We start from the raw sequence: 57,671 nt of genomic DNA on the forward strand, positions 1-57,671 counted from the left end.
GGCGGTGTTCGCCGAAAACTTCAAGGACAATGCGCTGGTCATGGACCAGTGGTTCAGCGTCCAGGCGGCCAGCCCGTTGCCTGGCGGCCTGGAGCGGGTCAAGGCGTTGATGCAGCACCCGGCGTTCAACATCAAGAACCCGAACAAGGTGCGGGCGCTGATCGGGGCCTTCGCTGGCCAGAACCTGATCAACTTCCACGCCGCCGACGGTTCGGGCTACCGCTTCCTGGCGGACCTGGTGATCCAGCTCAACGGTTTCAATCCGCAGATCGCTTCCCGCCAGCTGGCGCCGCTGACTCGCTGGCGCAAGTACGACAGCGCCCGGCAGGCATTGATGAAGGCCGAGCTGGAGCGCATCCGCGGCTCGGGCGAGCTGTCCAGCGATGTGTTCGAGGTGGTCAGCAAGAGCCTGGCCTGATCTGCCCCTAGGGTCTGTTGCCATTTCGCCGCCACCGCGCCGGAGCCGGTTTTAGCGCGGAGCTAGGCACGAGACGCGAAGTTTGGCATTCCAAATGAGCGGTCGAGTAACGACGCGCCGCGCTAAAACCGGCCCGTCCCTTCGGGTTGCGCGGCAAATGGTGCCATGCGTCGTTGCGGGACTTGGCAAGGGAACGACCATTGCCTGCGTCCCACGCCTAGCCTGGCGCCATTTGTCGCGGCAACGCGGTTTGCGCCGAAACGGCAACAGACCCTAGGCACGGCGACCCTGCCGTGCCTTCGCTCCCCGGTGCTGCCCAGGCAGCGCCGGGCTTTTTGTTTGCGCACTCCCTCTCTTCGGTCCCGGCAAGCTGCCGGCAGGCTGCGCTGAGCGCTGCCTGGGTATGGCCTGGGTATCGATCACTTCGACGAATGCCCGAATATTCAGGCCTGGCCCGAGGGGCTGCGATTAACAAAAGATAACGTGGCGTCGATTGTCAGACGTTTCCAAAGCCCGATAGGATAGCCCGCAGCCAAAGGGGCTCTAGATTGCAGGTTTCAGGACGATCGAGCGGATCGGACGAACACCCGCGAGACCCTGCAGGCGCCCTGAAAGGTTGAACGACCTGACAATAATAATGGGGAGAGGTCTATGAGTGAGCCTGTCATGGGTGTGGTTGCTGGCCGCCCGCCGGCGTTGCGTAGGGTCGCATCGTTGGCTGCAGCGCTCTCGCTGTTGAGTGTCGCGACACTGGCGCTGCCTGTCCGGGCTGCCGCCGATACGGCGGACGCCGCTGTCTATTCCATCGAATCGCCCAAGGCGGCGAAGAACCTGATGCTCGATGTGGTCCACGCTGGCAAGCGCCTGGTGGCGGTGGGCGATCGCGGGCATATCCTCTATTCCGACGACCAGGGCGCGACCTGGAACCAGGCCAAGGTGCCGAGCCGGCAGTTGCTGACCGCGGTGTATTTCGTCGACGAGCAACATGGCTGGGCCGTGGGCCATGATGCGCAGATCCTCGCCAGCCAGGATGGCGGTGCCACCTGGACCCGGCAGTTCCAGGACCTCAAGCGCGAAGCGCCGCTGCTGGACGTATGGTTCAAGGACGCCCAGACCGGTTATGCGGTGGGTGCCTATGGCGCCTTCCTGGAAACCACCGATGGCGGCCAGCACTGGGAAGACGCCAGCGAGCGCCTGGACAACGAAGACCAGTACCACCTCAACGCCATTGCCCAGGTCAAGGGCTCGGGGCTGTTCATCGTCGGTGAGCAGGGCAGCATGTTCCGCTCCGCCGATGACGGACAGACCTGGGAACGCCTCGAGGGTCCTTACGAGGGCTCGCTGTTCGGTGTGATCGGCACCGGCCAGCCGGCGACCCTGCTGGTCTACGGCCTGCGCGGCAACCTCTATCGCTCCACGGATTTCGGTGGCACCTGGGACCAGGTGCGGCTCGAAGCCACGCGCGGCGCCCTGGAGTTCGGCTTGTCTGGCGCCACGCTGCTCGACGACGGCTCGCTGGTGATAGTCGGCCATGGCGGCAGCGTGATCCGCAGTACCGACCAGGGCCAGAGCTTCAGCGTATTCAACCGTCCGGATCGCATTTCCCTGTCATCGGTGAGTGCGGCCGGCAACGGCAACCTGGTCCTGGCCGGGCAGGGCGGCGTTCGCGTCGCGGCGGCAACGGGCGCTGAACTCGGCAATAAATAGGCCGGGCACATAATAAGAAGGTGGGGAATTCCATGAGCAGTCATCACCAGGACAAGGCGAACTTTCTCGAACGCCTGATTTTCAACAACCGCCCGGCAGTGATCTTCATCTGCTTGCTGGTCAGCGTCTTCCTGTTCTGGCAGGCGACCCTGATCCGACCCTCCACCAGCTTCGAAAAGATGATTCCGCTCAAGCACCCGTTCATCGAGCGGATGATGGAGCACCGCAATGACCTGGCCAACCTGGGCAACACCGTGCGCATCTCGGTGGAGGCCAGGGACGGCGATATCTTCACCCAGGAATACATGGAGACCCTCAGGCAGATCAACGACGAGGTGTTCTACATCCCGGGCGTCGACCGCTCCGGGCTCAAGTCCCTGTGGAGCCCCAGCGTGCGCTGGACCGAGGTCACCGAGGAAGGTTTTGCCGGCGGCGAGGTGATCCCGCAGAGCTACAACGGCTCCGCCGCGAGCCTCGACAAGCTGCGCAACAACGTGCTCAAGTCCGGCCAGGTGGGGCGCCTGGTAGCCAACGATTTCAAGTCCAGCATCGTCGATATTCCACTGCTGGAGTCCTATCCGGACCCGCAGGACCAGGGCAAGCTGCTGGCCCTGGACTACCAGAAGTTCTCCCACCAGCTGGAAGAGAAGATCCGCGACAAGTTCGAGGCGCAGAACCCCAATGTGAAGATTCACATCGTCGGTTTCGCCAAGAAGGTCGGCGACCTGATCGACGGCCTGATCATGGTGGTGCTGTTCTTCGGCGTGGCCTTCGTCATCACCCTGGTGCTGTTGTACTGGTTCACCTGGTGCATCCGCAGCACCATCGCGGTGCTGATCACCACCCTGGTGGCGGTGGTTTGGCAGTTGGGGCTGATGCATGCCATCGGTTTTGGCCTGGATCCGTACTCGATGCTGGTACCGTTCCTGATCTTCGCCATCGGCATTTCCCATGGGGTGCAGAAGATCAACGGCATCGCCTTGCAATCCAGTGATGCCGACAACGCCCTGACCGCAGCGCGGCGCACCTTCCGCCAGCTGTTCCTGCCGGGAATGATCGCGATCCTGGCCGATGCCGTGGGTTTCATCACGCTGCTGATCATCGATATCGGGGTGATCCGCGAACTGGCCATCGGCGCTTCCATCGGCGTGGCGGTGATCGTGTTCACCAACCTGATCCTGCTGCCGGTGGCGATTTCCTATGTCGGCATCAGCCAGCGCGCCGTGGAGCGTAGCAAGAAGGATGCTTCCCGCGAGCATCCGTTCTGGCGCCTGCTGTCCAATTTCGCCAGCCCCAAGGTCGCTCCCGTGTCCATTGCCCTGGCCCTGGTGGCCTTCGGTGGCGGTCTCTGGTACAGCCAGAACCTGAAGATCGGCGACCTCGACCAGGGCGCACCGGAGCTGCGTCCGGATTCGCGCTACAACAAGGACAACAACTTCATCATCAGCAACTATTCCACCAGCTCCGACGTGCTGGTGGTGATGGTCAAGACCGCCGCCGAGGGCTGCTCGCGCTACGAAGCCATGGCGCCGATCGACGAGCTGATGTGGAAGATGCAGAACACCGAGGGCGTGCAGTCGGCGATCTCCCTGGTGACCGTGTCCAAGCAGATGATCAAGGGCATGAACGAGGGCAACCTGAAATGGGAAACCCTGTCGCGCAACCCCGATGTGCTGAACAACTCCATCGCCCGCGCCGACGGCCTGTACAACAACAACTGCTCCCTGGCCCCGGTGCTGGTGTTCCTCAACGACCACAAGGCCGAGACCCTCAATCGCGCTGTGCATGAGGTGCAGGAGTTCGCCAAGGAAAACAACAAGGATGGCCTGGAGTTCATCCTGGCCGCGGGTAACGCGGGGATCGAGGCGGCCACCAACGAGGTGATCAAGACCTCGGAGCTGACCATCCTGATCCTGGTGTACATCTGCGTGGCGGCCATGTGCATGATCACCTTCCGTTCCTGGGCGGCGACCCTGTGCATCGTCCTGCCGCTGGTGTTGACCTCGGTACTGGGGAACGCGCTGATGGCCTTCATGGGCATCGGGGTCAAGGTGGCGACCCTGCCGGTGGTGGCGTTGGGCGTGGGCATCGGTGTCGACTACGGCATCTACATCTACAGCCGCCTGGAAAGCTTCCTGCGCGCCGGGTTGTCGTTGCAGGAGGCCTACTACCAGACCCTGCGGTCCACCGGCAAGGCGGTGTTGTTCACCGGCCTGTGCCTGGCCATCGGCGTGTGCACCTGGATCTTCTCGGCCATCAAGTTCCAGGCCGACATGGGCCTGATGCTGACCTTCATGCTGCTGTGGAACATGTTCGGCGCGTTGTGGCTGCTGCCGGCCCTGGCCCGCTTCCTGATCCGCCCCGAGAAGCTGGCGGGGCAGAAGGGCAACTCGCTGTTCGCCCACTGATCGGCAGATGTCTCCCCAAGCCGCAACCCCACGAGGTTGCGGCTTTTTCATGGGCGCATGATCGGGCTTCGAGGAGGCGCAATACTGGCCCGACCGCCCCGCGCCAATCGGCTATCATTGCGCCTTTCCAACTGATGATTGATCGCCATGACCGCTGCTACCGACACCTTGCTCAACGCTCTCCAGGCCTGCGACATGCTGGAGATCGATGGCCTGCACGCCTTCGACTTCTCCCTCGACGACCAGCAATTGCTGATCGAATGCATGGATGGTCGCGCCGCCAAGCGCTGGAGCTTCACCCTGGCCCAGGTGCAGGCCGCGAACTTCGACCAGGCCTTGCAGAGCTGGGTCGTGGAGGGCGACAGCGGCGAGCACCGCCTGGTATGCATGAGCGCGTTCAGTGCCCGTGACGAAGAGGAAGATGACCATGAAGATGCGTAATTTCTGGCCGCTGCTGATCGCTGGCAGTGTCGGTGCCATGGCGGTGCAGGCCGCGCCGGTGGAGACCCAGGAACTGCTGGTGGGCTCCTACACCCAGGGCCAGAGCCAGGGGTTGTACCGCCTGCGCTTCAACGAGCGTACCGGGCAGATCGATCCCAAGCCGCTGCAGGTGGTCAAGAGCTCCAACCCGTCCTGGCTGACCCTGTCCAAGGACCTGAAGTTCGTCTTCGCGGTGAACGAGAACAGTCCGGGCCAGGCCGACCCCATCGGCCGGGTCAGCAGCTACAGCCTGGCTCCCAAGACCCATCAGCTGAGCCTGATCAACCAGGTGCAGAGCCAGGGCAACGAGCCGACCCATTCCAGCTTGAGCGCCGATGGCAGCTACCTGTTCGTCAGCAACTATTCGGTGGACGTGGACCCGGGCGGCAGCCTGGCAGTGGTTCCGGTCAGCGCCGATGGCCATCTGTCGCCGGTGGTGCAGCTGAGCAGCCACCCGGCCAGCCGGGTCGACCCCGAGCGCCAGCAGTCGGCCCATGTGCATTCGTCGGTATCGTCGCCGGATGGCAAGTTCCTGTTCGCCAACGACCTGGGGGCGGACAAGATCTTCGTCTACCGCTATGACCCCAAGGCCAATCCGGAGCACCCGCTGAGCGCCGCCGATCCGGCCTTCGTCCAATTGCCGCCGGGTAGTGGCCCGCGCCATTTGCTGTTCAGTGCCGATGGCAAGCATGCCTACCTGACCATGGAGATGAGCGCCCAGGTGGCGGTGTTCGACTACCAGGACGGCAAGCTGACCCAGCGCCAGATCCTTGACCTGGCGGCCAACGCCGGCAAGGAGAAGAAGGCCGCCGGAGCCCTGCATGCCTCCAAGGACGGCCAGTACCTGTACGTGAGCAACCGTGGCACCGCCAACCAGCTGCTGGTGTTCGCCATCGACCCGGCCAACGGCCAGCTCAAGGAGATCCAGCGCCGCTCGGTGGAGGGCGATCACCCACGGGAGTTCAGCCTCGATCCGAGCAACCGCTATGTGCTGATCGGCAACCAGAAGAGCAACCAGATCGTGGTGATCGAGCGTGACGCCAAGACCGGTTTCCTGGGCAAGACCGTGCAAAAACTGCCGTTCGATGCCCCTAGCGATATCAAGTTCCTGGTGCGTCAATAAGCCGCAGGCCCCGGCATCCGGGGCCTGAGCGCTTCTATTAATGGCGCTGATATCGGCTACTGGTGCAAAGAATTTTTTCCCGCCAACCCTCGATAGTAAGTTTGCTCCACGGCCCACACGGGCAAGCCAGCCAACCGAATACGAGGGTTACCCCATGAATTTCAATCTCTTCTCCGTGATCGCCGCCTCGGCCATTTCCGCCAGCGTGGTCCTGCCTGCCGGCGCCAACGTGGAAATCAGCCAGAAGAAATCCGCCACCAACACCTACACCGAGAAATACCTGCAACAAAGCGCCAACTTCTATGCCGCGCTGGATCACAAGTCCCATAGCTGAGCCCGGCTCGTCCATATCCAGGTATGCAGGAGCGACATCACTGGTGCAGTGCTGTCGCTCCTGCATGACCTATTTGCGACCAGGCGCACAGGACGGCGAATTTTGCTTGGTAGTGTCACATCGCCATGTGTTTAAATTTGGCGCTGAATTATTGACTCTTTCCCGAGCAAGGATCGATAGCATGGTGATGCGTCTGACTGTGGTTCTGCTGTTGCTCTATTCCAGCCCCATCCTGTCTTCCGCGCAGCCGGTGGAAGGCGAACCCGAAACCTCCCGCGAACGCCTGGCCAGCCTGTTGCAAGACTGAGACGGGCGGGGCTCATCAATGGCCTGGCGCTGGTTCCTGCTGGGTAGCCGGCTTTGCGCGGTGGGGTTGCGAGCGCTTGCCCGGCAACTCTAGATTCACGATCCGCCTGCCGCGCCATGCTCCCGGTCAAGCCAGGGCGAATGCCACCGCCGCCTGGGCGTGCAGCTCAGTGGTATCCAGCAGCGGCAGGGGGCTGTGCTCCGGCTTGAGCAGCAGGCCGATTTCGGTGCAGCCGAGAATCACCGCCTGGGCCCCGCGGGCCTGCAGCGACTGGATGATCTGCTGATACTGCCTGCGCGATTGTTCGCGGATCACACCCACGCACAACTCTTCATAGATGATCCGATGCACGACCTGGCGCTGCTCGGCGTCCGGCACCAGCACTTGCAGGCCCTGGTCGGCCAGGCGCTGCTTGAGGAAGTCCTGCTCCATGGTGAAGGCCGTGCCCAGCAGGCCCACCTTCAGGGTGCCGGCGGCCAGCGCCGCCTGGGCGGTGGGGTCGGCAATGTGCAGGAAAGGCAGGTTCGTCGCCGCCTGGATCGGTGCGGCCACCTTGTGCATGGTGTTGGTGCACAGCACCAGGCAGTCGGCGCCGCCGGCCTCCAGGCGCCGGGCGGCGTCCACCAGGATCGCCGCTGCCGCGTCCCAGTCTCCGGCGTGCTGGGCCCGTTCGACAGGTCCGAAGTCGACGCTGTACATTAGCAGCCGCGCTGAACGCAGGGCGCCCAGGCGGTCGCGGACCTGCTGGTTGATCAGGCGATAGTATTCGGCGCTGGACTCCCAGCTCATGCCGCCGATCAGGCCGATGGTGCGCATCTGTTACTCCTTGGGTCGTGTTGGATGCGGCTCAGTCTGGCTTGCTCAAGGCCAGCGATCTATCAGGAAATTTCACATGCCCCAGGTGCTTGAACATCGCTTGCTGGACGGCCAGCTGGTCCTGCAACTGCTGCCGGCTGCGGCCTACAGCGCCCGTGACCCGGTGCAATGGCAGACCCTGGGCGTGGCCCTGGAGCGCCAGCGCGGAGTGCATGCGATCGGCTCCGACCGGCGTGAGGATTTCGACACCTGGCCCGGAACCCTGGCCCTGACGCCCAAGGGTATCGAAGTGTTTTCCGAATCCGCAGAAGGTGGTGAGTACCTGCTGGCCCGTTGGCAGGGGCCGCTTTGGCCGGACGCCGTCGAGCGGCGCCTGCAGAGCCCCGGACATGCCCGTGCCTTGGCCTTGGGGCGCGAGGCCCGGCGGTCGTTGTTAATGCCGCAGCCCGACGAACTGGCCCTGGAGCAGTGCGCCCTGGCCTTTGTCGGCTTGCCCTGGCAGCCCACCACCAAGCCACCGGTGGCCGATCTGCGCCGGGTACTGCAGCGAATGGCCGATGAGTACGCCCAGCCCTTGTCCCTGGCGCAACTGGCCGTCACCTATGGGCATAACGAGTTGCGCCTGCTGCGGGACTTCAGTCGTGGGGTGGGCATGACGCCCCATGCCTGGCTCACCGAGATCCGCCTGCAAGCGGCCCGGCGCTTGCTGGAACACAGCGACCTGCCGTTGGCAGCCATTGCCCAGGACTGCGGTTTTGCCCATCAATCGCACCTGGGCAGTGCCTTGCGCAAGGGCCTTGGGTTGACGCCACGCCAGTACCGTTTGCGGTTCCAGCAGCGCGAGCCGTGACGGCTACATCTGCAGGTTGATCCAGCCCGGCTTGGCTTCCTCCGGAGCCACGGCGTCGATCTTCTTGCCGGTGGCGGCCTCCACCCGGCGCGCCACTTCCGGATCGTCGGCGAAAGGAATCAGGCTAGCCTCGTCCAGGCTCTTGGCGCTCTGGTGGCGCAGGCAGTACTCGATGCAGAGGTAGAGAAACACCACCCCCAGCAGGTTGAACAGAATGTCCATGACGGTCTTGCTCCCTGGAATGAAAACGCCGGCCCGGGGCCGGCGTCTGGAGGTGCATCAGGCGATCCGGGCGTCGCTCAGCGCCAGCCGGGAATCGGCCACGCGCACGGTGCGCCAGGTGTTGTAGGCCATCAGCAGCATGCCGCTGAGGAAGAACACGCCACCGGCGAAGCGCACCACGAAGCCCGGATGGCTGGCCACCAGGCCCTCGACGAAGGAATAGGTGAGGGTGCCGTCTTCGTTGACCGCGCGCCACATCAGGCCCTGGGTGATGCCGTTGACCCACATCGAGGCGATGTAGAGCACGGTGCCGATGGTGGCCAGCCAGAAGTGCAGGTTGATCAGCGGCACGCTGTGCATCTGCTCGCGGCCGAACACCTTGGGCACCATGTGGTAGATGGCGCCGAAGGTGATCATGGCTACCCAGCCCAGGGCGCCGGCGTGTACGTGGCCGATTGTCCAGTCGGTGTAGTGGGAGAGGGCGTTGACGGTCTTGATCGCCATCATCGGGCCTTCGAAGGTCGACATGCCGTAGAACGCCAGCGACAGCACCAGGAAGCGCAGGATCGGGTCGGTGCGCAGCTTATGCCAGGCGCCCGAGAGGGTCATCATGCCGTTGATCATGCCGCCCCAGCTCGGAGCCAGGAGGATCAGCGACATGGCCATGCCCAGCGATTGCGCCCAGTCCGGTAGCGCGGTGTAGTGCAGGTGGTGCGGGCCGGCCCAGATATACAGGGTGATCAGCGCCCAGAAGTGCACGATCGACAGGCGATAGGAATAGACCGGGCGGCCCACTTGCTTGGGTACGAAGTAATACATCATCCCCAGGAAGCCGGTGGTCAGGAAGAAGCCCACGGCGTTGTGGCCGTACCACCACTGGACCATGGCATCGGTGGCCCCGGAATACACCGGGTAGGATTTGAACCAGTCCACCGGGATCGACAGGTGGTTGACCACGTGGAGCATGGCGATCACCAGGATGAAGGCGCCGAAGAACCAGTTGCCGACATAGATGTGCTGGCTCTTGCGCTGGACCACGGTGGTGAAGAACACGATGCCGTAGACCACCCAGACCACCGCCATCCATACCGCGCCGGCGAATTCGATCTCGGCGTATTCCTTGGTGGTGGTGTAGCCCAGGGGCAGGGTGACCAGCATGATCACGATCACCGATTGCCAGCCCCAGAAGGTGAAGGCTGCCAGCGTGTCGGAGTACAGCCGTACCTGGCAGGTACGCTGCACCGCATAGTAGCTGGCGGCGAACTGCGCGCTGCCGGCGAAGCCGAAGATCACCAGGCTGGTGTGCAGCGGCCGCAGGCGCCCGAAGGTGGTCCACGGCAGGTCGAGGTTCATGTCCGGCCACACCAGCTGCGAGGCAATCCATACCCCCATGGCCATGCCGATCACACCCCATACCACTGTTGCGACGACGAATTGGCGAACCACCTTGTAGTTGTAGGCCTGTTCGAGTGTTGCTGAATTCATGGTCAATGCTTCCACGGTTGCAGAGTCTTGCCAGGCCACCCGGTCTGGCACGGGGTGCACTGTAGGAACCATGGACAAAACAAAACAGGCTCAGAAAAACAGCAATAATACGGATCAGATTTTCCTCAAGGCAGGCTGGATATCACAGCTACTGATATGGTTTTTTAGTTTTTACCTGGATCTGTAACGATCTGCGCCGCAAGCGCATAGTCGCCGCCTCACCCCAACGCGCCGTTGGGTCCTGTAGCGCAAGCTCGTCGAGCGAACACCAGGCAAGGCCATGACCGGCACGGCCCGAGCGGGCTGCCTGCGATGCCGGAGTGCCTCGCCATGCCACGGCTGTTCCGCGGTCCGGATGTCGCCGGTTTTGGGTACAGGGCCCGCAGCACGACCAGTACCGATGAGGACGAGGTAGGCACATGTATCAGTACGACGACTATGACCGGGCCCTGGTCTTTGAGCGGGTGGCGCAGTTTCGCGACCAGGTGGAGCGCTTCATGGAGGGCCAGCTGAGCGAGGAGGAGTTCCTGCCCCTGCGCCTGCAGAACGGCCTGTACCTGCAACGGCACGCCTACATGCTGCGGGTGGCGATCCCCTACGGTACCCTCAGCGCGCGGCAGATGCGCACCCTGGCCGGCATCGCCAGGGACTACGACCGTGGCTACGGGCACTTCACCACCCGTCAGAACCTGCAGTTCAACTGGATTGAGCTGACCCAGGTGCCGGATATTCTCGAGCGCCTGGCCGCGGTGGAAATGCACGCCATCCAGACTTCGGGCAACTGCGTGCGCAACATCACCACCGAGGCCTTCGCCGGGGTCGCCGCCGACGAGTTGCTGGACCCGCGCCCGCTGGCGGAAATCCTTCGCCAATGGTCGACCATCAATCCGGAATTCCTGTTCCTGCCGCGCAAGTTCAAGATCGCCATCTGTTCGGCGGAGCAGGATCGCGCGGCGATCATGATGCATGACATCGGCCTGTACCTGTATCGCGCCGCCGACGACCAAATGCTGTTGCGGGTAATGGTCGGCGGCGGCCTGGGCCGCACCCCGATCCTCAGCCAGCAGATCCGCGAGGGCTTGCCCTGGCAGCACCTGTTGTCCTACGTCGAGGCGATCCTGCGGGTCTACAACCGCCATGGCCGGCGTGACAACAAGTACAAGGCGCGGATCAAGATCCTGGTCAAGGCCCTGGGCATCGAGGCGTTCGCCCGTGAAGTGGAGGAGGAGTGGCAGCACCTCAAGGAGGGGCCGGCGCAGCTTACCGAGGACGAATACCAGCGGGTTGCCAGCGCTTTCGTGCCGCCGATCTACGAACACCTGGGGGGCACCGACCTGGAATACGGCAGTCGCCTGGCGGAGGACGCGGGTTTCGCCCGCTGGGTGGCCCACAACGTGCAGCCGCACAAGGTCCCGGGCTACGCCAGCGTGGTGCTGTCGACCAAGCCGGGGTTGGCCGCGCCACCGGGGGATGTCACCGGATTGCAGATGGAGGCGGTGGCCGAGTGGTCGGAGCGTTTCGGCTTCGGCGAGATCCGCATCGCCCATGAGCAGAACATCGTCCTGCCGGATATACCCAAGTCGCAGCTGTACGAGCTCTGGCAACTGGCCTGCGACAAGGGCCTGGGTACCCCCAACGCCGGCCTGCTGACCGACATCATCGCCTGTCCGGGCGGCGACTTCTGTGCCCTGGCCAACGCTCGCTCGATTCCCATCACCCAGGCCATCCAGCAGCGTTTCGATGACCTGGACTATGTGCATGACCTGGGGGACATCAGCCTGAACATCTCCGGCTGCATGAATGCCTGCGGTCATCACCACATCGGTAATATCGGCATCCTTGGGGTCGACAAGAACGGCCAGGAGTGGTTCCAGATCACCCTCGGCGGCGCCCAGGGCAAGGACAGCGCCCTGGGCAAGGTGATCGGCCCGTCGTTCAGCGCTGGGGAAATCCCCCTGGTGATCGAGCGCATCATCGGCACCTTCGTGCGCTATCGCGAGAGCGACGAGCCGTTCCTCGATACCTTGCAGCGCATCGGCCTGGAGCCGTTCAAGGAAAGGGTCTATTCCAAGGCGCAGGAGCTCTCGGCATGAACAACCTGTTGAGCTTGCAGGATGGCGAGGCGCGCCTGGTGGAGGACGATCCCTGGAGCCTGGTGCGCGGTGTCGACGATCCCTTGCCCGAAGGGCCGCTGATCCTGCCGCTGGCCCGTTGGCTGATGCGCCGCATCGAGCATCATCCGGCCCGGGACGGTGTCTGGCTCGGCCCGGACGACGAGGTGGAAAGCCTCAAGCCCTGGCTCAAGTTGATCCCTGTGGTGGCGGTGGACTTTCCCAGCTTTCGCGATGGCCGGGGCTACAGCCAGGCCTACCTGCTGCGTACCCGCCTGGGCTGGATGGGCGAGCTGCGGGCCGTGGGCGATGTGCTGCGCGACCAGTTGAGCCACATGCGCCAATGCGGTTTCGACAGCTTCGCCGTGCGCGAGGACAAATGCGCCCTGGATGCGCTCAAGGGCCTGGCGGGCATGAGCGTGCTCTACGGGCGTTCGGTGATCGAGCCGCGCCCGCTGTTTCGCCGGCGCTAGGAGGTGTTCGTGGCGTCGTCGGCCGGCGGTTCGAGGGTGGCGGCGCAAGTGCAGGCTTTTGGCTATACCTGTAGTTCCCCTAGCCAGTCCATGGCTGCTTCACCTACAGGAGTTATCCATGAAGCTTGCACTGACCCTCAGCACGCTGTGCCTCGCCACTCTCGCCATGGCGGGGTGTTCCAGCAACGAGACCCGGCCCGAGGACTATTCCGGGTTTCTCAGTGACTACAGCCTGCTCAAGGAGGCCAAGTCGCCGTCCGGGGTGCAGGTCATGCGCTGGATCGACCCCAAGCTCAAGCTGGATCAGTATCGCAGTGTGTACATCGAGCCCACCCAGTTCCATCCGCAGCCACAGCCGACGGTGAAGATTCCCCAATCCACCCTGGCCGGCATCACCCGCTACTACGATGAAGCGCTCAAGCGCGAGCTGGGCAAATCCATGCCGCTGGCAACCGGTCCCGGGCCGGGCGTGGTGGTGGTACGGGCGGCGATCACTGCGGTGAGCAGCAAGACCGAAGGGCTCAAGCCCTATGAAATCATCCCGGTGGCCCTGGTGGCGGCTGCGGTGAGCACCGCCAGTGGTATCCGCGACCAAGAGACCACCCTGGGCACCGAGGCGGCCTTCCTCGACGGTGGTGATGGCCGGGTGATCGCCGAGGTGGTGCGCAAGGGCACCGGCAAGCCGTTGGCGAACGATACCCAGGTGATGCAGGCCAGCGATGTGCAGAGCGTCATCGATAGCTGGGCTTCGGACCTGCACCAGTCCTATGTGCAACTGAAGAACAAATGAGCCGCGTAGCGCTGCCCCGGCCAGGCCGGGGCAGCACTTTCAATAACGGCTACGCGCCAGCTGGTTGTAGTGATAGAGCATCTGGTCGTAGCCCTGGGTCACGGCGTGGAAGTCCTCGCCCAGGCGTTGCGGCTCGGCATGCTGCAGCCAGTCCCGGTGCAGGGTGTCCAGGGCCTGCAGGTAATGCTGGCTGGGGGCGGCGATCAGTTGCCAGAGGTACAGGGCTTCGCGGGTTTCCTGGTCCTGGATGCTGCCGATGAACTGTTGCCGGGCCTCCCAGGCCTGGCGCAGTTCCTGGGTGGCCTGGGTCAGTTGCGCCGGGGTCAGGGTGCGCTGGCGGATACCGTCGTCGAGCAAGTCCATGGTGCTTCTGGCCTGGATCATGTAGTTGAGCAAAGCCCAGTGGACGTTACGGCCCAGGCGCTGCTCCAGGCGTTGCAACTGCTGGGGGCGATGCTCGACATCCTGCGGCAGTAGCAGCTGGCGGACAGCATTCGAGGCTTGCAGATAGTCCGGAGCCTGGATCTCTAATTGCCGTACCAGTTCATCGAGCTTTGCCTCATCCAGCGTTCGACCAAGCCCCAGGCGGTGCATGTGTGCATCCTTGGTCAAGGCGACGAAGCGCGCGAGCACTTGCTGGTAGCGTTCGGTGGCGGCCAGCAGGGGGTTGCCGGGGTCGAGGCGGCGCAGTTTGGCGCCAATGTCGCCACTGCAGGAGCTGCGATAGGCCAGATCGATGTCCGGGCCGCCCTGGCTGCTCAGGTCATAGGCTCCAGGGGCTGTCGAGCGTGGCTTGCCCTCGGCCAGGTAGGCCTGGTGCACCATGCGCCAGGGCACATCCACCTGGTTCATGCAGTCGATGATCGGATTCAGGGCATTGGCCTGGGCGGTGTAGGGGCTGTCCCGGTTATCGAGCCAGAGGCCGATTTGTCCCAGCTGCGTGCCGGAGCCAGCCAGCCCGAACAGGGTCAATCCCAGGCCCAGGCTGATCGCAAACAACCAATTGGGGTTCATGGCGTGCCCTCCCGGCCGTACCACTGGGCGCTGGTGGCCGGCGCGGCGCAGCCCGGGGCATTGGCCGGCATCCGTGCGCACAGGCGTTCGCTCCATTGTTGCAGGCCCTGGTTGGCGGTGACCGTGCCGTAGTCGCCCACCAGCTTGATCGCCACCAGGGCGATGGCCAGCAGCACACAGCCCAGCCCGCCCAGCAGGCGTCGTTGCCAGGGCGCGAGCTGACGCCAGGAAATACCGTGCTTGACCTCGATATTGCGCGCCAGGGCGACGCTCGGCAGCACTGCCAGGTAAACCATCGTGCTGATCGGGCCGCAGATGTAACCCAGGACCGGGCCGAGCACGGCCACCGGCAGCAGGTCACGCAGGGGCAGCAAGCGTTGGCCGGGATTCAGCCAGCCTGGCAGGCGGTTGCCAAGACGATGGTCGTGGGCCCACAGGCAATCGGCCAGGGGTTGCCAGAGCCAATGCAGGAGCGCCGCGGAGCCAGCGAAACAGGCGCTCCAGAACAGCGTGACCCCGATGATCTCTCCCAGGCTGTTGCCTTGTGGGGCGTAGCGGGCCACGGCTCCTGCCAGGCAGGCGCTGAACAGCGCCAGGTACATCGGCCAGGAGTCGAACGCGAATTCCCAGTCACGCCAGAAGAATGGGGTGCCACCCGGCATCTCGGCCGCCACCTGCGGGTAATAGGCGTGCAGGTGCGAGCTGAGCTTGCGGCATGCGGCCCAGTCCTCTTCGGCGAGGCGTCGGGCGAAGGCTCGGCGGCGCTGCAGGCTGATGGGTGCCAACAGCAAGTAGGCCGCTCGTTGCTCCGGCGAGGCCGGTGGTTGGCTGGCCAGAGCTCGCTGGTTGGCGATGAATGCCAGGCCTTCCTCACGCACCAGCAGGCGGTTCCATTCGTGTTCGGGGCAGAGGTTGTCTTTTCCGCGCTTCCAGCCTTGGCCGAGGCACAGGGCCTGGAACAGCGTGCTGGACCAATAGGGGTTGTCCGCGAGCATTTGCGCCAGGCACTGATTGAACCAGTGGCGCTGGTCCAGCTCATCCAGCCAGCCGTGGGTGGCGCGGTTGGCATAGCTGTGGAGGAAGGCTTCGTCGTCCTGTCGGTCCAGGGCGCTGCGCAGGGATTGTTCCAGGGCCTGGCGGCATTGGCGCAGCAGGGCGTCGGTGAGGTACTCCGGCAGGTCCAGGTGTTGCCAGGCGCTCAGCCAGTGGAAGGTTTCGAAGCCCCAGGCCAGTAACTGCCCGGACTGTTCCGGGCGCTCCACGCAATGGCGCAGCAGGCCCAGTTCGAACTCCAGTGCGCAACCGCTGGCGATCGCTTGCTCATGGCGTTGATCCAGTTGCTCGATACGAATCCCTTCCAGCAGCGGGGCGACCCGCTGCGCCGGAGTCAGTTGCACGGTGGGTTTTACTGTCGCCAGGTTATCGGACGGCTCATCGGCCGCGCCGGTATCGGGCTCTGGTTCTTCGTCCAGCCACTGCGCCTGCTCCATGGCTTGCTCATAGGCATCGCGCAGGCGCTGGAAAGCCTCCGGGTCTTCGTCCGGGCGGGTCTGTTTCAGCAGCTTGGCGTAATGGCGCTTGATCGTGCGGGTGTCAGGGGTGGCCGGCAGGCCGAGCAGGGTCCAGCAACTCATTGGTCGGTACGACTCCGTGAAAACCGCGGCGGGGCTCGTTAGTGGCGCGATGATACTACGGTCTACAACCGATCCACGAGAAAAAACCAAGGGGTGGATGCGGCGAGAAGGGCGGGATGCCGAAGCTGCTACTTAATGTGCTTTGTATTCATGACCATTCATTTTGAGTGGTTTATTTAAAGTTATTTCTAGAATAGAAAAAATATATATAAAACATATAGATAGGGTTGTTATGTGATCTTGTTTGTACGTTTTTTCTCGACTCTGGATGAGGTTTTTTCGGGAGCGTCCGTTTCCAGCTCCTTCTGTTGCGGGTAGCGGCGATGCCGTCATGGCTTGTCCATGGAGCTGCGAAGTCCCTGGATAGAGTGAGAACCGTGCGTTGGCCGCCGCTAACGGCCGCGGGGCTTGTTGGACAATTTATCCAGCGGGCATAGGTGCTTGCGCCGTTTCATGCTTAACTTCGGCCTCTCGACGATTTTCCATCACTCCCGCAAAGGACTCCGCTCATGGCTCAAGTCACCCTCAAAGGCAATCCGGTCCAGGTCAACGGCCAACTGCCGCAAGTCGGCTCCAAGGCACCTGCATTCTCCCTGGTGGGCGCCGGCCTCGCCGATGTCTCCCTGGCCAGCCTTGCCGGCAAGCGCAAGGTGCTGAACATCTTCCCAAGCGTCGACACTCCGACCTGCGCGACCTCGGTGCGCAAGTTCAATGCCCAGGCCAATGACCTGGTCAACACCGTGGTGCTGTGCATCTCCGCCGACCTGCCGTTCGCCCAGGCGCGCTTCTGCGGCGCCGAAGGCCTGGAAAACGTACAGAACCTGTCGACCCTGCGTGGCCGCGAATTCATCGAGAACTACGGCGTGGCCATCGCCGACGGCCCGCTGGCCGGCCTGACCGCCCGTGCCGTGGTGGTACTGGATGAAAACGACCAGGTACTGCACAGCGAGCTGGTCAAGGAGATCGCCGAGGAGCCGAACTACGACGCTGCCCTGGCCGTGCTCAAGTAAGGGCTTTTACAATTATTCACGGCCTGGCTTGCCCAGGCCGTTTTTATTTGTGCTTCAGTAAGTTAGCGACACACTTTGAAAACGTCAGGCAAAGGTAAATTGCCGGTAAAGGCCCTTTGCTAAAACCGCTCTAGTGCTTATCTTTCAGCCTTCTCAAAAGACTCTCCCACGCGCCCAATGGTTGATCACTCCATGCAATCCTCTGCTACCCGCAACTCCCGCCGCTGGCTGTTCGGCCTGTTTGTCCTGCTGCTGGTCGCTGGCCTGTGCTGGAAATTCTGGCCAGCCAGCAGCACCCACAAGGATGCGGCGCAGCAGAAGGCCGCCAGCGGGCATACCGGCCGCAGCGGTAGCGTGCGTCCCGGCTTCGGTGGCGCCAGTGGGCCGATCCCGGTGCGGGTGCTGCCGGTGACCCGGGGGGATTTCCCGCTGTACTACAAGGCCCTGGGTACGGTGACCGCGCTGAACACCATCAACGTGCGCAGCCGGGTGGCGGGAGAGCTGGTCAAGGTCAACTTCGAGGAAGGGCAGATGGTCAAGGCTGGCGACCTGTTGGCGCAGATCGATCCGCGGCCCTACCAGAACGCCTTGCTCCAGGCCGAGGGCACCCTGTTGCAGAATCAGGCGCAGTTGAAGAACGCCCAGATCGACCTCGAGCGCTATCGCGGGCTGTATGCCCAGGACAGCGTCGCCAAGCAGACCCTGGACAACGCCGTGGCGCTGGTGGGCCAGTACCAGGGCACGGTCAAGACCAACCAGGCGGCGGTCAACGATGCCCGGCTCAACCTCGAGTTCACCAATATCCGCGCGCCCATCGCCGGGCGCCTGGGCCTGCGCCAGCTGGACGTGGGCAACCTGGTGGCGGCCAATGACACCACGGCGCTGGTGATCATCACCCAGACCCAGCCCATCAGCGTGGCCTTCACCCTGCCGGAAAACAGCCTGGAAACCGTACTCGCCCGTTATCACGGCGGCGCTCGGCTGCCGGTGGAGGCCTGGGACCGTGGCGACCTCAAGTTGCAGGCCAGCGGCGTGCTGCAGAGCCTGGACAACCAGATCGACACTACGACCGGCACCCTGAAGTTCAAGGCGCGCTTCGATAACCGCGACCAGGGCCTGTTCCCCAACCAGTTCGTCAACGTGCGCCTGCTGGCCGACACCCAGAAGAACGTGGTGCTGGCCCCTTCGGCGGCGATCCAGTTCGGTACCAACGGCACTTTCGTCTATGCCATGGATGGGGACCACAAGGTCAAGATCCAGCAACTCAAGGTCGGCGCCAGCAACGGCGACTCGACGGTGATCACCGAGGGTCTCAAGGCGGGCGATCGGGTGGTGATGGAAGGGACCGATCGCCTGAAGGATGGCAGCGAGGTGGAAGTGGTCAATGACGCCATCGATGTGCCGACCACTCCGACCGAACACCTGCAAGGCCAGCCTGCGGGCCCGGCCAGTGCCCCGGCCAATGCCAAGCCGGTCGATGGCAAGGCACAAAAGGCCGGCGCATGAATTTCTCGCGGCTGTTCATCCTCCGTCCGGTAGCCACCACCCTGAGCATGCTGGCCATTGTCCTGGCCGGCCTGATCGCCTATCGCCTGCTGCCGGTCTCGGCCTTGCCACAGGTGGACTACCCGACCATCCGGGTCATGACCCTGTACCCCGGAGCCAGCCCGGATGTGATGACCAGCGCGGTCACCGCGCCCCTGGAACGCCAGTTCGGGCAGATGCCGGGCCTGACCCAGATGGCCTCCACCAGCTCCGGTGGCGCTTCGGTACTGACCCTGCGCTTCAGCCTCGATATCAATATGGATGTGGCCGAACAGCAGGTGCAGGCCGCGATCAACGCCGCCACCAACCTGCTGCCCAAGGACCTGCCGGCACCGCCGGTGTACAACAAGGTCAACCCGGCGGACACCCCGGTGCTGACCCTGGCCATCACTTCCAAGACCATGCTGCTGCCCAAGCTCAATGACCTGGTGGACACCCGCATGGCGCAGAAGATCGCCCAGATCAGCGGCGTGGGCATGGTCAGCATCGCCGGCGGCCAGCGCCAGGCCGTGCGGATCAAGGTCAATCCCGAGGCCCTGGCGGCCAACGGCCTGAACCTTTCGGACGTGCGTACGCTGATCGCCGCGTCCAACGTCAACCAGCCCAAGGGCAACTTCGACGGCCCGACCCGGGTGTCGATGCTCGACGCCAACGACCAGCTGACCTCGCCCAAGGACTATGCCGAGCTGATCCTGGCCTACAAGAACGGCGCGCCCTTGCGCCTCAAGGATGTGGCCGAGATCGTCGATGGCGCCGAGAACGAGCGCCTGGCCGCCTGGGCCAACGAGAACCAGGCGGTGCTGCTGAACATCCAGCGCCAGCCCGGGGCCAACGTCATCGAGGTGGTGGACCGGATCAAGGCCATGCTGCCGAGCATCACCGACAACCTGCCGGCGGGCCTGGATGTCACCGTGCTGACCGATCGCACCCAGACCATCCGCGCCTCGGTCACCGATGTGCAGCACGAACTGTTCATCGCCATCGCCCTGGTGGTGATGGTGACCTTCCTGTTCCTGCGTCGGGCCAGCGCCACCGTGATCCCGTCGATCGCCGTGCCGTTGTCGCTGATCGGCACCTTCGGCGTGATGTACCTGGCCGGGTTCTCGGTGAACAACCTGACCCTGATGGCGTTGACGATTGCCACCGGCTTCGTGGTGGATGACGCCATCGTCATGCTGGAGAACATCTCGCGCTTCATCGAGGAGGGCGACAGCCCGTTGCAGGCGGCGCTCAAGGGAGCCAAGCAGATCGGCTTCACCCTGATCTCCCTGACCTTGTCCCTGATCGCGGTGTTGATCCCGCTGCTGTTCATGGCCGATGTGGTCGGGCGGCTGTTCCGTGAGTTCGCCATCACCCTGGCGGTGGCGATCCTGATTTCCCTGGTGGTGTCCCTGACCCTGACCCCGATGATGTGCGCGCGGTTGCTCAAGCCCGAGCCCAAGGAGCACGAGCAGGGGCGGTTCTATCGCGCCAGCGGCGCCTGGATCGACTGGCTGATCGCAGGCTACGGGCGCCAGCTGCAATGGGTGCTCAAGCACCAGTTCCTGACCTTGCTGGTGGCCATCGGCACCCTGGCGTTGACGGTATTTCTCTACCTGATAGTGCCCAAGGGCTTCTTCCCGGTGCAGGACACCGGGGTCATCCAGGGGATTTCCGAGGCGCCGCAATCGGTGTCCTTCGCCGCCATGAGCCAACGCCAGCAGGACTTGGCCAAGGTCATCCTGCAAGATCCGGCGGTACAGAGCCTGTCATCCTACATCGGGGTCGACGGCGACAACGCCACCCTCAACAGCGGCCGCCTGCTGATCAACCTCAAGCCCCACAGCCAGCGCGATCTCAGCGCCGCCCAGGTGATCGCGCGGTTGCAGCCGCAAGTGGACAAGCTGCTGGGCATCCGCCTGTTCATGCAGCCGGTACAAGACCTGACCATCGAAGACCGGGTCAGCCGTACCCAGTACCAGTTCAGCCTGTCGTCGCCCGATGCCGACCTGCTGAGTCTGTGGAGCGGTCGCCTGGTGGAGGCCCTGGCCCAGCGTCCCGAGCTCATCGATGTGGCCAGCGACCTGCAGGACAAGGGCTTGCAGGTGTACCTGGTGATCGACCGTGACGCCGCCTCCCGGCTGGGAGTCTCGGTGTCGAACATCACCGATGCCCTGTACGACGCCTTCGGCCAGCGACAGATTTCCACCATCTATACCCAGGCCAGCCAGTACCGGGTGGTGCTCCAGGCCCAGGCCGGGGAGCGCATCGGGCCTCAGGCCCTGGACCAGATCCACGTCAAGACCACCGATGGCGGGCAGGTGCGCCTGTCCAGCCTGGCCCATGTCGAGGAGCGCCAGGCTCAACTGGCGATTGCCCATATCGGCCAGTTTCCGGCGGTGATGATGTCCTTCAACCTGGCGCCCGGGGTGGCGCTGGGCGAGGCGATCAAGGTCATCGAGCAGGTACAGCGGGAGATCGGCATGCCGGTGGGGGTGCAGACCCGCTTCCAGGGCGCGGCGCAGGCCTTCCAGGCTTCGCTGTCCAGTACCTTGCTGCTGATCCTGGCGGCGGTGGTGACCATGTACATCGTGCTCGGCGTGCTCTACGAGAGCTACATCCACCCGGTCACCATCCTTTCCACCTTGCCTTCGGCAGCGGTGGGGGCCTTGCTGGCGCTGATCCTCAGCGGCAACGACCTGGGCATGATCGCGATCATCGGCATCATCTTGCTGATCGGTATCGTCAAGAAGAACGCGATCATGATGATCGACTTCGCCCTCGATGCCGAACGGCACCAGGGTATGGATCCGCAGCAGGCCATCTACCAGGCGGCATTGCTGCGTTTCCGGCCGATCCTCATGACCACCCTGGCGGCACTGTTCGGCGCCGTGCCACTGATGCTGGCCACCGGTTCCGGCGCCGAGCTGCGCCAGCCCCTGGGCCTGGTGATGGTGGGTGGCCTGCTGGTGAGCCAGGTCCTGACCCTCTTCACGACGCCCGTTATCTACCTGTACTTCGACCGCTTGGGCCGCCGGTTTGCCAAGCCCGCCGTAGGAGAAGTGGTGTGAGGGGCGTGAGCGGCAAGTTGCAAGCTGCAAGCGGCAAGCCGGAGCAAAAGCCAGAGCCGCTGCTGGGCGTCCTGCTTTTCTCTTGTAGCTTGCAGCTTGAAGCTTGGAGCTGCCGCCTATGAACCTCTCCGGACCCTTCATCAAACGCCCGGTGGCGACCATGCTGCTGTCACTGGCGATCATGCTGCTGGGTGGCGTCAGCTTCGGCCTGTTGCCGGTGGCGCCGTTGCCGCAGATGGATTTCCCGGTGATCGTGGTCCAGGCCAGCCTGCCCGGGGCCAGCCCCGAGGTCATGGCCTCCACCGTGGCCACGCCCCTGGAGCGTTCCTTCGGCGCCATCGCCGGGATCGACACCATGAGCAGCCGCTCCAGCCAGGGTTCGACCCGGGTGATCCTGCAATTCGACCTGGGTCGCGACATCGATGGTGCGGCGCGGGAAGTGCAGGCGGCGATCAACGCCTCGCGCAACCTGTTGCCCAGCGGCATGCGCAGCATGCCCACCTACAAGAAGGTCAACCCGTCCCAGGCGCCGATCATGGTGCTGTCCTTGACCTCCGACGTGCTGGAGAAGGGCCAGCTCTACGACCTGGCCTCGACGATCCTGTCCCAGAGCCTGTCCCAGGTTCAGGGGGTGGGCGAGGTACAGGTCGGTGGCAGCTCGCTGCCGGCGGTGCGCATTGAACTGGAGCCGCAACTGCTCAACCAGTACGGGGTGGCCCTGGACGACGTACGCAACGCCATCGCCAATGCCAACCAGCGCCGGCCCAAGGGCTCGGTGGAGGATGACCAGCGGCTGTGGCAGATCCAGGCCAACGACCAGCTGGAGAAGGCCCGTGATTACGAACCGCTGATCATCCACTACAACAACGGCGCGGCCCTGCGCCTTAAGGACGTGGCCAAGGTCAGCGATGGCGTCGAGGATCGCTACAACAGCGGCTTCTTCAACGACGACGCCGCCGTGCTGCTGGTGATCAACCGCCAGGCCGGGGCCAACATCATCGAGACGGTGAACGAGATCAAGGCCCAGTTGCCGGCGTTGCAGGCGGTGCTGCCGGCCAGCGTCAAGCTCAACCTGGCCATGGATCGCTCCCCGGTGATCAAGGCCACCCTGCATGAGGCGGAGATGACCCTGCTGATCGCCGTGGTCCTGGTGATCCTGGTGGTGTTCCTGTTCCTGGGCAACTTGCGCGCCTCGGTGATCCCGACCCTGGCAGTACCGGTATCGCTGGTGGGCACCTTCGCCGTCATGTACCTATACGGCTTTTCCCTGAACAACCTGTCGCTGATGGCGCTGATCCTGGCCACGGGATTGGTGGTGGACGATGCCATCGTGGTCCTGGAGAACATCTCCCGGCATATCGACGAGGGTGTGAAGCCGCTGAAGGCTGCCTACATGGGGGCCAAGGAGGTGGGCTTCACCCTGTTGTCGATGAACGTCTCGCTGGTGGCGGTGTTCCTGTCGATCCTGTTCATGGGCGGGATCATCGAGAGCCTGTTTCGCGAGTTCTCCATCACCCTGGCGGCGGCCATCGTGGTCTCGCTGGTGGTGTCCCTGACCCTGACGCCCATGCTCTGCGCCCGCTGGCTCAAGCCCCACCTGCCGGGACAGGAGAATGCCCTGCAGCGCTGGAGCCGGCGCAGCAACGACTGGATGGTCGGCAAGTACGCCAGCAGCCTGGACTGGGTGCTACGGCATCGGCGCCTGACCCTGCTCAGCCTGCTGCTGACCATTGGCGTCAACGTCGCCTTGTATGTAGTGGTGCCCAAGACCTTCATGCCCCAGCAGGACACTGGCCAGTTGATCGGTTTCGTCCGTGGCGACGACGGCCTGTCCTTCAGCGTGATGCAGCCGAAGATGGAGATCTTCCGCCGCGCCGTGCTCAAGGATGAGGCGGTGGAGAGCGTGGCCGGCTTCATCGGTGGCTCCAACGGCACCAACAACGCCTTCATGCTGGTGCGCCTGAAACCCATCAAGGAACGCAGTATCTCGGCGCAGAAGGTCATCGAGCGCCTGCGCAAGGAAATGCCCAAGGTGCCCGGGGCCCAGCTGATGCTGATGGCCGACCAGGACCTGCAGTTCGGTGGTGGCCGCGAACAGACCACCTCGCAGTATTCCTACATCCTGCAGAGCGGCGACCTGGGCGAACTGCGCGAGTGGTACCCGAAGGTGGTCGCGGCGTTGCGGGCCTTGCCCGAGCTGACCGCCATCGATGCCCGGGACGGCCACGGTGCGCAACAGGTGACCCTGGTGGTGGACCGTGACCAGGCCAAGCGCCTGGGGGTGGACATGGACATGGTCACCGCGGTGCTCAACAACGCCTACAGCCAGCGGCAGATCTCCACCATCTACGACAGCCTCAACCAGTACCAGGTGGTGATGGAGGTCAATCCCAAGTACGCCCAGGACCCGATCACCCTGAACCAGGTGCAGGTGATCACCGCCGACGGGGCTCGGATCCCGTTGTCGACCATCGCCCATTACGAGAGCAGCCTGGAAGACGATCGGGTCAGCCACGAGGGCCAGTTCGCCTCGGAGAGCATTTCCTTCGACATGGCTGAAGGCATCACCGTGGAGCAGGGCACCGCCGCCATCGAACGGGCGATCGCCAAGCTGGGCATGCCCGAGGACGTGATCATCAAGATGGCCGGCACCGCCGACGCCTTCGCCGCCACCCAGAAAAGCCAGCCGTTCATGATCCTCGGTGCGCTGCTGGCGGTGTACCTGGTGCTCGGGGTGCTCTACGAGAGCTACATCCACCCGCTGACCATCCTTTCTACCTTGCCCTCGGCCGGCGTCGGCGCCTTGCTCTCGATCTACGTGCTGGGCAGCGAGTTCAGCCTGATTTCGCTGCTGGGGCTGTTCCTGCTGATCGGCGTGGTGAAGAAGAACGCGATCCTGATGATCGACCTGGCGCTGCAACTGGAACGGCATGAGAAGCTCGATCCGCTGCAGTCGATCCGCAGTGCCTGCCTGCAGCGCCTGCGGCCGATCCTGATGACCACCCTGGCGGCGATCCTCGGCGCCTTGCCGCTGCTGCTGGGCACCGCCGAGGGCTCGGAGATGCGCCAGCCCCTGGGCCTGACCATCATCGGTGGCCTGGTCTTCAGCCAGATCCTGACCCTCTACACCACCCCGGTGGTCTACCTCTATCTCGACCGCCTGCGCCACAAGTTCAACCACTGGCGTGGGGTCCGTACCGATGCCGCTCTGGAAACGCCGCTATGACCGAACACTCGTCCCGTCCCGTTTCGCTGTTGTCCGCCCAGCGCCTGGCCATGGCCCGGGGCTCACGGGCCCTGAGCCTGGGCCTGTGCGTGCTGTTGCTCAGCGCCTGCGCCATCGGTCCCGACTACCAGCGACCCGAAGTGGCCGAGCCTGCGCAATACAAGGCCGCCGAGGGCTGGCGCCAGGCCAGTCCCAGCGATGCCCTGGCCCGTGGCGCCTGGTGGGAGCTGTATGGCGATACCCAGCTCAATGGCCTGGTGGCCCAGCTCAATAGTGCCAACCAGAGCGTGGCCCAGGCCGAAGCCCAGTACCGCCAGGCCCAGGCCCTGGTGCGCAGTTCCCGCGGGGCGTTCTTTCCCAGTGTCGACCTGAGTGCTGGCAAGACCCGCGCCAGCCAGGGCACCGGCAGCAGTAGCTCGGCCCTGAGCAGTTCCAGCAGCGGTATCCGCGACACCTATAACACCCAGCTGGGGGTGAGTTGGGAGGCCGATATCTGGGGCAAGCTGCGCCGTGGCCTGGAGGCCAACGAGGGCAGTGCCGAGGCGAGCTTCGCCGACCTGGCGGCCATGCGCCTGAGCCAGCAGTCCGAACTGGTGCAGAACTACCTGCAACTGCGGGTGATCGATGAGCAGAAGCGCCTGCTGCAAGATACGGTGGTGGCCTATCAGCGGTCCCTGACCATGACGCAGAACCAGTACCAGGCCGGAGTCGCCGGCAAGGACGCGGTGGCCCAGGCCCAGACCCAGCTCAAGAGCACCCAGGCCGACCTGATCGACCTGATCTGGCAGCGCGCTCAGTTCGAGAACGCCATTGCGGTGCTGATCGGCGTGCCGCCGGCCGAGTTCAAGCTGGCCGAGGTGCAGAACGTCCCGCTACTGCCCCAGGTCCCCCTGGGCGTGCCTTCGCAATTGCTGGAGCGGCGCCCCGACATCGCCTCGGCCGAGCGGGCGATGATGGCGGCCAACGCCAATATCGGCGTGGCCAAGGCCGCCTATTATCCGGACCTGACCCTGAGCATGGCCGGCGGCTATAGCAGCAGCACCTACTCCAACTGGATCACGTTGCCGAACCGTTTCTGGTCGGTGGGGCCGAAACTGGCGATGACTCTGTTCGATGGCGGCCAGCGCTCGGCGGAGGTGGACCGCACGGTCGCGGTATACGACCAGACCGTGGCCAAGTACCGGCAGACCGTGCTCGACGGCTTTCGCGAGGTCGAGAACTACATGACCCAGCTCAAGGTCCTGGGGGACGAGGCGGGCGTGCGCCAGCAGGCCCTGGACTCGGCCCGCGATGCCCTGCGCCTGACCGAGAACCAGTACAAGGCCGGGCTCATCGGCTATCTGGATGTGGTCACCAGCCAGACCACCGCGCTGAGCAATGAGCGCAGTGTCCTGAGCCTGTTGCAGAGTCGCCTGATCGCCAGCGTGCAACTGATCGCGGCCCTGGGCGGCGGCTGGGATGGCCAGTTGCAGGTCAGCGAGCAGAAGTAGCCGGGAGCGGGGCAGCCATGGAGTCCCGCCACGACCGCGCGATACACAGCCTTCGCGATCGTCGTCAGCAGCTACAGTATTTGCTGTCGACGCCGATAAAGCAGGAAGCAACCGAGATTGTCCGGCGCCGGTCGAAAGACGCTCCTGTGAATGTGCCAAGGCCATGTCCATGAGCTTTGTAGGGGCTTGTGGACCCTCTGTCAGACTGATGGCCTTTTGCTAACTTTATGGATGCGTTATTTCCTGCAATCAGTACAATCTGCGGTTTTGCCCGCCGCGCAGGGATGTCGGCACAACGGCCAAGAGACGCCTAATGCTCATCGGTAGCTACTCCCCCGCACTGGTCCTGATCTCCATTTTCGTGGCGATCCTCGCTTCCTATACCGCTCTGGATCTCACCGGCCGCATAGCCACCGCCCAGGGACGCGCGGCCTACCTGTGGATGGGCGGCGGCGCTTTGGCCATGGGCATCGGCGTCTGGTCCATGCATTTCATCGGCATGCTGGCCTTTTCATTGCCCATCGACCTGGGCTACGACATTGGCCTCACCGCGCTGTCGTTGCTGATTTCCTTCCTGTCTTGCGGCTTCGCCCTATGGCTGGTGAGCCAGCCGCGCCTGCCAGTGATGCAGTTGCTGTTCGGGGCGCTGATCATGGGCTCGGGAATCAGCGGCATGCACTACACCGGCATGGCGGCCCTGCGCATGCAGCCGGGTATCGACTACGACCCGCAGCTGTTCGGCGCTTCGCTGCTGATCGCCTTCGGCGCGTCGCTGGCGGCGCTGTGGATCGCCTTCCGCCTGCGCCAGAACACGCCCTACGTACGCCTGGTGCGCACCGGCGCGGCGATCATCATGGGCTTCGCCATCGTCGGCATGCACTACACCGGCATGGCCGCCGCACGATTTTCCGGGGGCAGCTTCTGCGGTGCCCTGGCCGACGGCCTGAGTGGCAAGGGCCTGGACAACCTGGTGCTGATCACCACCCTGGCGGTGTTGATCATCGCCTTGCTGACCTCGGTGCTCGATGCTCGCCTGGAGGCGCGCACCGCCGTGCTGGCGCAGTCCCTGACCGAGGCCAACAAGGAACTCACCCAACTGGCCCTGCACGACACCCTGACCGGCTTGCCGAACCGCATCCTGCTGGCCGACCGCATCGACCAGGCCATGCACCGGGTCACCGCCCACGGTGGCTGCTTTGCCCTGATGTTCATCGACCTGGACGGTTTCAAGCCGGTCAACGACGCCTTCGGCCACCACATGGGCGACCAGCTCCTGCGCGAGGTGGCCCAGCGCCTGCGCGAGGATCTGCGCAGCGAAGATACCCTGGCCCGGATCGGCGGCGACGAGTTCGTGCTGCTGGTGCAGCTTGCCGAGCCCGACGACGCCTTGCGCCTGGCGTCGCGCCAGGTGGGCTTGGTATCGCGTTCGTTCAAGGTGGCCGAGCACGAGCTGCAGATCTCCGCCAGCATCGGCATCGCGGTGTATCCGGGCAATGGCCAGAGCGCCCAGGAACTCTTGATGAACGCCGATGCCGCGATGTATCACGCCAAGGGCACCGGCAAGAACGGCTACAGCTTTTTCGATGCCTCGATGAACAACAATGCCCGGCGCCAGCTGCAGTTGCTCCAGGACCTGCGCAATGCCCTGGAACACCATCAGTTCCGCCTGCACTACCAGCCCAAGTTCGATGCCGTCGACGGCCGGCCGGTAGGGGCCGAGGCCTTGTTGCGCTGGGAGCATCCGCAGCACGGGCTGCTGATGCCGGACAAGTTCATCGAGCTGGCGGAGAAGACCGGCCTGATCATTTCCATCGGTGAGTGGGTGCTGGACGAAGCCTGCCGGCAGATGCAGCAGTGGTACGCCGAGGGTTATACCGATTGGCGCATCGCGGTGAACCTGTCGGCCATGCAGTTTTGCCATGGGGGGCTGGTCAACAGCGTGTCCGGCGCCTTGCAGCGCTACCACCTGCCGGCCAACAACCTGACCCTGGAGATCACCGAGACCACGGCGATGCATGATGCCGATGTCAGCATGATCGTCCTGCAGCAATTGGCGGACATGGGCGTGGACCTGTCCATCGACGATTTCGGCACCGGCTATTCGAGCCTGATGTACCTCAAGCGCCTGCCGGCCAACGAACTGAAGATCGACCGTGGCTTCGTCCGTGACCTGGAGCACGACAGCGATGACGCCGCCATCGTTTCGGCGATCGTCGCCCTGGGCCAGGCCCTGGGCCTGCGGATCGTCGCCGAAGGGGTGGAGACCGGTGTGCAGCGGACCTTCCTCACCGAGCTTGGGTGCGATTCGCTGCAAGGCTACTACCTCGGCCACCCTATGCCTCCCGAGCGATTCCTCCAGGGCTTGCGCCAGAACCTGCAGAAACTCGAACGCGAAGCCTGAGTCCTGCAGGCAGCTGCGCCGCCGCAACCCCTGGCGCACGATGCTCCAGGCTCGCCCCATTACCTGGTCCTGCGCCCGCCGTGCAGGCGTGCGCAGCCTGCGGCAGCGGCTGCACAGAGCCTGTGCCTGGCCGATCGCGCCAAGGGCGGCCAGTTGCGGTTTTCATCACTGGCTGCGCGGTGTTTAATGGCTCGCGTTGAAATGATCAGTGAGGGAGTTGGCAGCATGGACAAAGTCATCGTCATCACCGGTGGCGGGCGGGGGATCGGCGCAGCCACGGCGTTGCTGGCCGCGCAGCAGGGTTTCAAGGTGTGCATCAACTACCAGGCCGACGAGCAGTCGGCCCAGCAGGTCCTGGAGCAGGTCCGGGCCCTGGGCGCCCAGGCGATCGCCGTACGGGCCGATGTCAGTATCGAAGATGAAGTCATCGGCCTGTTCCAGCGGGTCGACGCCGAGCTGGGCCGGGTTACGGCGCTGGTCAACAATGCCGGCACCGTGGGGCAGAAGTCGCGCCTGGAGGAAATGTCCGAGTTCCGCATCCAGAAGATCATGAAGACCAACGTCATGGGGCCGATCCTCTGCGCCAAGCACGCGGTGCTGCGCATGTCGCCGCGCCATGGCGGGCAGGGCGGCAGCATCGTCAACGTGTCATCGGTGGCGGCGCGCCTGGGTTCGCCTGGCGAGTACATCGACTACGCGGCTTCCAAGGGCGCGCTGGACACCTTCACCATCGGCCTGGCCAAGGAAGTGGCGGGCGAGGGCATCCGCGTCAACGCCGTGCGCCCGGGCTATATCTATACCGATTTCCATGCGCTCAGCGGCGATGCCGACCGTGTCAGCAAGCTGGAGAGCGCCATCCCCATGGGCCGCGGCGGGCGTCCGGACGAGGTGGCCGAGGCCATTATCTGGCTGCTGTCGGACAAGGCCTCCTATGCCACCGGCACCTTCGTCGACCTGGGCGGCGGTCGCTGATTCCTGGTCCATGAGCCGGTTTGTCGGCCAATAGCCCCTTAGCCTGGCACCAGACTGCGGATGCCAGGGTTCAGGGCAACGCGTCGACGGTGCGGCGGCGGGGCATGATCAGCAAGGCCAGCAGTAACCCCAACAGGCCGGTGCCATAGCTCATCGACAGCGGCAGCAGGCGACTCAGGGTTTCGCCAGGGCGTATGCAGTTGTAGCCAAATCCATAGCCCTGTTCATCTGCCCAGACTCCCGGGACCTTGGTCACCGGTACCGATTCCGATGGCGCCAGTTGCTCATCCGAGAGCTCCAGCTTGGCATGGCTCGCTTCACGTGCCGCCAGTTGTTCGATGGCCTGCAACTGGGCATCGTTGCAGCGGCTCTCGCTCCAGTTGTGCAACACCAGCAAGGCCGATAGCAGCAACAGCAAAGGCACTGGATAAAAGCGTCGGGTCGGCAACAGGGGCGCTACCAGCAGTCCGGCCAGGAAACCGGCCAGCAGCAGGTTGGCCCAGTACCAGCTGCCGCCTTCCCAGCTCGGCAGCATTGTCAGCATCAGCATCGGGGGCAGTACGACGCGGGCGAACAGCAGGCACAGGGCTGCGGTGAGGAGGGTGACCAGCAGGGTCTTGATCCAGGATTTCATGGCTGTTACGTCGCGTGTATGAGTGGAGCCAAAACGGCATGCATCAGGCCTGTGCCGCCTGCCCGGGTATATTCGGTGGGGTGAATCGGCGGGCATATTGGAGCATGTCCCGGGGATAGATCATGTGCCGCACCGCGCTATCGTCCAGGCCGTAGAGGTAGACGATGGCCGCGGCCTCGAAGGCCCAGTAGCCGAAGTAGCCGCCATCGTCGTCGAAACTATGGCTGTCGTGCCACGGAGCGTGCACGAAGGCCGGGTACCACTGGTTGCAGTACTCCACCAGCAATTCTCGGGCTTGCGCCGGGTCCTCGTGGTAGATCGCGCGCACCAGGGGCGTGTAGACCTCGTGGTACCACTCATCCACCTCCACCCGGTCGGCCAGGAAACCCTTGAGCAGATCCTCGATCAGCACGTCCTCGCCATGGTAGCCGGCCCGATCCTGCAACAGCGCCACCCGTGGCAGCAGGTCGCTGCGTTGCAGGAGGATGCACAGGCTGATGACCTGTACGTACTCCTCGAAGTCATGAGGGTAGTGATCGATCGCCAGGGGCGCGATGTCCGGCAGTTCTTCATAGCGCGCCAGCTTGCGCTGGTAGTCCTCGTAGCTCTCCACCACTGCGTCCAGGGCCTGGGCCAGCGCTTGCATGGGCTCGCCAGCGGTGTAGCCGAGGATCAGCCGGTGCAGGCGCGCTTGCTGCACCTGCCGGGCCTTGAGGGAGGCTTCCTGGAGGGGGCAGTCGGCCTCCATGGAGTGCTCCTGCCAGAAGGCCTCGGTGCCTTCCAGGTGCTCGCTGAGCTGGTAGTAGTGTTTGTGGCTGAGAAACACTTGCCTGCGGTTCATCGCGCTCGCCTCGGTTCAATAGGGGATCAGGGTGAAAGCCGGCTTGCGCTCGGACGCTTCCAGCAGCAGGGTCGGCAGGTCCACCTCGGTAGGCTCAAGGCACAGGATGCCGAGCTCCTCCTCCAGGGCTGGGCGGTCGGCCGCCAGTGCCTGGATCGGCAGGCGTTGGTAGGGGCGTGGGTCTTCGCCGTAGTAGACCTTGGCGGTGCCGGCAGGGATGCCTTCCAGGCGGGCGAAGCCTTCTTCGTCGAGGTGCCCCTGGATTTGCGAACCGTCGGTGAAGACCACCCGGTAGGCGGCACCGGACACGGGTTCGAGGTTGGAGTAATGCAGGTTCAGTTCCAGCCAGTGGCCGTCGCCGGTGAGGTGCTCCATGCCCTGGTTGATGGCTTGTGGAATGCTGGCGGCCTCGCGGGCCGCGGGCAAGGTGCTGCTGGTACTGGCATTGCCTGCCGATTGCGGCTTGGGCGACAGGGCCGGGCCCTGGCTGTGGGCCAGGGCCGAACTGTTGCGTTGCACCGCCAGCCACGGTGCGATGCGTTGCTGCACCGCTTGCATGAGCATCTGGCTGTGGTCCCGGGCCTCGTCCAGGTTGTGCAGCACCAGTTGCTGCTGGCGTGGGGCAAGGCCTGCGAAGGTCGAGGACGCCTGCACGCCACGGACGATCTCTGGCATTTCCTCGGTCAGGCGAGCGGAGTCCAGGGATTTTTCCAGTAGTTGTTCCGGGCTGGTCTTGATCCGGCAGCTCAGCAGCGTATGGCGGATCAGGTCGAAGAGTTTCTCGGCGTGGCGCCAGGGGGCGCGGTTGATCTGGCGCAGGATGAGCTTGAGTTCCTGCCCGGGGCCGGGGATCCAGCCGATCAAGGCCAGGGCCAGGTCGAAGAGGGCGTCTGCTTCGTCCTGGTCATTGTTCACTGCATCCAGTTCGAGGATCGCCTGGACCGTATCGTAGGCGTTGAGCTCCTGGGCCAGCAGCGGCAGGCGACCGCGCTTGATGGCTTGGCTCAGTTCGGCCTTGGCTTCTGGATAGTCGTCGTAATACAGGTCTTCGACCATGCCGTGCTCCTTCCCTGGAAAATTCGAGCGCGGATGCTGCACCAGTGCCTGCCTGGGGGCAAGTCGTTTGACCACCAAGGGCGTATCTCTGCGACCGCTGCGCGCCTGTGCACAGCCTGCGGCAGCGGCCATACGAAGCGAGTCCGCAGCCGCTGTCGGGACTGCGCCAAGGTCCGCAGGACCTCAAGCGTTCGGCCAGTCAAGCACAGGCTGCGCTCGGCGGGGGTCAGAACGAGCGGATGATCCGCCCCAGGGTCTCCATGGCCTTTTCCATCGTCTCGTTCCAGGGGCTGCCGTAGTTGAGGCGAATGCAATTGCGAAAACGCTGGGTCGGGGAAAAGATCGGCCCGGGGGCGATGCTGATGCCCTGGGCCAGGGCCATCTGGAACAGTTTCAGCGAGTCCATCTGCGGCGGTAGCTCCAGCCACAGGAAGTAGCCGCCAGCGGGCTGGCTGACCCGGGTCTGGGCCGGGAAGTGCCGGGCGATCGCCGCCAGCATGGCGCTTTGCTGTTCTTCCAGGGCATAGCGCAGCTTGCGCAGGTGACGGTCGTAGCCGCCATGTTGCAGGTAGTCGGCGATCGCCGCCTGGGCCGGCATCGAGGCGCACAATGAGGTCATCAGCTTGAGCCGTTCGATCTTCTGTGCGTAGCGCCCGGCGGCCACCCAGCCGATGCGGTAGCCCGGGGCCAGGCTCTTGGCGAAGGACCCGCAGTGCATCACCAGGCCCTCGGTATCGAAGGCCTTGGCCGGTTTCGGGGCTTGCTGGCCGTAGTACAGCTCGGCGTAGACATCGTCCTCGATCAGCGGCACCTGGTGCTGGCGCAGCAGTTCCACCAGTTCCTGTTTCTTGGCCTCGGGCATGCTCGCGCCCATGGGGTTCTGGAAGTTGGTCATGCACCAGCAAGCCTTGATCGGATGGCGCTCCAGGGTCTGGGCCAGGACCCCCAGGTCGATGCCGTCCCGTGGGTGCACGGGAATCTCCACCGCCTTGAGCTTGAGTCGCTCCAGGACCTGCAGGCTGGCATAGAAGGCCGGGGCCTCGATGGCCACCAGGTCGCCGGGTTCGGTCACGGCCTGCAAGCACAGGTTCAGCGCCTCGAGGGCGCCGTTGGTGATCAGCAGCTCCTCCATGGGCAGCATCAGCCCCGCCACCATGTAGCGCAGGGCGATCTGCCGCCGCAGCTGCGGGTTGCCCGGCGACATGTCGGTGACCACCACCCGTGGGTCCATCTCGCGGCTGGCGCTGGCCAGGGAGCGGGACAGGCGCTGCAGGGGGAACAGGGTCGGGCTGGGGAAGGCCGAGCCGAAGGGCACGGTACTCGGGTCCTTGATCGAGTCGAGCACCGAGAACACCAGCTCGCTGACATCGACTTCGGTGGATTCGTTGACTTCGCTGCTGATCACCGGCTCGGAGAATGGGCTGGGCGCGTGGGCATTGACGAAGTAGCCCGAACGCGGACGGGCACGGATCAGCCCGCGGCGTTCCAGCAGGTAATAGGCCTGGAACACCGTCGACGGGCTGACCCCATAGGTCTGGCTGGCATAGCGCACCGAAGGTACGCGCTGGCCAGGACCCAGGACCCCGGAACGGATCAGTTCGGCGATGTCATCGGCGAATTTTTCGTAGCGTTTCATCTGCGGTGCAAGATCCAGTCTGGTCATCGGTGCGACATGCGTGAGGTAGCGAGAGTAGGGACTGCGACCCGCGGGCGCCAGGAAGGTCCAGGGCGCCCGCGGGTGCTCGTGGCGTGGCCCGGGATATCCCTCGCCACGGCATTCTAGAGGTTCAGCGGTTCATCGGCGCGACAAAACGACTCGCCGCCACGGCCTGGATGCCCGGATCGTCGCTATCGCTGACCTTGAAGCTGATGTCCTGGGAACTGCTTTGCGGGCGTTCCTGGACCAGCGCCACCGAAACCGGCAAGTCGATGATTTCACCTGGAGCCAGGCTCAGCTCGGTCTTGCCTTGCAGCTCGAAGCCTTCGCCATCCACCAGGGCTACCTGGTATTGCTGGCGTTGCTGGGTCTTGTTGATGATCTTCAGGCTGTAGATGTTCTCGATCTGCCCCAGGGCGTTCTCGCGGAACAGGCCACGGTCCTTGGTCACGTCCAGGGACACCATCGGCCGTTGCACCAGGGCCAGGGTCAGCGCGCCGATCATCACCAGCATCACTGCGCAGTAGCCCACCAGGCGCGGCCGCAGCAGGTGGGTCTTGCCCCCTTGCAGCTCATGTTCGGAGGTATAGGAGATCAGGCCGCGGGCGTAGCCCATCTTGTCCATGATCGAGTCGCAGGCATCGATGCAGGCGGCGCAGCCGATGCATTCCATCTGCAGGCCGTCGCGGATGTCGATGCCGGTGGGGCATACCTGCACGCACAGCTGGCAGTCGATGCAATCGCCCAGGCCGACGTCGGCGGGCTTGACGTCGCGCTTGCGCGGGCCTCGGCTTTCGCCACGGGCCGGGTTGTAGGAAATGGTCAGGGTGTCCTTGTCGAACATCACGCTCTGGAAGCGGGCATAAGGGCACATGTGCATGCACACTGCTTCGCGCATCCAGCCGGCATTGATATAGGTGGCGCCGGCGAAGAACACTACCCAGAACAGGCTCAGGCCGCCGATCTGCAGGGTCATCAGTTCCTGGGCCAGGGGCCGGATCGGAGTGAAGTAGCCAACGAAGGTCAGGCCGGTGAGCAGGCTGATGCCCAGCCACAGGGTGTGCTTGAGGGCACGGCGGGCCAGCTTGTTGGCGCTCCAGGGCGCGGCCTGCAGCTTGATCCGCTGGTTGCGGTCGCCCTCCGTGACCTTTTCGCACCACATGAACAGCCAGGTCCAGGAACTCTGCGGGCAGGTATAGCCGCACCACACCCGGCCGGCGAACACCGTGATGGAGAACAGGCCGAAGGCGCAGATGATCAGCAGCGCCGAGAGGAGGATGAAGTCCTGGGGCCAGAAGGTGGCGCCGAAGATATGGAACTTGCTTTGCGCCAGGTCCCACAGCACTGCTTGGCGTCCGCCCCAGTTCAGCCAGACGGTGCCGAAGAACAAGAGGAACAGGAACCCTGCGCCGCTCATGCGCAGGGTGCGGAACAGGCCGCTGAAACTACGGGTATAGACGTGTTTGTCGGTGCTCTTCGTCTTCATCTGTTTAGGGCGTGAAGGTTCGAAGGTCTCTACTAATCGGACGGGGATTCTTTCGCTCATGGTCGTTCGCTCATAGCCTCCATCAGGCCGCGCAACTATGACCACGGATCTGTTTGCATAACAGACTCAGCTATTTGATAAAAAAGCGGATCAGATGGCCTTTCCAGGAGGCCTGCGACAACTTGCTGCACCCCGGCAAGTTCCCCAGGGACCTGGCCCCGCAGGCTGATGGCACAGGGCTGCGGGGCGGACCCTGATCCAGGTCAGTCAAATCACCGAATCACCCCCGGAGGCCTTGAGGTGGCGTCGGCCGTCGGTGGCACCTGCTACGGTCAATGCGTCGGCTTCTGCTTCGGTGATGTAGATCCGCTCGCCCTTGATCTCCACCGCCGACATTGCCCTGGCGCTGTCGGTGATGATGGTCACGGCACTGGCGGGCAGGCGTTCGTGGAGGGTCTGGGTGTCGAAATAACAGTGCTGCTGTTCGATGCGCAGGCTCATGTCGGGTACCTCCTGGCGATGGCTATACAGGTTAGGGCCCGCAGCGCGGCCAGGGTTCGCCGCCGGCGATCAACGGCGGCCAGGCAATGGGTCGGCACCATCTGCCCGACGCCGCGGTCCATTCTTAAAGAAGCCCATGTCCCGCAACCCGCGGGGCCGGGATGGCCGGAGGAGCACTCGATGGACGCCTGGTGGCATGAGGTATGGCTGACCCTGCAAGCGGAGTTCGCCGATATCGGCGATGCGCGGCAGATGACCCGGATCATCCTGCGCCTGCTGCTGGCAGCGGCGCTGGGCGCGGTGCTGGGGTTCGAGCGAGAACAGAAGGGCAAGGCGGCGGGAGTGCGCACCCACATGCTGGTGGCCATGGGCGCCGCCTTGTTCGTACTGGTGCCGAGCCTTTCGGGAGCCCAGTCCGATGCCATGAGCCGGGTGCTCCAGGGAGTGATCGCCGGGATCGGCTTCCTCGGTGCCGGGACCATTCTCAAGGGGCGAGAGGAGGAGGCAGGCCAGCACGTCAAGGGCCTGACCACCGCCGCCGGGTTATGGATGACCGCTGCCATCGGCGTCGCGGCCGGCGAGGCCACGGCGCTGTTGAGCACCTTGCTGGCACTGATGGTGTTCAGCCTGATGCCGTTGATCGTGCGGCGCCTGGAAAAGCGCTGAATACCGCCTGTCTATCTATCCTTGCCGGCGAACCGCCGCACTTGTTCCCGCTGCTCGGCCAGCACCGGCGGCCTGGGTATGGGCGGGTCGACCTTGGGCGGCGGGGTGCTGTCCGGTGGCTCCTGCTCGGGAACCGCCGGTGGTTCGCTGGGCGGCAGGGGTGGCTGGTCGATGTTCGGATCAGGGGGATCCGCCGGGATCGGGATACTCATTGCTGGCCTCCTGGGTGCTTGCAGTTGCACCGGCTCGTTCGGTGGACCCCGCAACGGCGCATTTGATTCCCGCCGTCTCGATGATCAATTGCGCTGAACTTTCCGCAAGGCGGGTGGCTCGGAACCTAAGTGTGTCGATCCAGTGCTGTACCGGGGCATCGCCGACCCGGTCAGCCAAGCGTCGAGAAACAGTACAGAGGGGTGATGCTCGATGAGCGCAGAACAACCGACCGAACCGGACTACCAGGCGCACCTACCGTTGTCCCAGGCCTTGCTGCTGCCGCGCATCGCCATCGAAGATACCCGCCCGGTGCTCGATGGCGGCCAGTTCGCGGCCAAGGCCACTGCGGGCCAGCAGGTGGAGGTGGGGTGCAAGGTCTTCGCCGATGGCCACGACAAGCTGGCGGTGCGGGTGCGCTGGCGCAACGAACGGCAGGACGTTTGGCACAGCCGGGTCCTGGAAGACCAGGGCAACGACGCCTGGCTGGGGTACTTCCCGGTGCCGGAGGCGGGCCGCTACCGCTTCTGCATCGAGGCCTGGATCGACCCGTTCGCCAGCTTCTGCTACGAGCTGGAAAAGAAGCACCTGGCCGCCCAGCCGGTCAGCCTGGAACTGCAAGAAGGCCGGACCCTGGTGCAGCAGGCTGGCGAACGCAGCGAAGGCGCGCTGCGCGAACAACTGCTGGTACTGCACCAGCAACTGGGCGGCTTGCTCGCGGCCGAGCAGGTGGCGCTGTTCCTAAGTGCCGACAGTGCCCGGCTGATGGCCGAGGCCGACCTGCGTCCCTACCTCAGCCTGAGTCCCGAATACCCATTGGACGTGGAGCGCGAGCGTGCGCAGTTCGCCAGCTGGTACGAGCTGTTTCCCCGTTCCATTACCGACGATCCGGCGCGCCACGGCACCTTCGATGATGTGCATTCACGCTTGTCGATGATCCATGACATGGGCTTCGACGTGTTGTATTTCCCGCCGATCCACCCCATTGGCCGGCGCCACCGCAAGGGCCGCAACAATGCCTTGGTCGCCGCTCCGGACGATCCCGGCAGCCCCTATGCCATCGGCAGCGAGGAGGGCGGCCACGAGGCGATCCATCCGCAACTGGGCAGCCGCGAGGATTTTCGCCGGCTGGTGGCCGCAGCCGCCGACCATGGCCTGGAAATCGCCCTGGATTTCGCCATCCAGTGCTCCCAGGACCATCCCTGGCTGACCGAGCATCCGGGCTGGTTCAACTGGCGCCCGGACGGCACGATCAAATACGCCGAGAACCCGCCCAAGAAGTACCAGGACATCGTCAACGTCGACTTCTATGCCGCCGATGCCATCCCCAGCCTGTGGCTGGAGCTGCGGGACATAGTGCTCGGCTGGGTCGAGGAGGGTGTCACCATCTTCCGGGTCGATAACCCGCATACCAAGCCGTTGCCGTTCTGGCAGTGGTTGATCGGCGATGTGCGCAGCCGGCACCCGCAGGTGATCTTCCTGGCCGAGGCCTTCACCACCCCGGCGATGATGGCGCGCCTGGGCAAGATCGGTTACTCCCAGAGCTACACCTACTTCACCTGGCGCAACACCAAGAGCGAACTGGCCAGTTATTTCAGCGAGCTGAACCAGTCGCCCTGGCGCGAATGCTTCCGGCCGAACTTCTTCGTCAACACTCCGGATATCAACCCCGGCTTCCTGCATGACTCGGGCCGCCCCGGCTTTCTCATCCGCGCGGCGCTGGCGACCATGGGTTCGGGCCTGTGGGGCATGTATTCGGGGTTCGAGCTGTGCGAGTCGGCGCCGTTGCCAGGCAAGGAGGAATACCTGGATTCGGAGAAGTACGAGATCCGCCCGCGGGACTTCAATGCCCCGGGCAACATCATCGCCGAGATCGCCCAGCTCAACCGTATCCGCCGTCAGAACCCGGCGCTGCAATCGCACCTGGGGCTCAAGCTGTACAACGCCTGGAACGACCGGATCCTGTACTTCGGCAAGCGTAGCGCCGACGGCGGCAACTTCGTGCTGGTGGCGGTCAGCCTCGATCCCTTCAACCCCCAGGAGGCGCATTTCGAGCTGCCACTCTGGGAAATGGGCCTGCCCGACGATGCCGCTACCCAGGGCGAGGACTTGATGAACGGCCATCGCTGGACCTGGTACGGCAAGGTCCAGTTCATGCGCCTTGAACCGGCCCAGCCGTTCGGTATCTGGCGCATCAGCGTCGACTGACCTGACCGCGCCGCCGGCCCTAAGGCCAGGCGGCAGTGGCCGGGCAGGGACCTCTGAACAGATTCAGGAGTGAGCAATGGCGAAGAAAACCCGACCAGCGACCTTCATCAAGGATCCGCTCTGGTACAAGGACGCGGTGATCTACCAAGTGCATGTGAAGTCCTATTTCGATTCCAACGACGATGGCGTCGGCGATTTTCCCGGGCTGATCGCCAAGCTGGACTACATCAAGGAACTGGGGGTCAACACCATCTGGTTGTTGCCGTTCTATCCCTCGCCACGGCGCGACGACGGCTACGACATCGCCGAATACCGTGGGGTCAGCCCCGACTATGGCACCCTGGCGGATGTCCGGCGGTTCATCGCCGAGGCCCACAAGCGCGAACTGCGGGTGATCGCCGAACTGGTGATCAACCACACCTCCGACCAGCACCCCTGGTTCCAGCGTGCCCGCAAGGCCAAGCCCGGTTCGGCGGCGCGCAACTTCTATGTGTGGTCCGATGACGACCAGAAGTACGCCGGCACGCGGATCATCTTCCTCGACACCGAGAAGTCCAACTGGACCTGGGACCCGGTGGCAGGCCAGTACTTCTGGCACCGCTTCTATTCCCACCAGCCGGACCTGAACTTCGACAATCCGCAGGTGATGAAGGCCGTGCTCTCGGTCATGCGCCACTGGCTGGACATGGGGATCGACGGCCTGCGCCTGGATGCCATCCCCTACCTGATCGAGCGCGATGGCACCAACAACGAGAACCTGGCCGAGACCCACGATGTGCTCAAGCGCATCCGCGCCGAGATCGATGCCCATTATCCGGACCGCATGCTCCTGGCCGAGGCCAACCAGTGGCCCGAGGACACCCAGCTGTACTTCGGCCAGGCCAGCGGCAACGGCGCCGATGGCGACGAATGCCACATGGCCTTCCACTTTCCGCTGATGCCACGCATGTACATGGCCCTGGCCCAGGAAGATCGCTTCCCGATCACCGACATCCTGCGCCAGACCCCGGAAATCCCGGCCAATTGCCAGTGGGCGATCTTCCTGCGCAACCACGATGAGCTGACCCTGGAAATGGTCACCGACAAGGAGCGCGACTACCTGTGGAACTACTACGCCGCTGATCGGCGGGCGCGGATCAACCTGGGCATCCGCCGGCGCCTGGCACCGCTGATGGAGCGTGATCGGCGGCGCATCGAACTGCTCAACAGCCTGCTGCTGTCGATGCCCGGTACCCCGACCCTGTACTACGGCGACGAGATCGGCATGGGCGACAACATCTACCTGGGCGACCGCGATGGCGTGCGCACGCCGATGCAGTGGTCCATCGACCGTAACGGCGGTTTCTCCCGGGCCGACCCGGCGAGCCTGGTGCTGCCGCCGATCATGGACCCGCTCTACGGCTACCAGTCGGTCAACGTCGAGACCCAGTCCGGCGATCCGCATTCGCTGCTCAACTGGACCCGGCGCCTGCTGGCGGTGCGCAAGCAATCCAGGGCCTTCGGCCGGGGCACGCTGAAGATGCTGTCGCCGAACAATCGCCGGATCCTGGCCTATACCCGCGAATACACCGGGCCCGATGGCAAGCAGGAGATCATCCTCTGCGTGGCCAACGTCTCGCGCAGCGCCCAGGCGGCGGAGCTGGACCTGTCGAGCTTCGCCGGCATGGTGCCGGTGGAGATGCTCGGCGGCAGCGCCTTCCCGCCCATCGGCCAATTGAATTTCCTGCTGACGCTGGCGCCCTATGGCTTCTACTGGTTCGTCCTGGCCAGCGAGCAGCAGATGCCCAGCTGGCATGTCGAGCCGTCCGAGAGCCTGCCGGAGTTCACCACCCTGGTGTTGAAGAAACGCCTCGAGGAATTGCTGGAGGCGCCAGCGCGCACCACCCTGGAGCAGGAAATCCTGCCCAGCTGGCTGCCCAAGCGCCGCTGGTTCGCCGACAAGGACAGCACCCTGGGCCAAGTGCAGCTGGTGTATGGCGTGCGCTTCGGCGATCCGCAGCATCCGGTGCTGCTGGGCGAGATCGAGGTCACCAGCCAGGGCCGGAGCCAGCGCTACCAGGTGCCATTCGGCCTGCTGGCCGAGGACCAGATCAGCAGCGCCTTGCCCCAGCAACTGGCCATGTCCCGGGTCCGGCGCGGGCGCCAGGTGGGCTTGATCACCGATGCCTTTGCCCTCGACAGCTTCGTGCGCAGCGTGCTCCAGGCGCTCCAGGCCCAGGCTCGCTTGGACAGCGACGCCGGGCAGATCCGTTTCGATGGCAGCCCGCAACTGCAGCGCCTGGGCCTGGATGCCGAGGTCGACGTGCGCTACCTGTCGGCCGAGCAATCCAACAGCTCGGTGGTGGTGGGCGAAAGCCTGGTGCTCAAGCTGGTGCGCAAGGTGGCCGGCGGCATCCACCCGGAACTGGAAATGGGCGCTTTTCTCACCCAGGCCGGTTTTGCCCATATTTCGCCATTGCTGGGCTCGGTGGTGCGCCGTGACGCGCAGGGCGAGGATCACCTGCTGATGATCGCCCAGGGCTACCTGAGCAACCAGGGCGACGCCTGGGAGTGGACCCAGAGCAACCTGGAGCGAGCGATCCGCGACGAGCTGGCCAGCGCCGTTTCCGAACAGGAGCAGCATTACAACGCCCTCGCCGAACTCCAGGACTTCGCCGGGCTCCTGGGCCAGCGCCTGGGGGAAATGCACATGCTGCTCGCCGCCCCCGGCAGTACTGCGGACTTCGCGCCCCAGGCCTATACCCAGGAGGACCTGCAGGCTTGCCAGCGCCAAGTCAGTGGGCAACTGGAACACAGTTTGCAATTGCTCGAAGAACACCAGGACAGCCTGGCCGAGACCGACCGTGGCCTGTGCCGACGCCTGTTGCGGCACAAGGGGCGCATCCTCGCCGCAGTCGATCAACTGGCCGGGCAATTGTTGGGCGGCTTGCGCATCCGGGTCCATGGCGACCTGCACCTGGGCCAGGTGCTGGTGATCAAGGGCGATGCCTACCTGATCGACTTCGAGGGCGAGCCGGCGCGGCCCCTGGCGGAACGCCGGGCCAAGCACAGCCCCTACAAGGATGTCAGTGGCGTGCTGCGTTCGTTCGACTACGCCGCGGCCCTGGCCCTGGAGGCGCCGGCGGTGGATGGCGCGCCGGATGCCCAGGCGGTCCGGCAAGCCGTGGTCGGGCGCTACCTGGAGCGCTCCCGTCAGGCTTTCGTCACGGCGTACCGACAGGCGACGGCTAATCTTGCCCATGGCTGGCGAGCGCCGGCGGCCGATGCCGCCCTGGTGCTGTTCAGCCTGGAGAAGGCGGCTTATGAGCTGGCCTATGAGGCGCAGAACCGGCCCGCCTGGTTGCACGTGCCGCTGCGCGGCCTGGCCGGCCTGTTGCGTGAACTACCGGACTTTTACGACATCGATGGAGAGCAGTCATGAATTTCTCGAACAGGGAGCAGGAGCGGCGCCAGGAGAGGTTGCTGCCACCGGCCGGGGCTATCGAGGCCCTGGTCCGGGCCGAGAACAACGACCCGTTCGCCATCCTCGGGCCCCATGGCGACGGTGCCGGTGGGCAGGTCATCCGGGCTTTCCTGCCCGGAGCGCTGAGTGTCCAGGTGCTGGACCGCGAGCAGCAGCAATTGCTCGGCAACCTGGAAGCCGACGAGGTGCCGGGGTTGTTCGCCGGGCATTTTCCCGAGGCCCGGCCCTACCTGCTGCGTGTGCAGTGGGCCGGTGGCGAACAGGTCAGCGAAGACCCCTACAGCTTCGGGCCGTTGCTTGGCGAAATGGACCTGTACCTGTTCGCCGAAGGCAATCACCGCGACCTCGGCAGTTGCCTGGGAGCCCAGTTAACCACGGTGGACGGCGTCGCCGGTGTGCGTTTCGCGGTGTGGGCGCCCAATGCCCGGCGGGTCTCGGTGGTGGGTGACTTCAATGTCTGGGACGGCCGTCGGCATCCCATGCGCCTGCGCCATCCTTCGGGGGTCTGGGAGCTGTTCATCCCGCGCTTGCACGCTGGTGAATCCTACAAGTACGAGGTCCTGGGCCCCCACGGCATCCTGCCGCTCAAGGCCGACCCGGTAGCCCTGGCGACCCAGATGCCGCCCGACACCGCGTCGAAGGTCGCGGCGCCGCTGGCCATCGACTGGCAAGACCAGGAGTGGATGCTGGCCCGTGGCGAACGCCAGCGGGTCGATGCGCCGCTGGCGATCTACGAGCTGCACGCCGGTTCCTGGCAGTGCGAGGTCGACGACGTGGGCGAGGTGGCCCGCCACTACAGTTGGCCGGAGCTGGCCGAACGGTTGATTCCCTACGTCAAGGAACTGGGCTTCACCCATATCGAGCTGATGCCGATCATGGAACACCCGTTCGGCGGTTCCTGGGGCTACCAGCCCCTGGCGCAGTTCGCGCCCAGCGCCCGCTACGGTACGCCCGAGGAGTTCGCGGCCTTCGTCAATGCCTGCCACCTGGCGCAGATCGGGGTGATCCTGGACTGGGTACCGGCGCACTTTCCCACCGATACCCATGGGTTGGCGCAGTTCGATGGCACGGCGCTGTATGAGTACGGCAACCCCCTGGAAGGTTTCCACCAGGATTGGGACACCCTGATCTACAACCTCGGGCGTACCGAGGTCCACGGCTTCATGCTGGCCTCGGCCCTGCATTGGCTCAAGCATTTCCATATCGACGGGCTGCGGGTCGATGCGGTGGCCTCGATGCTCTACCGCGACTACTCGCGCAAGGCCGGGGAGTGGGTGCCCAACCGTCACGGCGGCCGGGAAAATCTCGAGGCGATCGAGTTCCTGCGCCATCTCAACGACGTGGTGGACCTGGAGGCGCCGGGCGCCCTGGTGATCGCCGAGGAATCCACCGCCTGGCCCGGGGTCAGCCAGAGTACCGAGCATGGCGGGCTGGGCTTCGCTTACAAGTGGAACATGGGCTGGATGCACGACTCCCTGCATTACATCCAGCAAGACCCGGTCTATCGGGCCCACCACCACAACGAGCTGAGCTTCGGCCTGGTGTATGCCTGGTCCGAGCGCTTCATCCTGCCGATCTCCCATGATGAAGTGGTGCACGGCAAACATTCGCTGATCGACAAGATGCCCGGCGATCGCTGGCAGAAGTTCGCCAACCTGCGGGCCTACCTGAGCTTCATGTGGACCCATCCAGGCAAGAAGCTGTTGTTCATGGGCTGCGAATTCGGCCAGTGGCGCGAGTGGAACCACGACCAGCAGCTGGACTGGTACTTGCTGCAATATCCCGAACACCGTGGCGTGCAACAGCTGGTGGGCGACCTCAACCGCCTGTACCGCGAGTATCCGGCGCTGCACGAGCAGGACCACGTGCCCCAGGGCTTCCAGTGGCTGATTGGCGACGATGCGCTCAACAGTGTGTATGCCTGGCTGCGCTGGAGCCGCAATGGCGAGCCGTTGCTGGTGGTGGCCAACTTCACCCCGGTGCCACGCGAGGGGTATCGCGTGGGCGTACCCTTGGCCGGGCGCTGGAGCGAGGTACTCAACAGCGATTCGCAGCTCTATGCCGGGTCCAACTACGGCAACGCCGGCGAAGCCTTCAGCGAAGAACAGGAAAGCCACGGCCAGGCCCTGTCCCTGGTGCTCAACCTGCCGCCCCTGGCGGTGCTGATCCTGCGCCCCGGCCACTGACACGACTAAAGGGCGCGCTTCGTTTAGCCGCTGCCGAAGTTGAACGCCAGCCCTGGCCGATCAGAGGCTGGCGGCGGCCTCGGCGATCAACCCGGCCACGGCGTGCGGCTGCGAGGCCAGGGAGGCATGGCTGGCGTCCAGGCGGATCACCTTGCGCGCGTTCAAGCGCGCGGCCATGCGCTCCTGGTTGTGCGGGGCGATCATGCGGTCGGCGCTGGAGATCTGGTACCACGAGGGTTTGTCGCGCCAGGCCGGGGCGCCCAGGGTATCGCCGAAGGTGCTGGCCAGCGGGGCTTTCTGGACCAGGCCCATGATCAGTCCCTCGCGGGGCGGCAGGTCCTGGCAAAAACTCTCATGGAAGCGCTCCGGACGAACCCACAGGTAGCCGTCGCTGTCCGGTTCCAGGTTGGCCGCGGCCGCGGGAGGAAACTCCTGGGTCAGGCTGCCGGGGCTCTCGCCGCTGTCGGGAGCGAAGGCGGCGATGTACACAAGGCCTGCGACGTTGGCCTCGTGGCCGGCCTGGGTGATCACCGCGCCGCCGTAGGAATGCCCCACCAGCAGTACCGGCCCGGCTTGCTGGGCCAGCAGATTGCGGGTGCGCTCGACGTCGTCGGCCAGGGACGTCAGGGGCAACTCTACCGCGCGGATCTTCTGCTGGCCGCGTTCCAGCAGATCGTCGATGACCCGGTTCCAGTGGGCGGCGCCGCCCCAGAACCCGTGGACCAGGACGATCGTGGGGGTATCGCTCATGGCATCGCTCCTTTTCACGGCAGCGGCGGCCCCGGGCGGACGCCCAGGGTCCCTGTCCGTTACAGAGCATGCATCAGCCTCGGCGCGGCGCCAGTGCCGGTTCAGCAATCCGGATGTACGGCAGGTTCCGGCAGGTGGACTTCCACCGCCAGGGGCAGGTGGTCGGAGAGGTGGGTCCAGGGTTTGTTGCCCAGGATCTGCGGGCTGTGGCTGCCGGCGTTGCGCAGGTAGACGCGGTCCAGGCGCAGTAGCGGCCAACGTGCCGGATAGGTGCGGGCCGGGCGGCCATGATGGCGTTCGAAGGCTTCGTGCAGGTCGTTGCGTCGGCCCAGGATGCTGTTGCCGCGCAGCTGCCAATCGTTGAAGTCACCGGCGATGATCACCGGGGCCTGCCCGGGCAGGGATTCGAGCAGTTGGCAGAGCAGGGCCAGCTGTAGCTGCCGGTGGCTTTCCAGGAGGCTCAGGTGCACGCAGATGGCATGCACTTCGTCGTGGCCAGGCACATCCAGCACGCAATGCAGCAGGCCCCGGCGCTCGGGGCCGGTGATCGACACATCGAGGTTGCGATACTGGCGGATGGGGAATTTCGACAGCACGGCGTTGCCGTGATGGCCATCGGGATACACCGCGTTGCGCCCGTAGGCATAGTCGCTCCACATGCTGTCGGCGAGGAACTCGTACTGCGACTGGGAAGGCCAGTTGTCCAGGCGCGAGGCGTGGCGGCCATGCTCGCCCAGCACCTCCTGGAGGAACACCAGGTCGGCCTGGGTGCTGCGCACCGCTTCGCGCAGCTCGGGGAGGATGAAGCGCCGGTTCAGGGCGGTGAAGCCCTTGTGGGTGTTGACCGTCAGGATGCGCAACCGCTGGGTGGCCCCGCGGGGCACTGGCCGGGTGGAGTCGCTGTTCACGCTCGCTCCTGTGAAATCAGTGGCGGTTACTGCTTGGGACTGATGACCGGCGCTGGCGTTCAGCTGGATTCCACCCGGACCGCGCTACATGAGGATGATTTCGTAGGGCAGGCGCATGCGTTCGAGCACGATGGGCGACAGCGACGGCTGCAGGCCGATCTCCGGCTCGCCCTGCAGTTGGCTGGCGTAGGCATGGGCGGCGTGGCGCTTGCGGGCCACGGTCCAGGTGTCCAGGCGCAGCTTGCGCGCGCGTTGCCAGGGAATCTGGTGCTCCTCGCGGGCCGAGCTGTGCCAGGCCCACACGGGGATCTCGCAGAACCTTGCCCCCACCTGCGCCGCGGCCTTGGCGGCAGCCCGGCCCACGGCCTCGTGATCGAGGTTGCCGTCTTCGCGCCAGGTACTGAACACCACGTCCCCGGGGCGCAGGTAGCGGCTGATGAACGGCACCAACTGCTGCTCGCGCTCGCTCAAGGCGCTGTCGGCGAACCCGCCGCGAATCCATTTCAGGCTATGCAAAGGCAGGCCCAGGCGGCGCAGGGCCTCGGCGCTTTCCTGGGGCCGGAACACACTCAGGCGGCGTTCCGGCCAGACCTCGGACCCGGGGTGGCTGGCGCTGCCATCGCTGACCGAGATGAGCTCCAGGGGGTGGCCGTGGTGGGCCAGCACTTGCAGCAGGCCGCCACTGGCGATCACTTCGTCACCGGGATGCGGAGCCACCATCACCGCGCGGGAACCGGCCGGTACCAGGTTGGCAAGATTGATGGCCGGGACCTCGGCCAGGTTATGGGCGCTGTTCCAGATCTGGCTGGGCCAGCTGTTATCTATTGCGGATATGGCTTTCATAACGTGATACATCCCTGTTTCCGGGTCGTATGCGAAAAGCTGAACGAGCGTTCAGCATCGGCCCTGGGTTTGCACGCACGCTGATTTCATGGCACCTGCCTCAGCGTGAAGTACCGGTGTCCCATCCCTTTGGAACGCCGTGATAGCTGCGCAATCATACTCAGCCCGGCGCCGTCCACACAGGGGGCGCCAGGATAATTTGTCGATTGCGGTCCGCTTGATAGGGTAGACGTATTTCGTTACCAGGTATGTCGCCCTGCCGAATATCGTCCCCGAAAAGCGCCAGGCGTCCCCCCAAGCCTCTGTTCCAAGGCGTTCCCAGGCCGACCCGGCCTGGGTTGCGGCTATTCCTGATCCTCGTGCTGGAGCTCGAAGAGCAGCAGCGAACGCCCGGTCACCGAGTATTCATGGCCGAAATCCAGGCGTTCCTGGCCGCGCACCGCCGGCTGGTTGGTATCGAGCATGCATGTCCAGAATTCCCCGGCCGGCACTTGCGGCAGGCGGAAGTTGACGATGTCGTGGTGCGCGTTGACCACCAGCAGCACCGTGGCGTCGGCACCCGGGCGGCGGATGCCGGTTTCCTGGGCGCGGCCATCGAGCAGCATGCCCAGGCACCGGCCATGGGCATCCTGCCAATGCTCGGTGGTCATTTCGCTGCCGTCGGGGGCCAGCCAGGTCACGTCCTTGACCCCGATATCCTCGTTGTAGTTGCCTACCAGGAAGCGTCCGCGCCGCAGGATCGGATAGCTCAGGCGCAGCTTGACCAGGCGCTTGACGAACTTGAGCAGCGACTTGCCATCGTCGTCCAGGTCCCAGTTGACCCAGCCGATCTCGCTATCCTGGCAATAGGCATTGTTGTTGCCGTGCTGGGTACGGGCGAATTCGTCGCCGGCCACCATCATCGGCGTGCCCTGGGCCAGCAGCAGGGTGGCGAAGAAGTTGCGCATCTGGCGCAGGCGCAGGGCGTTGATCGCCGGATCGTCGGTAGGGCCTTCTGTCCCGTGATTCCAGGACAGGTTGTTGTTGCTGCCGTCCTGGTTGTTCTCGTCGTTGGCCTCGTTGTGCTTGTCGTTGTAGGACACCAGGTCGTGCAGGGTGAAGCCGTCGTGGGCAGTGATGAAGTTGACCGAGGCGTACGGGCGGCGCCCCCGCTGGTTGAACATCTCTCCGGAGGCGGTCATGCGCCCGGCGAAATCCGCCAATTGGCCGTCATCGCCTTTCCAAAAGGCGCGCACGGTATCGCGAAAACGATCGTTCCACTCCATCCAGCCCGGTGGGAAGCGCCCCACCTGGTAACCGCCCGGGCCGCAATCCCAGGGCTCGGCGATCATCTTCACCTGGCGCAGCAGCGGGTCCTGGCGGCAGGCGACGAGAAAGCTGTGGCGCTCGTCGAAGCCATCGTGATAGCGCCCGAGAATGGTCGCCAGGTCGAAGCGGAAACCATCGACGTGCATCTCGCCGGCCCAGTAGCGCAGCGAGTCGGTAACCATCTGCAAGACGCACGGATGGCTCAGGTCCAGGGTGTTGCCGGTCCCGGAATCATTGATGTAGAAGCGCTTGTCGTCGGGCATCAGGCGGTAGTACGAGGCGTTGTCGATACCACGCATGGACAGGGTCGGACCCTGTTCGTTGCCCTCGGCGGTGTGGTTGTAGACCACGTCCAGCAGCACTTCCAGGCCGGCCTCGTGCAGGTGCGCGACCATCTCCTTGAATTCGGCGATCTTGCCGCTGGCCAGGTAGCGCGGGTCCGGGGCGAAGAAGGCGATGCTGTTGTAGCCCCAGTAGTTGGTCATGCCTTTTTGCAGCAGATGCTGGTCGTTGACGAAGGCGTGGATCGGCAGCAGTTCCACCGACGACACCCCCAGGCTGCGGATGTGCTTGAGCACGTCCTCGACCATCAGCCCGGCGAAGCTGCCGCGTAACTGCTCGGGAACCGCCGGGTGGCGCATGGTGAAGCCGCGGACATGGGTCTCGTAGATGATGGTCTTGTCCCAGGGCACGCTGACGCGCTGGTCGTTGCCCCAGGTATGGGCCGGGTCGATCACCTTGCACTTGGGCACGAAGGGCGCGCTGTCGCGCTCATCGAAGCTCAGGTCGGCATCGGGGTGGCCGATGGTGTAGCCGAATAGCGCCTCGGACCACTTGAGTTCACCCACCAGTTGCTTGGCATAGGGGTCGATCAACAGCTTGTTGGGGTTGAAGCGATGGCCATTGACCGGATCGTAGGGGCCGTGCACGCGGTAGCCATAGACCAGCCCGGGATGGGCGTCGGGCAGGTAGCCGTGGAAGATTTCGTCGGTGTACTCCGGCAGTTCGATGCGCTCCAGCTCCACCTCGCCGGCGGCGTCGAAGATGCAAAGCTCGACCTTGGTGGCGTTGGCCGAGAACAGGGCGAAATTGACGCCCAGGCCGTCCCAGGTGGCGCCCAGGGGGAAGGGCAGGCCTTCACGGATGCGCGAAGGCTCGCCATCGGGGCTTGCGGTCAGGCTGTGCTTGGTGACTGTACTCATGGTTGCTCCTGCAATGAGAAGGGTGGAACAGGCGCGAAGGCGATCATTGCGGCACTGGCAGTGTCACAACGGCAAGGGTGTGGGCCGGGCTGCGGAATATTTCAGTTGGTGGGCGGCTTGCGTGGCGCCCGGGGTTTCTTGGCCGCGGCCGGTTTCTCTCCCGGTGGCAGCACTGTGGTGGCCGACTTGGCCTTGGGCTTGACCGCCGCCTTGGCCCCGGGCTTGGCGGCTGCCGGCTTGGCCTGCGTGGCCTTGGGCGGCTTGGCCGGGGCCAGGGCTTCGGCCTCGGCGAGCTTGCAGGCCATTTCCCAATGGCGTTGTTCCTGGCCCTGGGGTTTTCCTTCCGATTCCCAGATTTGATAGGCGAACTCACGTATGCGTTTGTCGTCGGTACTCATTGCAATGCTCCCGCGCTGGATTCAATGGTCGATCAAGAGGTTCAACGCGAAGTCCCGCAGGACCTCGGCGAGCATCAGCTCCCTGTGGGCTGTGACTGTCGCGTTGGCAAAAAGTCCATTCAGATTGCGCCCCGGGGCGGCGAATGGCAGTTGCACCCGGGTATCGCCCCAGAGCGCGGCATCCACGTGCGGCAGCGGACTGTCACCGAGCAGCCCGGCGACCCGTACCGGCACCAGTACCAGCGCTCGCTGCTGGCGGTATTCGCGCAGGAAGGCCAGGACCTGGCCGGCCCGCTGCCCCAGGACCTGCAACGGCTGGTAGCTGCCATGCCGGAACAGCTGCGGATGTTGCCGGCGCAGCTCCAGGGTGCGGGCGATCAGGCCTTGCTTGATGTGGCCGGTGTGCCAGTGGGCCAGCCACTGGGCCGCCGTGGCCGGCTGCTCCAGGGCCTGGCGCCGGGCCTGGTAGTCCACCGGCCGGCGGTTGTCCGGGTCCACCAGGCTGAAGTCCCAGAACTCATTGCCCTGGTACAGGTCGGGGACCCCGGGCACGGTCAGGCGCAACAGGGTCTGGGCCAGGCTGTTGAGGGCGCCGGCGGGGGCGATGGAGCGGGCCGCGGCGGCGATCGATTGGCGCAGTTCCAGGCCCCGGGGCGCGAGCAGCAGGTTCTCGACGAAGGCCTGCACGGCCTCTTCGTATGGCGGGTTGGGGGCGGACCAGCCGCTGTGCAGCTTGGCCTCGCGCAGGGCCTTGAGCTGCCATTGCCAGATGCGTCGGGCATATTCCTCCAGGGCCGGGCCCGCGTCGGCCTGCAGGTCCAGGGGCCAGCTGCCCAGCAGGCTCTGGTAGAGAATCAGCTCGTCCGCCGCCGAGGGGGCATCGGCGCTGGTGCGCAGCGGCACTGCCAGGGCTCGCCAATGGGCTACTTGCCGGGCATACCAGGTGCCGCGTTCGCTGAGCACCGCCAGCCGGGCCCGGCTGTCCTCGCCGCGCTTGTGGTCATGGGTGGCGGTGGCCAGCAGGTTGTCGGGAAAGTTCTCCAGGCGCTCGCTGCAGGCCTGGTGGAACGCCGCCAGTGGCGCACTGAAGGCCTGGGGATCGAAGCCGACATCGTTGCGCGCCAGCAGCACCGCCGAGCGATAGAAGGCCGTGTCTTCCACGGCTTTGGCCGCCGCGGGCGAGGTCAGTTGCTGGAAGCGCACCCCGGCATGGCGCAACAGGCTGCGCGCCGGCCCTGGTGGCACCTGGCGCCAGCCCTGGCCGCCGAGCCAGCGGTCCAGGTAATCCAGTACCGGCCAGTCGGCTTCGCTGAGGCTGGCCCGGGCGCCTTCCAGCGCTTGCTGGAAAAAACGCTGGTCCTGGGGCCCGCGGCCGCATCCGCCGATATAGGTGCGGTACACCGGGAAGTGCACGATCAGCTCCTGCAAGGCCCGGCGGATGGCGCCCAGGGTCAGGTCGCGACTCATCAGGTCCAGCCTTGCCACTTGCAACAGGGCCTGGGCCACGCTTTCGAAGTCCCCGGCCAGGGAACCATTGAGGATCTGCTGGCGAGCCAAGCGCGCCTCGTCGACGAACTGCGACGAGCGCTGGCTGTGCTGGCTCCAGAGTTCGGCCAGGGGCGCCTGGCCGGCCGGGTCCAGTTGCAGCAGCGATAGCTGGTTCATGAACTCGTAGCCGGTGCTGCCGTCGACCCCCCAGTCGCGATGCAGGGTTTCACCGGCACCGAGGATCTTCTCCACATAGATCGGCAAGTGCTCGCCGGGACGCAGGCGATCGACCCGGCGCCGCAGCTTGCGGCAATAGCCTCGGGGGTCGGCCAGGCCGTCGACATGGTCGATGCGCAGGCCATCTACCAGACGGCGCCGGATCAGCTCGAAGATCTTGCCGTGGGTCGCTTCGAATACCGCAGGCCGCTCGACCCGCAGGCCACCCAGTTCGTTGATGTCGAAGAACCTGCGCCAGTTGATGTCGTCGGCAGCCGTGCGCCAACTGGCCAGGCGATAGACCTGGCGCTCCAGCAATTGGTGCAGGCGTTCGAAGCCGGCGGCCTGGCGGGAGTCATAGTCGACAAGCTTGTGCTCCACGGCCTCGCGCACCTCGGGTTGTTGCAGTGCCTCGCCCAGGGCCTGTTGCAAGGCCTGCGCCTGGGCGTGGGCATCGCTGTTGAAGCGCAGGGCGGCGAAGGCGTCGGCCAAAGGCTTCAAGGTTTCGGCCGCTGCGCCGTCAGGGTGCAGCAACTCTGCATAGTCGCCGGGGCAGATGGGGAAGCGATGCTCGTGGTGGCGGACATGGAACCCCCGCAAGTCATCGTCCAGATGCAATTGCAGGCTGCCTTCCTGCAACGCCTGGCCGTAGTCGCTGCCCAGGAATGGTAGTAGCAGCTGGCCGGCCATCAGCGGGTCGGACGAGTGCCACTGGATATCGAAGAACTCGCCATAGGGGCTCAGGCGCCCCCAGCGCAGCAGGTCGAGCCACCAGGGATTATCGGCGCCCCCGACCGCCATGTGATTGGAGACGATATCCAGGATCAGCCCCATGTCGTGCTCGCGCAGGGCGGTCACCAGGCGCTCCAGGGCCGCTTCGCCGCCCAGCTCCGGGTTGACCCGGGTCGGGTCCACCACGTCATAGCCGTGCATCGAGCCGGCACGGGCGCTGAGCAAGGGCGAGGCATAGAGGTGGCTGATGCCCAGGCGTGCGAAGTAGGGCACCAGCGGCACGGCGTCATCCAGGGTGAAGCCCTGGTGGAACTGCAGGCGCAGGCTGGCTCGCAATTCCAGGGTAGGTTCTAGGTTCATCGATCACGCTCCTGTGCTTGTCGCCGGGCGCACGCCAGTTGTTCCAGGCGCCGCGCGGCGTCGGTGTCGTCCAGCAGGCGCCGGGCACTCCCAGCCAGGCGCCGGCGCCAATTGGGGTGACCCTCGACGGTGCCTGGCAGGTTGGCTTGCTCATCGATGCCCAGCGCGTCCTCCAGCGGCAACAGCACCAGGGGCGCACGGGTATGGCCGAGGAAGCGCACGCTGGCGTCGAGCAACTGGTCGGTTTCATCCAACGGCTCGCGAAAGTTCTGCGGGTCCCGGCCCAGGGCCTGGCGCAGGCCGTCGCGCTCGCGCTGGCGATGTTCGCGCCAGTGCCTGGCCCCGGCGTCATCCACCAGTTCCAGGCGCTGGTTCCACTCTATGTCGCGGCCGTGCCACCAACCGGCCAGGGGCGGCAGGTCATGGGTGCTGGTGGTGGCCAGGGCGTTGTCCGGCCAGTCCAGGATTGGCTTGAAATGACAGCCCTGGTCCTGCTCGAACAGCAGCACGCGCATGCCGAGCATGCCCTTTGCGGCGAGCTTTTCCCGCAGGCCATCGGGCACCGTGCCCAGGTCCTCGCCGAGGACGATGGCCTGGTGGCGCTGGGATTCCAGGGCCAGCAGGCGCAGCAGGTCGTCCACTGGGTAGTACAGGTATGCTCCATCGCAGGGTGGGGCGCCCAGGGGAATCACCCAGAGCCGCTGCAAGCCCATCACATGGTCGATGCGCAAGCCGCCGGCATGGGCGAAGTTGGCCCGCAGCATCTCGATGAAGGCACGAAAGCCATTGCGTTGCAGGCCTTCGGGAGAGAAGGCCGAGATCCCCCAGCCCTGGCCCTGGCGGTTGAGAATGTCCGGCGGGGCGCCCACGGTCAGCTCGGCCAGCAACTGATCCTGGCGGCTCCAGGCCTGGCTGCCGCCACCGTCGGCGCCCACCGCCAGGTCGGCGATCAGGCCGATGCCCATGCCGCTGCTACGGGCCGCGCTTTGCACGCGCTCCAGGTTGCGTGCGATCAGCCATTGGCAGAACGCATGGAAGTCGATTTCCTCGGCTTGCTCCTCGGCCAGGCGTGCCAGTTCCGGGCTGGCCGGGTCGCGCCAGTACGGCGGCCAATGGCGCCAGTCCGGATCTTCGCCACGGGCCACCCGCAAGGCTTGGATCGCCTCGAAACGACAGTGGTTTTCCAGGGCCTCGCCGGCAGCCTGGCGATAGCTGGCGAAGTCCTGGTGCAGCGGGTGCTCGCCATGGCGGAAGCCCTGGTACAGCTCGCGCAGCACCTGTTGCTTGGCCTGGGCCACTGCCGGCCAGTCGATCAGCGGTTGTTGCTCCAGCGCCTGCAACTGCGGGCCCAGGCCACAGGCCTCGATGGCGGTACGCCAGGCCCGTTCGCCAAGGATCGCCCCCGGGGCGGCGTACAGGCTGTTGAGGAACAACCGGCTGGAGGGCGAGTAGGGGCTATAGCGCTGCGGATCGCAGCTGAACATCGCGTGCAGCGGGCTGATGGCCAGGGCATCGGCGCCACGTTCGGCGGCCTGGCGGGCCAGCTCCTCCAGGGCCTGGGTATCGCCGAAACCGCCATCGCCGCTGCGGCGCAGGGCGTACAACTGCACCCCCAGGCCCCAGGCCCGCGGCGGCTGGTCGGCCACTGCGTCGGCCACGCTGTAGCAACGTTCGGGGGCCACGGCGAGGATGAAGCGTTCGTCCTCGATGTCCACGCTGTGGTAGCCCACGGGCAATTCCCCGGGCAACCGGCTTTCGTCATCGAGCTGCAATTGCCGGCTGCTGCCGTCTTCCAGCTGCACCCGGCACTGGGTCTGCGCCGGGAAATAACGGGCCAGGTCCAGGCCCTGGCCGACGTCGGCGGTCAGCAGTGGCGGCAGGTGCCGGCCCTGCTGCCGCTGTTGCAGTTGCTGCAGGCTGCGTTCGATCTCCTGGCCGTTGCCGGCCGGGTGGCCCAATCCGGCCAGTACCGCCCGCAGGACCCGGGCCTCGACCTTCTGCGGCCGGCCGTTGGCGTCGATCCAGTCCACCGCCAGGCCGGCGCGGCTGGCGAGTATTTCCAGTTGCGCATCGCTCATTAACGCTCTCCATCGGGGGCTGTCGCAGGCTGCAATTGCACTAGCGCGCTGAAGGCCGGCAACCAGCCCTGGCGCCAATCTTCCAGGGTGCCTGGCGGGTACTGGAACCACGGCTGGGCATCGGTCCCGGGCTGCAGTTCGACCCGGTGCGCGCTGAGGTTGAGGTCGATGCGCAGCAGGCTGCCATCGCCCAGGCGCCAGCGGGCGGTGAGGGCGCCCTCGGCCAGCACCTCGGCGCCCAGGGCGCGGGCTCCGGGCAGGCGCGGCACCAGCTCGCGGTGGCGGATCCGCAGCAGTTCGCGGTACAGCGCCCGGGTGGCCTCGGCCTGCTCGCCGTCATGGCCCGGACGCGAGGCCTGGAAGGTCGACTGCGCATTGGGATCGGGAATGCGCTGGCGCTCCGAGGCGTCGGCGAAGGCGCTGAAGGCGGCGAATTCGTCGCGCCGGCCTTGGCGCACGGCTTCGGCCAGTTCGCCCTGGTGGCTGGTGAAGAACAGGAAAGGTTCCTGCGCCGCCACTTCATCACCCATGAACAGCAGCGGGATCATCGGTGCCAGCAGCAACAGCACCGTGGCCGCGTGCAAGGCTTGGGGCGGGGCCAGCTGGTTGAGGCGTTCGCCGAACGCGCGGTTGCCGATCTGGTCGTGGTTCTGCAAGAACAGCACGAAGGCACTGGGCGGCAAGTGGGCGCTGGGTTCGCCGCGCCGCCGCCCATGGCGGTCCAGGTGGCCCTGGAAGGCGAAGCCCTGGCCCAGGCAGCGCGCCAGCTGCTGGGTCGGCTGTTCGGCGAAGTCAGCGTAGTAAGCCTCCGTTTCCCCGGTGAGCAATACGTGCAGGGCGTTATGGCCATCGTCGTTCCACTGGGCATCGAAGCCGTGCTGCAACAGGCTGGCCTGGTTCGCCTCGTTCTCCAGGTTGAGCCACACCTGGCGGTCGCCGGGAACAGCTTCGCGCACCCGCTGGGCCAGCTCCTTCAGGAAGCCCGGATCGTCGATGGCATGCACCGCATCCAGGCGCAGGCCGTCGAAGCGGTAGTCCAGCAGCCACATCAAGGCGTTGTCGATGAAGAAGTCGCGCACCGGCCGGCGACGGAAGTCGATGGCGGCCCCCCAGGGGGTCTGTCGGTCCTCGCGAAAGAATGGGCTGGCGTAGCGCTGCAAATAGTTGCCGTCGGGGCCGAAGTGGTTGTAGACCACGTCCAGGATCACCCCAAGGCCCAGGCCGTGGGCCGCGTCCACCATGGCCTTGAGTTGCTCGGGCGTGCCATAGGAGGCTTGCGGGGCATAGGGCAGGACGCCGTCGTAGCCCCAGTTGCGTTCACCGGGGAACTGCGCCAGGGGCATCAGTTCGATGGCCGTCACCCCCAGTTCCACCAGCGCCGGCAGCACCTGCTGCACTCCCTGGTAGCCGCCCAGCAAGCCCACGTGCAGTTCGTAGATCACCGCTTCGGCCCAGGGCCGGCCGGCCCACTGTGGATGCTGCCAGACATAGGCCTGGGGATCGACCACCAGGCTGGGGCCATGCACGCCGCCGTCCTGGGCCCGGGACGCCGGGTCCGGCACCTGCAACTGGCCGTCGATATTGAACCGGTAGCGGCTGCCCGCCGGGCAGCGCGCCTGGATCATGAACCAGCCTTCGGGCTGGGGCAGCATGGGCACGGACTGGCCGTTGCCCAGTTCCACGCTGACATGGTGCGCATCCGGGGCCCAGAGTGCGAAGCGGGTCCGTTCGGCGTCGAGCAGCACTGCGCCGTGGCGCAGGCTGGATGGCGTGCTTGCTGGCATCTGTCAGTGCTCCCTTACCTGGCGGTGTAGCCCAAGGCCTGGGTCACCAGTTGCTCGTAGAGTTCGGCGTAGGGTTCCACCGCCTGGCACCAGTTGAAGGGCGCGGCCATGGCCCGACAGCGCATGGCATGCAGCAGCGCGGGCCGGGCGAATACCTGGAAGGCGCGCTGCAAGGCGCCTTGGTAGCTGGCCACGCTGGACTCGTCGAACAGGAAGCCGGTGACACCGTCGTCGATGGTGTCCGCCAGGCCGCCGGTGTTGCGGGCCACCGGCAGCGAGCCGAAGCGCTGGGCGTACATCTGGCTCAGGCCACAGGGCTCGTAGCGCGAGGGCATGAGCAGGAAGTCGCTGCCGGCGAACATCCGCCGGGCATCGGTCTCGTTGAAGCCGATATGCACGCCGACGCGGCCGGGGAAGCGCCGGGCCAGCTCGCGCATGGCTTGTTCTTCCTCCGGTTCGCCGCGGCCGATGATGGCGATCTGGCCACCAGCGTCGACGATGAACTCGGCCACCGCTTCGGTCAGGTCCAGGCCTTTCTGGTAGACCAGCCGCGATACCACGGCGAACAACGGTCCGGCGCTTGGCTCCAGGCCGAACAGCTGGCGTACGTGGGCGGCGTTGACGGCCTTGCCATCCCAGTCACCGATGCCGAAGGGGCAGAACAGGTGCGGGTCGGTGGCGGCGTCCCAGCTTTCGTCGATACCGTTGGGAATACCGCTGAGCAGGCCTTGCTGGGTCTTGCTGGCCAGGAAGCCGTCGAGCCCGCAGCCGAAGTCCGGGGTGGTGATCTCCCGGGCGTAGGTGGCGCTCACCGTGGTGATGTGGCTGGC

At 65.0% G+C, this 57,671-nt stretch carries 43 protein-coding genes (2 of these 43 cut by a window edge); 22 read left to right on the top strand and 21 right to left on the bottom strand.

Annotation, left to right across the window (positions count from 1 at the left end; all coding sequences use genetic code 11):
* The 7 genes from pepN to AC3WK8_RS07130 all read left to right on the top strand — a co-directional run.
* Window positions 1-418: the 3' end of an aminopeptidase N gene (gene pepN, locus AC3WK8_RS07100; RefSeq protein WP_103324245.1), read on the top strand. 2,240 nt of this gene lie to the left of the window's left edge; the window shows 418 of its 2,658 coding nt (coding positions 2,241-2,658); the start codon falls outside the window, past its left edge; it ends in the stop codon at window positions 416-418.
* Between the two features lie 651 nt (window positions 419-1,069).
* A complete protein-coding gene (locus AC3WK8_RS07105; protein WP_103324244.1) occupies window positions 1,070-2,125 on the top strand; it encodes a WD40/YVTN/BNR-like repeat-containing protein in 1,056 nt (351 codons plus the stop codon).
* 32 nt (window positions 2,126-2,157) lie between these two features.
* The gene (locus AC3WK8_RS07110) at window positions 2,158-4,533 is read left to right on the top strand and encodes an efflux RND transporter permease subunit (RefSeq protein WP_103324243.1); all 2,376 of its coding nucleotides are present in this window, start codon (window positions 2,158-2,160) and stop codon (window positions 4,531-4,533) included.
* 147 nt (window positions 4,534-4,680) lie between these two features.
* Window positions 4,681-4,974, top strand: coding sequence for a DUF5629 family protein (locus AC3WK8_RS07115; RefSeq protein ID WP_022639023.1), 294 nt, complete (start codon window positions 4,681-4,683; stop codon window positions 4,972-4,974).
* Window positions 4,961-6,136: a lactonase family protein gene (locus tag AC3WK8_RS07120; RefSeq protein ID WP_022639022.1), complete on the top strand. Its 1,176-nt coding sequence runs from the start codon at window positions 4,961-4,963 to the stop codon at window positions 6,134-6,136. Before AC3WK8_RS07115 ends, AC3WK8_RS07120 begins: the two co-directional genes overlap by 14 nt.
* Before the next feature lie 154 nt (window positions 6,137-6,290).
* Window positions 6,291-6,470: a hypothetical protein gene (locus tag AC3WK8_RS07125; protein ID WP_103324242.1), complete on the top strand. Its 180-nt coding sequence runs from the start codon at window positions 6,291-6,293 to the stop codon at window positions 6,468-6,470.
* A gap of 181 nt (window positions 6,471-6,651) precedes the next feature.
* The gene (locus AC3WK8_RS07130) at window positions 6,652-6,777 is read left to right on the top strand and encodes a hypothetical protein (RefSeq protein ID WP_022639020.1); all 126 of its coding nucleotides are present in this window, start codon (window positions 6,652-6,654) and stop codon (window positions 6,775-6,777) included.
* A 126-nt stretch (window positions 6,778-6,903) separates the two neighbouring features.
* Here AC3WK8_RS07130 and AC3WK8_RS07135 read toward each other — a convergent pair whose 3' ends face one another.
* The gene (locus tag AC3WK8_RS07135; RefSeq protein WP_103324241.1) at window positions 6,904-7,593 is read right to left on the bottom strand and encodes an aspartate/glutamate racemase family protein; all 690 of its coding nucleotides are present in this window, start codon (window positions 7,591-7,593) and stop codon (window positions 6,904-6,906) included.
* A 76-nt stretch (window positions 7,594-7,669) separates the two neighbouring features.
* Between AC3WK8_RS07135 and AC3WK8_RS07140 the strand changes: the two genes are divergently transcribed.
* Window positions 7,670-8,443, top strand: coding sequence for a helix-turn-helix domain-containing protein (locus tag AC3WK8_RS07140; protein WP_085597482.1), 774 nt, complete (start codon window positions 7,670-7,672; stop codon window positions 8,441-8,443).
* Window positions 8,444-8,446: 3 nt separating this feature from the next.
* On the opposite strand, the gene AC3WK8_RS07145 is transcribed toward AC3WK8_RS07140, so the two are convergent.
* Both AC3WK8_RS07145 and ccoN read right to left on the bottom strand, forming a co-directional pair.
* A complete protein-coding gene (locus tag AC3WK8_RS07145) occupies window positions 8,447-8,665 on the bottom strand; it encodes a CcoQ/FixQ family Cbb3-type cytochrome c oxidase assembly chaperone (protein ID WP_085597483.1) in 219 nt (72 codons plus the stop codon).
* 57 nt (window positions 8,666-8,722) lie between these two features.
* Window positions 8,723-10,150 (bottom strand): cytochrome-c oxidase, cbb3-type subunit I, encoded by a 1,428-nt coding sequence (ccoN, locus tag AC3WK8_RS07150; RefSeq protein ID WP_053130401.1) that lies wholly within the window; start codon window positions 10,148-10,150, stop codon window positions 8,723-8,725.
* A 419-nt stretch (window positions 10,151-10,569) separates the two neighbouring features.
* On the opposite strand from ccoN, the gene AC3WK8_RS07155 reads away from it, so the two are divergent.
* The 3 genes from AC3WK8_RS07155 to AC3WK8_RS07165 all read left to right on the top strand — a co-directional run bounded on the left by AC3WK8_RS07155 (window position 10,570) and on the right by AC3WK8_RS07165 (window position 13,524).
* The gene (locus AC3WK8_RS07155) at window positions 10,570-12,243 is read left to right on the top strand and encodes a nitrite/sulfite reductase (protein WP_103324240.1); all 1,674 of its coding nucleotides are present in this window, start codon (window positions 10,570-10,572) and stop codon (window positions 12,241-12,243) included.
* Entirely contained in the window at window positions 12,240-12,734 is a 495-nt protein-coding gene (locus tag AC3WK8_RS07160) for a DUF934 domain-containing protein (protein WP_022639017.1), read from the top strand. Before AC3WK8_RS07155 ends, AC3WK8_RS07160 begins: the two co-directional genes overlap by 4 nt.
* Window positions 12,735-12,852: 118 nt before the next feature.
* Window positions 12,853-13,524, top strand: a complete 672-nt coding sequence (locus AC3WK8_RS07165) for a DUF3313 domain-containing protein (RefSeq protein WP_103324239.1) — start codon at window positions 12,853-12,855, stop codon at window positions 13,522-13,524.
* Window positions 13,525-13,563: 39 nt separating this feature from the next.
* Here AC3WK8_RS07165 and AC3WK8_RS07170 read toward each other — a convergent pair whose 3' ends face one another.
* Together AC3WK8_RS07170 and AC3WK8_RS07175 are read right to left on the bottom strand one after the other, a co-directional pair.
* Complete coding sequence (locus AC3WK8_RS07170; RefSeq protein ID WP_103324238.1) at window positions 13,564-14,538, bottom strand: DUF3829 domain-containing protein; 975 nt, start codon at window positions 14,536-14,538, stop codon at window positions 13,564-13,566.
* Window positions 14,535-16,172 (bottom strand): molecular chaperone DnaJ, encoded by a 1,638-nt coding sequence (locus AC3WK8_RS07175; RefSeq protein ID WP_103324237.1) that lies wholly within the window; start codon window positions 16,170-16,172, stop codon window positions 14,535-14,537. The genes AC3WK8_RS07170 and AC3WK8_RS07175 overlap by 4 nt, the downstream gene beginning before the upstream one ends.
* 509 nt (window positions 16,173-16,681) lie before the next feature.
* Here AC3WK8_RS07175 and tpx point away from each other — a divergent pair.
* From tpx to AC3WK8_RS07210, 7 genes are all read left to right on the top strand, one after another.
* Window positions 16,682-17,182 (top strand): thiol peroxidase, encoded by a 501-nt coding sequence (gene tpx / locus AC3WK8_RS07180; protein ID WP_085597488.1) that lies wholly within the window; start codon window positions 16,682-16,684, stop codon window positions 17,180-17,182.
* Between the two features lie 177 nt (window positions 17,183-17,359).
* Window positions 17,360-18,688 carry an MdtA/MuxA family multidrug efflux RND transporter periplasmic adaptor subunit gene (locus AC3WK8_RS07185; protein ID WP_103324236.1) on the top strand — a complete coding sequence of 443 codons (1,329 nt, stop codon included), beginning with the start codon at window positions 17,360-17,362 and terminating at the stop codon, window positions 18,686-18,688.
* Complete coding sequence (locus tag AC3WK8_RS07190; RefSeq protein ID WP_103324235.1) at window positions 18,685-21,777, top strand: MdtB/MuxB family multidrug efflux RND transporter permease subunit; 3,093 nt, start codon at window positions 18,685-18,687, stop codon at window positions 21,775-21,777. The genes AC3WK8_RS07185 and AC3WK8_RS07190 overlap by 4 nt, the downstream gene beginning before the upstream one ends.
* 118 nt (window positions 21,778-21,895) lie before the next feature.
* A complete protein-coding gene (locus AC3WK8_RS07195) occupies window positions 21,896-25,003 on the top strand; it encodes an efflux RND transporter permease subunit (protein WP_103324234.1) in 3,108 nt (1,035 codons plus the stop codon).
* The gene (locus AC3WK8_RS07200; protein WP_103324233.1) at window positions 25,000-26,493 is read left to right on the top strand and encodes an efflux transporter outer membrane subunit; all 1,494 of its coding nucleotides are present in this window, start codon (window positions 25,000-25,002) and stop codon (window positions 26,491-26,493) included. Before AC3WK8_RS07195 ends, AC3WK8_RS07200 begins: the two co-directional genes overlap by 4 nt.
* A 313-nt stretch (window positions 26,494-26,806) precedes the next feature.
* Window positions 26,807-28,894: a putative bifunctional diguanylate cyclase/phosphodiesterase gene (locus AC3WK8_RS07205; RefSeq protein WP_085597493.1), complete on the top strand. Its 2,088-nt coding sequence runs from the start codon at window positions 26,807-26,809 to the stop codon at window positions 28,892-28,894.
* 225 nt (window positions 28,895-29,119) lie between these two features.
* Window positions 29,120-29,866, top strand: coding sequence for an SDR family oxidoreductase (locus tag AC3WK8_RS07210; RefSeq protein ID WP_022639007.1), 747 nt, complete (start codon window positions 29,120-29,122; stop codon window positions 29,864-29,866).
* Between the two features lie 70 nt (window positions 29,867-29,936).
* On the opposite strand, the gene AC3WK8_RS07215 is transcribed toward AC3WK8_RS07210, so the two are convergent.
* The 6 genes from AC3WK8_RS07215 to AC3WK8_RS07240 form a co-directional block, all read right to left on the bottom strand.
* The gene (locus AC3WK8_RS07215) at window positions 29,937-30,500 is read right to left on the bottom strand and encodes a hypothetical protein (RefSeq protein ID WP_103324232.1); all 564 of its coding nucleotides are present in this window, start codon (window positions 30,498-30,500) and stop codon (window positions 29,937-29,939) included.
* Between the two features lie 43 nt (window positions 30,501-30,543).
* Window positions 30,544-31,341: a PoNe immunity protein domain-containing protein gene (locus AC3WK8_RS07220; protein ID WP_103324231.1), complete on the bottom strand. Its 798-nt coding sequence runs from the start codon at window positions 31,339-31,341 to the stop codon at window positions 30,544-30,546.
* A gap of 15 nt (window positions 31,342-31,356) precedes the next feature.
* Window positions 31,357-32,397: a hypothetical protein gene (locus tag AC3WK8_RS07225; RefSeq protein WP_103324230.1), complete on the bottom strand. Its 1,041-nt coding sequence runs from the start codon at window positions 32,395-32,397 to the stop codon at window positions 31,357-31,359.
* Window positions 32,398-32,623: 226 nt separating this feature from the next.
* Window positions 32,624-34,033 (bottom strand): GntR family transcriptional regulator MpaR, encoded by a 1,410-nt coding sequence (mapR, locus tag AC3WK8_RS07230; protein WP_053130369.1) that lies wholly within the window; start codon window positions 34,031-34,033, stop codon window positions 32,624-32,626.
* A 151-nt stretch (window positions 34,034-34,184) separates the two neighbouring features.
* Window positions 34,185-35,600 carry a cytochrome c oxidase accessory protein CcoG gene (ccoG, locus tag AC3WK8_RS07235; RefSeq protein ID WP_103324229.1) on the bottom strand — a complete coding sequence of 472 codons (1,416 nt, stop codon included), beginning with the start codon at window positions 35,598-35,600 and terminating at the stop codon, window positions 34,185-34,187.
* Between the two features lie 207 nt (window positions 35,601-35,807).
* On the bottom strand, window positions 35,808-36,041 hold the full coding sequence (locus tag AC3WK8_RS07240; protein ID WP_085597499.1) for a DUF3203 family protein: 234 nt from the start codon (window positions 36,039-36,041) through the stop codon (window positions 35,808-35,810).
* Between the two features lie 180 nt (window positions 36,042-36,221).
* Between AC3WK8_RS07240 and AC3WK8_RS07245 the strand changes: the two genes are divergently transcribed.
* Entirely contained in the window at window positions 36,222-36,707 is a 486-nt protein-coding gene (locus tag AC3WK8_RS07245; protein WP_103324228.1) for an MgtC/SapB family protein, read from the top strand.
* Between the two features lie 11 nt (window positions 36,708-36,718).
* On the opposite strand, the gene AC3WK8_RS07250 is transcribed toward AC3WK8_RS07245, so the two are convergent.
* Window positions 36,719-36,919, bottom strand: coding sequence for a hypothetical protein (locus AC3WK8_RS07250; protein WP_103324227.1), 201 nt, complete (start codon window positions 36,917-36,919; stop codon window positions 36,719-36,721).
* Window positions 36,920-37,130: 211 nt separating this feature from the next.
* Between AC3WK8_RS07250 and AC3WK8_RS07255 the strand changes: the two genes are divergently transcribed.
* The 3 genes from AC3WK8_RS07255 (at window position 37,131) to glgB (ending at window position 44,774) form a co-directional block, all read left to right on the top strand.
* Window positions 37,131-39,125, top strand: coding sequence for an alpha-1,4-glucan--maltose-1-phosphate maltosyltransferase (locus AC3WK8_RS07255; protein WP_103324226.1), 1,995 nt, complete (start codon window positions 37,131-37,133; stop codon window positions 39,123-39,125).
* A 76-nt stretch (window positions 39,126-39,201) separates the two neighbouring features.
* Window positions 39,202-42,546, top strand: a complete 3,345-nt coding sequence (gene treS, locus AC3WK8_RS07260; RefSeq protein WP_103324225.1) for a maltose alpha-D-glucosyltransferase — start codon at window positions 39,202-39,204, stop codon at window positions 42,544-42,546.
* Window positions 42,543-44,774 carry a 1,4-alpha-glucan branching protein GlgB gene (gene glgB, locus AC3WK8_RS07265; RefSeq protein ID WP_103324224.1) on the top strand — a complete coding sequence of 744 codons (2,232 nt, stop codon included), beginning with the start codon at window positions 42,543-42,545 and terminating at the stop codon, window positions 44,772-44,774. The genes treS and glgB overlap by 4 nt, the downstream gene beginning before the upstream one ends.
* 60 nt (window positions 44,775-44,834) lie before the next feature.
* Here glgB and AC3WK8_RS07270 read toward each other — a convergent pair whose 3' ends face one another.
* The 9 genes from AC3WK8_RS07270 to glgA form a co-directional block, all read right to left on the bottom strand.
* Entirely contained in the window at window positions 44,835-45,524 is a 690-nt protein-coding gene (locus tag AC3WK8_RS07270) for an alpha/beta hydrolase (protein WP_085597504.1), read from the bottom strand.
* A 101-nt stretch (window positions 45,525-45,625) separates the two neighbouring features.
* A complete protein-coding gene (locus tag AC3WK8_RS07275; protein ID WP_085597505.1) occupies window positions 45,626-46,432 on the bottom strand; it encodes an endonuclease/exonuclease/phosphatase family protein in 807 nt (268 codons plus the stop codon).
* Between the two features lie 84 nt (window positions 46,433-46,516).
* Window positions 46,517-47,275 (bottom strand): PIG-L deacetylase family protein, encoded by a 759-nt coding sequence (locus AC3WK8_RS07280; RefSeq protein ID WP_085597506.1) that lies wholly within the window; start codon window positions 47,273-47,275, stop codon window positions 46,517-46,519.
* A 344-nt stretch (window positions 47,276-47,619) separates the two neighbouring features.
* Window positions 47,620-49,785, bottom strand: a complete 2,166-nt coding sequence (gene glgX / locus AC3WK8_RS07285; protein ID WP_085597507.1) for a glycogen debranching protein GlgX — start codon at window positions 49,783-49,785, stop codon at window positions 47,620-47,622.
* Between the two features lie 101 nt (window positions 49,786-49,886).
* On the bottom strand, window positions 49,887-50,183 hold the full coding sequence (locus AC3WK8_RS07290) for a DUF2934 domain-containing protein (protein ID WP_085597508.1): 297 nt from the start codon (window positions 50,181-50,183) through the stop codon (window positions 49,887-49,889).
* A gap of 21 nt (window positions 50,184-50,204) precedes the next feature.
* Window positions 50,205-52,979: a malto-oligosyltrehalose synthase gene (locus AC3WK8_RS07295; protein WP_103324223.1), complete on the bottom strand. Its 2,775-nt coding sequence runs from the start codon at window positions 52,977-52,979 to the stop codon at window positions 50,205-50,207.
* Window positions 52,976-55,057 (bottom strand): 4-alpha-glucanotransferase, encoded by a 2,082-nt coding sequence (gene malQ / locus AC3WK8_RS07300; protein WP_103324222.1) that lies wholly within the window; start codon window positions 55,055-55,057, stop codon window positions 52,976-52,978. The genes AC3WK8_RS07295 and malQ overlap by 4 nt, the downstream gene beginning before the upstream one ends.
* On the bottom strand, window positions 55,057-56,841 hold the full coding sequence (gene treZ, locus AC3WK8_RS07305; protein WP_103324221.1) for a malto-oligosyltrehalose trehalohydrolase: 1,785 nt from the start codon (window positions 56,839-56,841) through the stop codon (window positions 55,057-55,059). Before treZ ends, malQ begins: the two co-directional genes overlap by 1 nt.
* A gap of 14 nt (window positions 56,842-56,855) precedes the next feature.
* Window positions 56,856-57,671: the 3' portion of a glycogen synthase GlgA gene (gene glgA, locus AC3WK8_RS07310; RefSeq protein WP_085597512.1), read on the bottom strand. The gene runs 750 nt beyond the window's last position; 816 of the gene's 1,566 nt are visible here — the last part of the coding sequence; its start codon lies beyond the right edge, outside the window — the gene reads right to left on this strand; it ends in the stop codon at window positions 56,856-56,858.

It is taken from the genome of Pseudomonas sp. FW507-12TSA, assembly GCF_058781435.1.

Bases quoted from the DNA above. Each gene is read 5' to 3' on its own strand.
- AC3WK8_RS07105 (WP_103324244.1), top strand. From the start codon at position 1,070: ATGAGTGAGCCTGTCATGGGTGTGGTTGCTGGCCGCCCGCCGGCGTTG.
- AC3WK8_RS07110 (WP_103324243.1), top strand. From the start codon at position 2,158: ATGAGCAGTCATCACCAGGACAAGGCGAACTTTCTCGAACGCCTGATT.
- AC3WK8_RS07115 (WP_022639023.1), top strand. From the start codon at position 4,681: ATGACCGCTGCTACCGACACCTTGCTCAACGCTCTCCAGGCCTGCGAC.
- AC3WK8_RS07120 (WP_022639022.1), top strand. From the start codon at position 4,961: ATGAAGATGCGTAATTTCTGGCCGCTGCTGATCGCTGGCAGTGTCGGT.
- AC3WK8_RS07125 (WP_103324242.1), top strand. From the start codon at position 6,291: ATGAATTTCAATCTCTTCTCCGTGATCGCCGCCTCGGCCATTTCCGCC.
- AC3WK8_RS07130 (WP_022639020.1), top strand. From the start codon at position 6,652: ATGGTGATGCGTCTGACTGTGGTTCTGCTGTTGCTCTATTCCAGCCCC.
- AC3WK8_RS07135 (WP_103324241.1), bottom strand. From the start codon at position 7,593: ATGCGCACCATCGGCCTGATCGGCGGCATGAGCTGGGAGTCCAGCGCC.
- AC3WK8_RS07140 (WP_085597482.1), top strand. From the start codon at position 7,670: ATGCCCCAGGTGCTTGAACATCGCTTGCTGGACGGCCAGCTGGTCCTG.
- AC3WK8_RS07145 (WP_085597483.1), bottom strand. From the start codon at position 8,665: ATGGACATTCTGTTCAACCTGCTGGGGGTGGTGTTTCTCTACCTCTGC.
- ccoN (WP_053130401.1), bottom strand. From the start codon at position 10,150: ATGAATTCAGCAACACTCGAACAGGCCTACAACTACAAGGTGGTTCGC.
- AC3WK8_RS07155 (WP_103324240.1), top strand. From the start codon at position 10,570: ATGTATCAGTACGACGACTATGACCGGGCCCTGGTCTTTGAGCGGGTG.
- AC3WK8_RS07160 (WP_022639017.1), top strand. From the start codon at position 12,240: ATGAACAACCTGTTGAGCTTGCAGGATGGCGAGGCGCGCCTGGTGGAG.
- AC3WK8_RS07165 (WP_103324239.1), top strand. From the start codon at position 12,853: ATGAAGCTTGCACTGACCCTCAGCACGCTGTGCCTCGCCACTCTCGCC.
- AC3WK8_RS07170 (WP_103324238.1), bottom strand. From the start codon at position 14,538: ATGAACCCCAATTGGTTGTTTGCGATCAGCCTGGGCCTGGGATTGACC.
- AC3WK8_RS07175 (WP_103324237.1), bottom strand. From the start codon at position 16,172: ATGAGTTGCTGGACCCTGCTCGGCCTGCCGGCCACCCCTGACACCCGC.
- tpx (WP_085597488.1), top strand. From the start codon at position 16,682: ATGGCTCAAGTCACCCTCAAAGGCAATCCGGTCCAGGTCAACGGCCAA.
- AC3WK8_RS07185 (WP_103324236.1), top strand. From the start codon at position 17,360: ATGGTTGATCACTCCATGCAATCCTCTGCTACCCGCAACTCCCGCCGC.
- AC3WK8_RS07190 (WP_103324235.1), top strand. From the start codon at position 18,685: ATGAATTTCTCGCGGCTGTTCATCCTCCGTCCGGTAGCCACCACCCTG.
- AC3WK8_RS07195 (WP_103324234.1), top strand. From the start codon at position 21,896: ATGAACCTCTCCGGACCCTTCATCAAACGCCCGGTGGCGACCATGCTG.
- AC3WK8_RS07200 (WP_103324233.1), top strand. From the start codon at position 25,000: ATGACCGAACACTCGTCCCGTCCCGTTTCGCTGTTGTCCGCCCAGCGC.
- AC3WK8_RS07205 (WP_085597493.1), top strand. From the start codon at position 26,807: ATGCTCATCGGTAGCTACTCCCCCGCACTGGTCCTGATCTCCATTTTC.
- AC3WK8_RS07210 (WP_022639007.1), top strand. From the start codon at position 29,120: ATGGACAAAGTCATCGTCATCACCGGTGGCGGGCGGGGGATCGGCGCA.
- AC3WK8_RS07215 (WP_103324232.1), bottom strand. From the start codon at position 30,500: ATGAAATCCTGGATCAAGACCCTGCTGGTCACCCTCCTCACCGCAGCC.
- AC3WK8_RS07220 (WP_103324231.1), bottom strand. From the start codon at position 31,341: ATGAACCGCAGGCAAGTGTTTCTCAGCCACAAACACTACTACCAGCTC.
- AC3WK8_RS07225 (WP_103324230.1), bottom strand. From the start codon at position 32,397: ATGGTCGAAGACCTGTATTACGACGACTATCCAGAAGCCAAGGCCGAA.
- mapR (WP_053130369.1), bottom strand. From the start codon at position 34,033: ATGAAACGCTACGAAAAATTCGCCGATGACATCGCCGAACTGATCCGT.
- ccoG (WP_103324229.1), bottom strand. From the start codon at position 35,600: ATGAGCGAAAGAATCCCCGTCCGATTAGTAGAGACCTTCGAACCTTCA.
- AC3WK8_RS07240 (WP_085597499.1), bottom strand. From the start codon at position 36,041: ATGAGCCTGCGCATCGAACAGCAGCACTGTTATTTCGACACCCAGACC.
- AC3WK8_RS07245 (WP_103324228.1), top strand. From the start codon at position 36,222: ATGGACGCCTGGTGGCATGAGGTATGGCTGACCCTGCAAGCGGAGTTC.
- AC3WK8_RS07250 (WP_103324227.1), bottom strand. From the start codon at position 36,919: ATGAGTATCCCGATCCCGGCGGATCCCCCTGATCCGAACATCGACCAG.
- AC3WK8_RS07255 (WP_103324226.1), top strand. From the start codon at position 37,131: ATGAGCGCAGAACAACCGACCGAACCGGACTACCAGGCGCACCTACCG.
- treS (WP_103324225.1), top strand. From the start codon at position 39,202: ATGGCGAAGAAAACCCGACCAGCGACCTTCATCAAGGATCCGCTCTGG.
- glgB (WP_103324224.1), top strand. From the start codon at position 42,543: ATGAATTTCTCGAACAGGGAGCAGGAGCGGCGCCAGGAGAGGTTGCTG.
- AC3WK8_RS07270 (WP_085597504.1), bottom strand. From the start codon at position 45,524: ATGAGCGATACCCCCACGATCGTCCTGGTCCACGGGTTCTGGGGCGGC.
- AC3WK8_RS07280 (WP_085597506.1), bottom strand. From the start codon at position 47,275: ATGAAAGCCATATCCGCAATAGATAACAGCTGGCCCAGCCAGATCTGG.
- glgX (WP_085597507.1), bottom strand. From the start codon at position 49,785: ATGAGTACAGTCACCAAGCACAGCCTGACCGCAAGCCCCGATGGCGAG.
- AC3WK8_RS07290 (WP_085597508.1), bottom strand. From the start codon at position 50,183: ATGAGTACCGACGACAAACGCATACGTGAGTTCGCCTATCAAATCTGG.
- AC3WK8_RS07295 (WP_103324223.1), bottom strand. From the start codon at position 52,979: ATGAACCTAGAACCTACCCTGGAATTGCGAGCCAGCCTGCGCCTGCAG.
- malQ (WP_103324222.1), bottom strand. From the start codon at position 55,057: ATGAGCGATGCGCAACTGGAAATACTCGCCAGCCGCGCCGGCCTGGCG.
- treZ (WP_103324221.1), bottom strand. From the start codon at position 56,841: ATGCCAGCAAGCACGCCATCCAGCCTGCGCCACGGCGCAGTGCTGCTC.